Source organism: Nocardioides mangrovicus, assembly GCF_003674065.1.
In the GTDB taxonomy this organism is placed as follows: Bacteria; Actinomycetota; Actinomycetes; order Propionibacteriales; family Nocardioidaceae; genus Marmoricola; species Marmoricola mangrovicus.
This window is the reverse complement of record NZ_RDBE01000006.1, coordinates 619030-676700: the sequence shown is the minus strand read 5'-3', so window position 1 is coordinate 676700 and position 57671 is coordinate 619030. Positions and strand designations below refer to the sequence as shown.

Annotated in this window: 48 protein-coding genes (2 of these 48 only partly in view); 29 read left to right on the top strand and 19 right to left on the bottom strand. The window is 70.8% G+C overall.

Features of this window, described 5'->3' with window-relative positions; genetic code table 11:
* Positions 1-584 carry the 5' portion of a LacI family DNA-binding transcriptional regulator gene (locus tag D9V37_RS09185; protein WP_121805794.1) on the bottom strand. 493 nt of this gene lie to the left of the window's left edge, so the window shows 584 of its 1077 coding nt (coding positions 1-584); the start codon lies at positions 582-584; the stop codon falls past the left edge of the window.
* Positions 585-630: 46 nt separating this feature from the next.
* Between D9V37_RS09185 and D9V37_RS09180 the strand changes: the two genes are divergently transcribed.
* The 3 genes from D9V37_RS09180 (at position 631) to D9V37_RS09170 (ending at position 6543) form a co-directional block, all read left to right on the top strand.
* On the top strand, positions 631-2514 hold the full coding sequence (locus D9V37_RS09180) for a glycogen debranching N-terminal domain-containing protein (RefSeq protein ID WP_198412447.1): 1884 nt from the start codon (positions 631-633) through the stop codon (positions 2512-2514).
* 22 nt (positions 2515-2536) lie between these two features.
* The gene (locus D9V37_RS09175) at positions 2537-4762 is read left to right on the top strand and encodes an NADP-dependent isocitrate dehydrogenase (protein ID WP_121805922.1); all 2226 of its coding nucleotides are present in this window, start codon (positions 2537-2539) and stop codon (positions 4760-4762) included.
* 89 nt (positions 4763-4851) lie between these two features.
* The gene (locus D9V37_RS09170; protein WP_121805792.1) at positions 4852-6543 is read left to right on the top strand and encodes a polysaccharide biosynthesis tyrosine autokinase; all 1692 of its coding nucleotides are present in this window, start codon (positions 4852-4854) and stop codon (positions 6541-6543) included.
* A 6-nt stretch (positions 6544-6549) separates the two neighbouring features.
* On the opposite strand, the gene D9V37_RS09165 is transcribed toward D9V37_RS09170, so the two are convergent.
* Positions 6550-7656 carry a GNAT family N-acetyltransferase gene (locus D9V37_RS09165; protein WP_121805791.1) on the bottom strand — a complete coding sequence of 369 codons (1107 nt, stop codon included), beginning with the start codon at positions 7654-7656 and terminating at the stop codon, positions 6550-6552.
* A gap of 56 nt (positions 7657-7712) precedes the next feature.
* On the opposite strand from D9V37_RS09165, the gene D9V37_RS09160 reads away from it, so the two are divergent.
* The 4 genes from D9V37_RS09160 to D9V37_RS09145 are packed head-to-tail and all read left to right on the top strand — an operon-like array spanning position 7713 to position 11038.
* Positions 7713-8939 carry an MFS transporter gene (locus D9V37_RS09160; RefSeq protein ID WP_121805790.1) on the top strand — a complete coding sequence of 409 codons (1227 nt, stop codon included), beginning with the start codon at positions 7713-7715 and terminating at the stop codon, positions 8937-8939.
* A 23-nt stretch (positions 8940-8962) separates the two neighbouring features.
* Positions 8963-9997, top strand: a complete 1035-nt coding sequence (gene trpS, locus D9V37_RS09155) for a tryptophan--tRNA ligase (RefSeq protein WP_121805789.1) — start codon at positions 8963-8965, stop codon at positions 9995-9997.
* On the top strand, positions 9994-10506 hold the full coding sequence (locus tag D9V37_RS09150; protein ID WP_121805788.1) for a 2'-5' RNA ligase family protein: 513 nt from the start codon (positions 9994-9996) through the stop codon (positions 10504-10506). Before trpS ends, D9V37_RS09150 begins: the two co-directional genes overlap by 4 nt.
* 13 nt (positions 10507-10519) lie before the next feature.
* The gene (locus tag D9V37_RS09145; protein ID WP_121805787.1) at positions 10520-11038 is read left to right on the top strand and encodes an HAD domain-containing protein; all 519 of its coding nucleotides are present in this window, start codon (positions 10520-10522) and stop codon (positions 11036-11038) included.
* Between the two features lie 133 nt (positions 11039-11171).
* Here D9V37_RS09145 and D9V37_RS20050 read toward each other — a convergent pair whose 3' ends face one another.
* Both D9V37_RS20050 and D9V37_RS20045 read right to left on the bottom strand, forming a co-directional pair.
* A complete protein-coding gene (locus D9V37_RS20050; protein ID WP_147455908.1) occupies positions 11172-13400 on the bottom strand; it encodes a DEAD/DEAH box helicase in 2229 nt (742 codons plus the stop codon).
* On the bottom strand, positions 13400-14005 hold the full coding sequence (locus tag D9V37_RS20045) for a hypothetical protein (protein ID WP_147455907.1): 606 nt from the start codon (positions 14003-14005) through the stop codon (positions 13400-13402). The genes D9V37_RS20050 and D9V37_RS20045 overlap by 1 nt, the downstream gene beginning before the upstream one ends.
* A 703-nt stretch (positions 14006-14708) precedes the next feature.
* On the opposite strand from D9V37_RS20045, the gene D9V37_RS09135 reads away from it, so the two are divergent.
* Positions 14709-16409, top strand: a complete 1701-nt coding sequence (locus tag D9V37_RS09135) for a PDDEXK family nuclease (RefSeq protein WP_147455906.1) — start codon at positions 14709-14711, stop codon at positions 16407-16409.
* A gap of 270 nt (positions 16410-16679) precedes the next feature.
* On the opposite strand, the gene D9V37_RS09130 is transcribed toward D9V37_RS09135, so the two are convergent.
* The 11 genes from D9V37_RS09130 to D9V37_RS09080 all read right to left on the bottom strand — a co-directional run bounded on the left by D9V37_RS09130 (position 16680) and on the right by D9V37_RS09080 (position 29515).
* Complete coding sequence (locus D9V37_RS09130; RefSeq protein ID WP_121805784.1) at positions 16680-18185, bottom strand: DUF6119 family protein; 1506 nt, start codon at positions 18183-18185, stop codon at positions 16680-16682.
* A 349-nt stretch (positions 18186-18534) separates the two neighbouring features.
* Entirely contained in the window at positions 18535-19854 is a 1320-nt protein-coding gene (locus tag D9V37_RS09125) for an HNH endonuclease signature motif containing protein (RefSeq protein ID WP_121805783.1), read from the bottom strand.
* Positions 19855-19958: 104 nt separating this feature from the next.
* Positions 19959-20252 carry a putative quinol monooxygenase gene (locus D9V37_RS09120; RefSeq protein WP_121805782.1) on the bottom strand — a complete coding sequence of 98 codons (294 nt, stop codon included), beginning with the start codon at positions 20250-20252 and terminating at the stop codon, positions 19959-19961.
* A 29-nt stretch (positions 20253-20281) separates the two neighbouring features.
* Complete coding sequence (locus D9V37_RS09115; protein WP_121805781.1) at positions 20282-22711, bottom strand: GcvT family protein; 2430 nt, start codon at positions 22709-22711, stop codon at positions 20282-20284.
* Positions 22711-23631 (bottom strand): choline kinase family protein, encoded by a 921-nt coding sequence (locus D9V37_RS09110; protein WP_121805780.1) that lies wholly within the window; start codon positions 23629-23631, stop codon positions 22711-22713. Before D9V37_RS09110 ends, D9V37_RS09115 begins: the two co-directional genes overlap by 1 nt.
* A 9-nt stretch (positions 23632-23640) precedes the next feature.
* Complete coding sequence (locus D9V37_RS09105; RefSeq protein WP_121805779.1) at positions 23641-24456, bottom strand: GntR family transcriptional regulator; 816 nt, start codon at positions 24454-24456, stop codon at positions 23641-23643.
* Positions 24457-24465: 9 nt separating this feature from the next.
* Entirely contained in the window at positions 24466-25083 is a 618-nt protein-coding gene (locus D9V37_RS09100; RefSeq protein WP_121805778.1) for a dihydrofolate reductase family protein, read from the bottom strand.
* Between the two features lie 253 nt (positions 25084-25336).
* A complete protein-coding gene (locus D9V37_RS09095) occupies positions 25337-26023 on the bottom strand; it encodes a hypothetical protein (RefSeq protein WP_121805777.1) in 687 nt (228 codons plus the stop codon).
* A gap of 4 nt (positions 26024-26027) precedes the next feature.
* Entirely contained in the window at positions 26028-26771 is a 744-nt protein-coding gene (locus D9V37_RS09090; protein ID WP_121805776.1) for a succinate dehydrogenase/fumarate reductase iron-sulfur subunit, read from the bottom strand.
* Positions 26768-28777, bottom strand: coding sequence for a fumarate reductase/succinate dehydrogenase flavoprotein subunit (locus D9V37_RS09085; RefSeq protein ID WP_121805775.1), 2010 nt, complete (start codon positions 28775-28777; stop codon positions 26768-26770). The genes D9V37_RS09090 and D9V37_RS09085 overlap by 4 nt, the downstream gene beginning before the upstream one ends.
* 21 nt (positions 28778-28798) lie before the next feature.
* Positions 28799-29515, bottom strand: coding sequence for a succinate dehydrogenase cytochrome b subunit (locus D9V37_RS09080; protein ID WP_232524827.1), 717 nt, complete (start codon positions 29513-29515; stop codon positions 28799-28801).
* A gap of 89 nt (positions 29516-29604) precedes the next feature.
* Here D9V37_RS09080 and D9V37_RS09075 point away from each other — a divergent pair, with 89 nt between their 5' ends.
* From D9V37_RS09075 to D9V37_RS09045, 7 genes are all read left to right on the top strand, one after another.
* Complete coding sequence (locus tag D9V37_RS09075) at positions 29605-30396, top strand: hypothetical protein (protein WP_121805774.1); 792 nt, start codon at positions 29605-29607, stop codon at positions 30394-30396.
* A gap of 17 nt (positions 30397-30413) precedes the next feature.
* On the top strand, positions 30414-32258 hold the full coding sequence (locus tag D9V37_RS09070) for a fumarate reductase/succinate dehydrogenase flavoprotein subunit (RefSeq protein ID WP_232524826.1): 1845 nt from the start codon (positions 30414-30416) through the stop codon (positions 32256-32258).
* Positions 32255-33031, top strand: a complete 777-nt coding sequence (locus D9V37_RS09065) for a succinate dehydrogenase/fumarate reductase iron-sulfur subunit (RefSeq protein ID WP_121805773.1) — start codon at positions 32255-32257, stop codon at positions 33029-33031. Before D9V37_RS09070 ends, D9V37_RS09065 begins: the two co-directional genes overlap by 4 nt.
* Positions 32971-33588, top strand: coding sequence for a GNAT family N-acetyltransferase (locus D9V37_RS09060; protein WP_121805772.1), 618 nt, complete (start codon positions 32971-32973; stop codon positions 33586-33588). Before D9V37_RS09065 ends, D9V37_RS09060 begins: the two co-directional genes overlap by 61 nt.
* A 194-nt stretch (positions 33589-33782) precedes the next feature.
* Complete coding sequence (locus tag D9V37_RS09055; protein ID WP_147455905.1) at positions 33783-34868, top strand: DUF6895 family protein; 1086 nt, start codon at positions 33783-33785, stop codon at positions 34866-34868.
* 52 nt (positions 34869-34920) lie between these two features.
* Positions 34921-35493: an RNA polymerase sigma factor gene (locus D9V37_RS09050; protein WP_121805770.1), complete on the top strand. Its 573-nt coding sequence runs from the start codon at positions 34921-34923 to the stop codon at positions 35491-35493.
* The gene (locus D9V37_RS09045) at positions 35490-35924 is read left to right on the top strand and encodes a hypothetical protein (protein WP_121805769.1); all 435 of its coding nucleotides are present in this window, start codon (positions 35490-35492) and stop codon (positions 35922-35924) included. Before D9V37_RS09050 ends, D9V37_RS09045 begins: the two co-directional genes overlap by 4 nt.
* 4 nt (positions 35925-35928) lie before the next feature.
* Here D9V37_RS09045 and D9V37_RS09040 read toward each other — a convergent pair whose 3' ends face one another.
* Positions 35929-37146 (bottom strand): S8 family peptidase, encoded by a 1218-nt coding sequence (locus D9V37_RS09040; RefSeq protein WP_147455904.1) that lies wholly within the window; start codon positions 37144-37146, stop codon positions 35929-35931.
* A gap of 57 nt (positions 37147-37203) precedes the next feature.
* Between D9V37_RS09040 and D9V37_RS09035 the strand changes: the two genes are divergently transcribed.
* Complete coding sequence (locus tag D9V37_RS09035; protein WP_121805767.1) at positions 37204-39744, top strand: CHAT domain-containing protein; 2541 nt, start codon at positions 37204-37206, stop codon at positions 39742-39744.
* A 49-nt stretch (positions 39745-39793) separates the two neighbouring features.
* On the opposite strand, the gene D9V37_RS09030 is transcribed toward D9V37_RS09035, so the two are convergent.
* A complete protein-coding gene (locus D9V37_RS09030; RefSeq protein ID WP_121805766.1) occupies positions 39794-40945 on the bottom strand; it encodes a PP2C family protein-serine/threonine phosphatase in 1152 nt (383 codons plus the stop codon).
* Positions 40946-40969: 24 nt separating this feature from the next.
* Positions 40970-42022 (bottom strand): glycosyltransferase, encoded by a 1053-nt coding sequence (locus D9V37_RS09025; protein ID WP_147455903.1) that lies wholly within the window; start codon positions 42020-42022, stop codon positions 40970-40972.
* Positions 42023-42122: 100 nt separating this feature from the next.
* On the opposite strand from D9V37_RS09025, the gene D9V37_RS09020 reads away from it, so the two are divergent.
* The 11 genes from D9V37_RS09020 (at position 42123) to D9V37_RS08970 (ending at position 55675) form a co-directional block, all read left to right on the top strand.
* Positions 42123-43697 (top strand): methylmalonyl-CoA mutase family protein, encoded by a 1575-nt coding sequence (locus D9V37_RS09020; protein WP_121805764.1) that lies wholly within the window; start codon positions 42123-42125, stop codon positions 43695-43697.
* Positions 43694-45895: a methylmalonyl-CoA mutase gene (gene scpA / locus D9V37_RS09015; RefSeq protein WP_121805763.1), complete on the top strand. Its 2202-nt coding sequence runs from the start codon at positions 43694-43696 to the stop codon at positions 45893-45895. Before D9V37_RS09020 ends, scpA begins: the two co-directional genes overlap by 4 nt.
* Positions 45895-46887, top strand: a complete 993-nt coding sequence (meaB, locus tag D9V37_RS09010; protein WP_121805762.1) for a methylmalonyl Co-A mutase-associated GTPase MeaB — start codon at positions 45895-45897, stop codon at positions 46885-46887. Before scpA ends, meaB begins: the two co-directional genes overlap by 1 nt.
* Positions 46888-46910: 23 nt before the next feature.
* Positions 46911-47480, top strand: coding sequence for a hypothetical protein (locus tag D9V37_RS09005; RefSeq protein ID WP_147455902.1), 570 nt, complete (start codon positions 46911-46913; stop codon positions 47478-47480).
* Between the two features lie 10 nt (positions 47481-47490).
* Complete coding sequence (locus D9V37_RS09000; RefSeq protein ID WP_121805760.1) at positions 47491-48681, top strand: amidohydrolase; 1191 nt, start codon at positions 47491-47493, stop codon at positions 48679-48681.
* Positions 48682-48821: 140 nt separating this feature from the next.
* Entirely contained in the window at positions 48822-49910 is a 1089-nt protein-coding gene (locus D9V37_RS08995; RefSeq protein ID WP_121805759.1) for a BMP family lipoprotein, read from the top strand.
* A gap of 84 nt (positions 49911-49994) precedes the next feature.
* Entirely contained in the window at positions 49995-51515 is a 1521-nt protein-coding gene (locus D9V37_RS08990) for an ABC transporter ATP-binding protein (RefSeq protein ID WP_121805758.1), read from the top strand.
* Positions 51512-52753, top strand: a complete 1242-nt coding sequence (locus tag D9V37_RS08985; RefSeq protein WP_121805757.1) for an ABC transporter permease — start codon at positions 51512-51514, stop codon at positions 52751-52753. Before D9V37_RS08990 ends, D9V37_RS08985 begins: the two co-directional genes overlap by 4 nt.
* Positions 52753-54018, top strand: a complete 1266-nt coding sequence (locus tag D9V37_RS08980) for an ABC transporter permease (RefSeq protein WP_121805756.1) — start codon at positions 52753-52755, stop codon at positions 54016-54018. The genes D9V37_RS08985 and D9V37_RS08980 overlap by 1 nt, the downstream gene beginning before the upstream one ends.
* On the top strand, positions 54008-54388 hold the full coding sequence (locus tag D9V37_RS08975) for a cytidine deaminase (protein WP_198412446.1): 381 nt from the start codon (positions 54008-54010) through the stop codon (positions 54386-54388). Before D9V37_RS08980 ends, D9V37_RS08975 begins: the two co-directional genes overlap by 11 nt.
* Positions 54389-55675, top strand: a complete 1287-nt coding sequence (locus D9V37_RS08970) for a thymidine phosphorylase (protein WP_121805754.1) — start codon at positions 54389-54391, stop codon at positions 55673-55675.
* Between the two features lie 78 nt (positions 55676-55753).
* Here the strand turns inward: D9V37_RS08970 and D9V37_RS08965 are convergent, their stop codons facing one another.
* Complete coding sequence (locus tag D9V37_RS08965; protein ID WP_121805753.1) at positions 55754-56206, bottom strand: MaoC family dehydratase; 453 nt, start codon at positions 56204-56206, stop codon at positions 55754-55756.
* A gap of 35 nt (positions 56207-56241) precedes the next feature.
* Here D9V37_RS08965 and D9V37_RS08960 point away from each other — a divergent pair, with 35 nt between their 5' ends.
* Together D9V37_RS08960 and D9V37_RS08955 are read left to right on the top strand one after the other, a co-directional pair.
* Entirely contained in the window at positions 56242-57336 is a 1095-nt protein-coding gene (locus D9V37_RS08960; protein WP_121805919.1) for an adenosine deaminase, read from the top strand.
* A 176-nt stretch (positions 57337-57512) separates the two neighbouring features.
* On the top strand, positions 57513-57671 hold the 5' end (the start) of the coding sequence (locus D9V37_RS08955) for an SDR family NAD(P)-dependent oxidoreductase (RefSeq protein ID WP_121805752.1). Its footprint extends 642 nt past the window's final position; the window shows 159 of its 801 coding nt (coding positions 1-159); its start codon is at positions 57513-57515; its stop codon lies beyond the right edge, outside the window.

Genomic DNA, 57671 nt, shown 5'->3' with positions numbered 1-57671 from the left:
GCGACGTGCCGGACCGCGGCGCGGACGCCGGCGGCGCCGTCGACGTCGACCCACGGGGACTCGGAGCCGGCATCGCTCCCGTCGTCCGGGTCGAGGTCGGTGTCCCACGGCCGGCCGAAGCTGGCGAAGCTGATGCCGCGCTCACGCAGCCACGCGGCGCGGGGGTCGTCGCGGTGGGCCCCGGAGAGCACGAAGGCGTCGACGGTGGTGGTCTGGCGCAGCTCCTCGTAGGCGTCGAGCTCGGCGGTGTCGCCGGCCGCCTGGGCCAGGATCAGGTGGTAGCCCAGCCCGGCGGCCGAGGCGGCCAGCGCGTGCAGGAACTGGTCGAGCAGCAGGGCCGCGCGATCGGGCCGCGGCGGCTCCACGCGCACGCCGATCAGCCGCGAGCGCTGGTTGCGCAGGGTGCGCGCCGATCGGTTGGGCCGGTAGCCGAGCTCCTCGACCCCGGCCAGCGACCGCTCGAGGAGGTCCGCGGTGAGCCGCTCGGGGTGGTTGAGCGCGTTGGAGATGGTCTGCGAGGAGGTGCCGACGTGGCGCGCAACGTCGGCCAGCCGCACGCTGCCGTGAGCGGTGGGACCTCGCATGTCGCTCCTTGCGCCGGTGCGGATGTTTAGCGCTAAAATCGTCGGTGTGACGGACGTTACTGAGCAGCGCGCGGTCGCGTCAAGGGTCCTGCAGCCGGCCCTGCACCAGCTGGCCGTGCTGGTTGCGGCCCCCGCCACCGTGCTGAGCGCGCCGGACGGTCAGCTGGCCGGCGGCGTGCAGGGCTGGTACGTCGCCGACGTCCGCCGGCTGGCCCGGCTCGAGGTCTCGGTGGCGGGCAGCGACCTGGAGCTGGTGCGCGCGGAGACCGACGACGCCGGCCGGCACCGTTTCGGCTACGTGGCCCGCGGGCTCGGCGACCCGATCCCCGACCCCACGGTCTTCCTCGACCGCGTCCGCGAGCTGCGCGCCGGCGAGCTGAGGGAGACGCTGAGCCTGACGTCGACCGCTCAGCGACCGGTCGACGTCGAGGTGCACCTCGACGCCCAGCCCGACGACACCCCGGTGGCGCGGGTGAAGACCGGGGCGGCCGAGCCGAGCGGTGCGCCGCGGCGACGCAGCTGGCGGCTGCGGCTCGAGCGCGGGGAGACCCGTAGCGTCACCGAGCGCTTCGAGGCCGAGGCGGCGACCGGCTTCGAGACCGCGGGCTGGAAGCCCGAGATCGCCGTCGAGGCCGACGACCCCGACCTGGAGCGCACCGTGCGCCAGGCCGTCGGCGATCTCGCCGGCCTCATGCTGCGCGAGGGCGAGGACCGCTTCCCCGCGGCGGGATCGCCGTGGTTCCTCACCCTCTTCGGGCGCGACTCGTTGTGGACCGCCCGGCTGCTGGCGCCGTTCGATCCCGACCTGGTGCTCTCCACCCTGCGCGTGCTCGCCCGGCGCCAGGGCGAGCGCGACGACCCCGCCACCGAGGAGGAGCCGGGCCGGATCCTCCACGAGGTGCGCAGCCCCGACCTCGACCACAGCCTGCCGCCGCTCTACTACGGCAGCATCGACGCCACCTCGCTGTTCGTGTGCGCGCTGGCCGACGCCGACGACTGGGGCGCCGACGCCGACCAGGTGCGCTCGCTGCTGCCCGCGGCCCGGCGGTGCCTGAGCTGGCAGCTGAGCGCCTCGGCCGGCAGCGGCTGGCTGCGCTACGTCGACCGCTCGGGCCGCGGGCTGGCCAACCAGGGCTGGAAGGACAGCGAGGACTCCGTCCAGTACGCCGACGGCCGGCTGGCGCAGGCGCCGATCGCGCTGTGCGAGGTGCAGGCCTATGCCTACGAGGCGGCCGTGCGTGGCGCGGCGCTGCTGGCGAGGTACGGCGAGCCCGAGGTGCATGGGCTCGAGGCCTGGGCGGGCGACCTACGCGAGCGGTTCAACGACCGCTTCTGGGTGGGCCACGTCGCGATCGCGCTGGACCGCGACGACCGGCCGGTCGACTCGGTGACCTCCAACATGGGCCACGTGCTCGGCACCGGGATCCTCGATGCGGATCGCGCCCGGCAGATCGCGCGGCTGCTCGCCGGCCCCGAGCTCGCGTCGGGACACGGGGTGCGGACGCTGACCTCGCACTCGCCCCGCTACTCGCCGCTGAGCTACCACGGCGGCAGCGTCTGGCCCCACGACACCGCGATCGCCGTCCGCGGCCTGGCCGCCGAGGGGCTGCACGAGGAGGCCGGGAGGCTGGCGCGCGACCTGCTCGGCACGGCCCCGGCCTTCGCCCACCGCCTGCCCGAGCTGTTCGGCGGCGACACCCCGCCCTCGGCGTACCCCGCCGCGTGCCGGCCCCAGGCCTGGGCGGCGGCCGCCCCGCTCGCCGTGCTCGCCGCCGCCGCGGGCCTGCGCGCGGGCCGGGACGGGCCCGTGGTGGCGGACCGGGTGGACCCGGTGCTCGGTGCCTACACGCTGTCGGGGCTGCGTCACGGCGAGCGGCGGCTGCGGCTGGAGGTGGCCCGCGACGGCCGGGTTATCTTGACGTCAAGATAATGTGCTGAGTAGCGTGGCGGGCGTGACTGATGCCCCGATCATCTACACCCACACCGACGAGGCGCCGCTGCTGGCGACCTACTCGCTCCTGCCGATCATCCAGGCCTTCGCCGGCGCCGCCGGCGTCGCCGTGGAGACCCGCGACATCTCCTTGTCGGGCCGGATCATCGCGCAGTTCCCCGAGCGGCTGAGCGAGGAGCAGCGCCTCGACGACGCGCTGGCCGAGCTCGGCGAGCTGGCCAAGACGCCCGAGGCCAACATCATCAAGCTGCCCAACATCAGCGCCTCGGTGCCGCAGCTCAAGGCGGCCATCGCCGAGCTGCAGGAGCAGGGCTACGACCTGCCCGCCTACCCCGAGTCGCCCACCACCGACGAGGACAAGGACGTCCGCGCCCGCTACGACAAGGTGAAGGGGAGCGCGGTCAACCCGGTGCTGCGCGAGGGCAACTCCGACCGTCGCGCGCCGGCCAGCGTCAAGCAGTACGCCCGCAAGCACCCGCACCGCATGGGCGCCTGGAGCAACGACTCGCAGACCAACGTCGCCCATATGGTCGCCGACGACTTCCGCTCCACCGAGACTTCCGCGGTGGTGGAGCAGGCCGGCGACCTGCGCATCGAGCTGGTCGGCGACGACGGCACCACCACGGTGCTGCGCGAGGCCGTTCCGGTGCTCGAGGGCGAGGTCGTCGACGCGACGGCGATGCACGTGGCCGCGCTGCGCGAGTTCCTCGTGGCCCAGATCCAGCGGGCCCAGGACGAGGGCGTGCTGTTCTCGGTGCACCTGAAGGCCACGATGATGAAGGTCTCCGACCCGATCATCTTCGGCCACGTGGTCCGGGCCTTCCTCCCCGACGTCTTCGCCGAGTACGGCGACGTGCTGGCCGAGGCCGGGCTGAGCCCCAACGACGGTCTGGGCGGCATCCTCAAGGGCATCGAGCAGCTGCCGCAGGCCGCCGAGATCAAGGCCGCGATCGACAAAGCGATCGCCGAGGGCCCCGACCTGGCGATGGTCGACTCCGACCGCGGCATCACCAACCTGCACGTGCCCAGCGACGTCATCGTCGACGCCTCGATGCCGGCGATGATCCGCACCTCGGGTCACATGTGGGGCCCGGACGGCGAGGAGCACGACACCCTCGCGGTCATCCCGGACTCTTCCTACGCCGGGATCTACCAGGTCGTCATCGACGACTGCCGCGCCAACGGCGCCTTCGACCCGGCCACGATGGGCTCGGTGCCCAACGTCGGCCTCATGGCGCAGGCGGCCGAGGAGTACGGCTCGCACGACAAGACCTTCGAGATCGCGACCACGGGCACGGTGCGGGTCACCGACGCCGCCGGCGACGTCGTGCTGGAGACCCCGGTCAGCCAGGGCGACATCTGGCGGATGTGCCAGACCAAGGACGTGCCGATCCAGGACTGGGTCAAGCTCGCCGTCAACCGGGCGCGCGCCTCCGACACCCCGGCGATCTTCTGGCTCGACGCCGACCGCGCCCACGACGCGAACCTGATCGCGAAGATCGAGGCGTACCTCCCCGACCACGACACCAGCGGCCTGGACATCACCATCGCCAAGCCCACCGACGCGATCGCCACCTCGCTGGAGCGCATCCGGCGCGGTGAGGACACCATCTCGGTCACCGGCAACGTGCTGCGCGACTACCTGACCGACCTGTTCCCGATCCTCGAGCTGGGCACCTCGGCCAAGATGCTCTCGATCGTGCCGCTGATCAACGGCGGGGGGCTGTTCGAGACCGGTGCCGGCGGCTCCGCGCCCAAGCACGTGCAGCAGCTGGTCAAGGAGAACTACCTGCGTTGGGACAGCCTGGGTGAGTTCCTGGCGCTCGCGGCCAGCTTCCAGCACTACGCCGACGTCACCGGCAACGCCGGGGCCAAGGTGCTGGCCGAGACCCTCGACCGGGCCACCGCGCGCTTCCTGGACGAGAACAAGTCGCCCTCGCGCAAGGTCGGTGGCATCGACAACCGCGGCAGCCACTTCTGGCTGGCCCGCTACTGGGCCCAGGAGCTGGCCGAGCAGACTGACGACACCGAGCTCGCCGGCCGCGTCGCCGAGCTCGCCGCGACGCTGGCCGAGAAGGAGCAGGCCATCGACGAGGAGCTCATCGCGGTGCAGGGGGAGCCGGTCGACATCGGCGGCTACTACCGCCCCGACGACGCCAAGGCCACGGCCGTCATGACGCCCTCGACCACCCTGGACGAGGCGATCGGGAAGGTCACCGCGGGCTGAGCGCTGCCCGAGCTGGCCGGTAGGGCCGTTCGGCCACGTTCGGCCCGATCAGCGGGGTCTGGGGCGTTTGGGCTGGCAGGCTGGGTGTCGTGTCGTCGCCGTCACCCGCCTCCGGCGCCGGTCCGTCGACTCCGCTGGTCTCGCGGGTGATCGACATCCGGGTGGTGCTCGGGCTGCTGCGCAGCTACTGGCCGGGCCTGGTCGTGGGTGTGCTGCTGGGCGCGGCGGCGGCGTACGTGTACACCGCGACCCAGCCCAAGATCTACGCCGCGGACGCCTCGGGCATCGTGACGACCGGGCCCACCTCGGGTGCCGGCGAGGCCTCGGTGGCCGACCAGGTGGCCAAGTCCCGCGCGGCCTCCTACGTGCCGCTGGCCACCAGCCGCTCCGTGGCGGCGCGCGTCATCGACAAGCTGCACCTGGACACCTCGCCGGCCGCGCTGGTCGGGCAGATCACCGCCAGCAACGACGACGGCACGGTGCTCATCGACATCTCCGCCGTCTCCTCCTCACCGAGCCAGGCCAAGCAGCTCGCCGACGCCTGGATCGAGGCGCTGGCGGCCGAGATCAAGCGGATCGAGGCGCCGACCGACACCACCGCCGCCGCCGAGGACTACGTGCACCTCGAGCCGGTGGAGTCCGCCGAGCTGCCCACCGCCCCGATCTCGCCCAGTCCCAAGCGCAACGAGCTGCTGGGTGTGATGGCCGGTCTGGTGCTGGGCGCCGGCTACGGGTTCGTCCGCTTCCGCCTCGACCGCCGCATCCACGGCTCGAGCGACGTCGCCGCATACGGCGTCACCGTGGCCGGCGTCATCCCCCTCAACTCGGCCTTCGCCAAGCGCCGCGGCGTCAGCGTGGAGAGCGCGCGCGACCTGCGTGCCGACAGCGGTGCGCCCGGTGAGGCGATCCGCAAGCTGCGCACCAACCTGCAGTTCATGGACATCGACGACCCGCCGCGCACCATCGTGGTGACCAGCCCGCTCCCCGGTGACGGCAAGTCGACGGTGGCCGCCAACCTCGCGGTGGCGCTCTCGGCCTCCGAGCGGCCGGTGGTCATCATCGACGCCGACCTGCGCCGCCCGGTGCAGGCCGATTCCTTCGGGCTGGCCGAGGGCGCGGGGCTGACCGACGTGCTCATCGGGCGCGCCACCTTCGAGCAGGTGGCCCAGCGCCCGGCCCAGCACCCGGCGCTGATCGTCCTCGCCGCCGGCCGGGTGCCGCCGAACCCCAGCGAGCTCCTGGGCTCGCGCACGATGGGCAAGCTCTTGGCCCAGCTGGCCGACACCTACACCGTCGTGGTCGACGCCCCGCCGCTGCTGCCGGTCACCGACGCCGCCGTGCTCACCGCCAACGCCGACGGCGCGCTCATCGTGCTCAGTGCAGGCAGCTCCCTCGACGTCCAGCTCGGCGAGGCCATCGGCAACGTCCGGGCGGTCAACGGCCACGTGCTCGGCGTCGTGCTCAATAAGGTCAAGCGCGGCGTGAAGTCGGGCTACTACGGCTACAGCTACGACTACGCCCCGGCCTCGGCGGGACGCTCGGCGCCGCTCTGGCGGCGGTTGGCCGGGCTCGTGCGCCGACCCGGCCGCGGGCTCCGGCCGGGGGAGTCCGGCGCGCTGCTGCCGCTGCCCGCCTTCGAGACGTCGCGCACCGAGACATCGCGCACCGAGACATCGCGCACCGAGCCGGCCCGGATCGAGTCGGCCCGGATCGAGGCGCCCGCCCGCCCGTCACGGCCGCCGAGTCCGGCCAACCGCCCGCCCGGCCCACCGCGACGCTAGGGCGCGTCAGTCGGCGAGCGCCTCGAAGCGCAGGGCGTCGCTCATGCCCTCGCCGGTGCGCACGCCGCGCCGTTCCAGGCCGATCTCGCGCATCCCGGCCCGGCGCAGCACGGCGATCGAGGCCACGTTGTCCACCGCGGCCCCCGCCGCCACCCGCAGCAGGCCTAGGCCGCCCTCGTCGGCGGGGACGAAGGCGTGACGCAGCGCGAGCCGCACCGCCTCGCCGGTCAGGCCGCGACCGCGGGCGTCGGGGTGGGTGGAGTAGCCGAGCATCGCGGACCCGAACGCACGGTGGATGCGGAAAAGGGAGACGTCGCCGAGGAACCGGTCGTCGGCCGGGTCGGCCGCCGCGAAGAGCAGCCGCTCACCGAGCGCCATCTCCTCGCGGGCGCGCAGCAGTCCGGCGCGCGCCTCCGCGTCGCCGAACTGCTCGGGCAGGAAGTTCCAGCGCCGGGTGAGCGGGTCGTTCTCCAGCTCCACGACGCGTGGGCTGTCGTCCTCGCGAGGCGCGCGCAGCCGCACCCGCTCGCCCTCGATGGTCGGCACCTCGAACCACGGGTAGCGCGGGCTGCGCTCCTCACCGGCCAGCAGCATCCCCACCCAGCCGTCGTGACGTCCGCCCCGCTGCGGGAGGTAGCCGCGCACGGTGCCGTCGAAGGAGAACCCGAGCTTCCAGGCCAGCCGCCGCGAGGCCCAGTTGCCGCGGTCGGCCCACCAGACCACCGCCTGCAGCCGCAGCGTGTCGAAGCCCCAGCCCAGCAGCAGCCGCAGCGCCCGCTCCATCGCGCCGGTGCCGCGGACGTCGGGGTGCGAGCCGTAGGCGATCTCGGCGCGGCCGTCGCCTTCGTTCCGCAAGGAGACGGTGCCGCCGAACCGGCCGTCGACGTCGACCGCGAACGCCCACTCCTGGTCGCTCTCCCAGCCGCCGGGCATCGCCTCGGTGACGAAGGAGCGCGCCATCCCACGGGTGTAGGGCACCGGCACGGTGGTGAACTCCACGCTCAGCGGGTCGACGCACTGCTCGTACACGCGCTCGGTGTCGGCCTCGGTGTGCCGACGCAGCGAGACCACCGTCGCGCCGTCGGGGTCGACCAGGATCGGGAAGGTCGTCATGGGTGTGACCCTGCCAACGCAGCGGGCTGCACGCCAACGGGAATAGCGTGGTCGTGATGTCGTTTCCGCCTGATGTGACCACGACCCTGGAGACGCCTGCCCGCACCCGGCCCCAGGTCCGCGCGAGTCACTTCGGGCTGGCGCTGCTGGCCCTGGCCGCGGGCGGCTTCGCCATCGGCACCACCGAGTTCGTCACCATGGGCCTGCTGCCGCAGGTGGCGCGCGGCGTCGACGTCTCCATCCCGGTGGCCGGTCACGCCATCTCCGTCTACGCCGTCGGCGTGGTGGTGGGCGCCCCGACGTTCGCGTTCCTCGGCGCCCGGCTGCCCCGTCGCGGTCTGCTGATCGCGCTAATGGGCTGGTTCGCGGTCTTCAACGCCGCCACCGCGGTGGCCGGCAGCTACCACCTGCTGCTGGCCGCGCGGTTCCTGGCCGGGCTGCCGCACGGGGCCTACTTCGGCGTCGCCTCGCTGGTCGCGGCCTCGCTGGCCACGCTCGAGCGCCGCGGCCGCGCCGTGAGCCGCGTGATGCTCGGTCTGGCGGTGGCCAATATCCTGGGCGTGCCGGCCGCCACCTGGCTGGGCCAGCACCTGGGCTGGCGCTCGGCGTACTGGACCGTCACCGCGCTCGGTGCGGTCACGATCGCGATGGTGTGGGCGTTCGTCCCCTCGGCGCCGGGCGACCCCGAGGCCACCGGGCGTCGCGAGCTCAGCGCCTTCACCAGCCCGCAGGTCTGGCTGACGCTGCTCACCGGCGCGATCGGCTTCGGCGGCATGTTCGCCATGTACTCCTACGTCGCGCCGACCATCACCGGCGTCGGCGGCCTCCACGAGTCCGCGGTGCCGTGGTTCCTGCTCTCCTTCGGGCTGGGCATGACGGTCGGCACCTGGCTGGGCGGCCACCTGGCCGACTGGTCGGTCTTCCGCTCGCTGTTCCTCGGCTCGGTCACCACCGCGCTCTCCCTGCTCCTCTTCGGCGCCGGGATCCACCTGGGCTGGTGGGCGATCGTGACCCCGTTCTTGGTCTCGGTCTCCAGCTCGGTGCTGGTGGTCAACCTGCAGCTGCGGCTGATGCAGGTGGCCGGCGACGCGCAGACGCTGGGCGCGGCCATGAACCACGCCTCGCTCAACCTGGCCAACGCGCTCGGCGCCTGGCTGGGCGGCATCGTCATCTCGGCGGGCCTGGGCTACACGGCTCCGGCCTACGTGGGCGTCGGGCTCTCGCTGCTCGGGCTGGTGGTGCTCCTGGCCTCGGCCGCCCTGCACCGGCGTACGCGGCGGTAACGGCGGCTGCCAGAATCGACCGCATGCCGACCTCACCCCCGGCACGCCCCCGCGTGCTCTCCGGCATCCAGCCGACCGCCGACTCCTTCCACTTCGGCAACTACCTCGGCGCCGTGCGGCAGTACGTGAGCCTGCAGGAGACCCACGACGCCTTCATCTTCGTCGCCGACCTGCACGCCATCACGATGCAGCACGACCCGAAGCTGCTGGCCGAGCGCACCCGGATCTCGGCCGCGCAGCTGATCGCGGCCGGCCTCGACCCGGCGCGCACGACGTTGTTCGTGCAGTCGCACGTGCTGGCCCACACCCAGCTGGCGTGGGTGCTGCAGTGCCTCGCCGGCTTCGGCGAGGCACGGCGGATGACCCAGTTCAAGGACAAGTCGGCCAAGGAGGGCGAGGGCGCCGCGTCGGTGGGCCTCTTCACCTACCCGATCCTGCAGGCCGCCGACATCCTGCTCTACCGGCCGCAGTACGTGCCGGTGGGGGAGGACCAGCGCCAGCACCTCGAGCTCACCCGCGACCTCGCGCAGCGCTTCAACCACCGCTACGCCAAGACCTTCCGGCTGCCCGAGCCCTACATCCTCAAGGAGACCGCGAAGATCGCGGACCTGGCCGACCCGACGCGGAAGATGTCGAAGTCCAGCTCCTCGCCCGCGGGCATCATCGAGATGCTCGACGAGCCCGCCCGGTCGGCCAAGAAGGTGCGCTCGGCGGTCACCGACTCCGACGCGGTGGTGGCCTACGACCCCGAGACCAAGCCCGGGGTCTCGAACCTGCTCACCATCTTCGCCGCCCTGACCGGGCGCGGCGTCGAGGAGATCGCCGCCTCCTTCGAGGGTCGCGGCTACGGCGATCTCAAGGGCGAGCTGGCCGAGGTGGTGGTGGAGTTCGTGACCCCGTTCCGCGATCGCACGCTGGAGCTCCTGGAGGACCGCACCGCGCTCGACGCCATCCTGCGCGACGGCGCGGAGCGGGCGGCCGCCGTCGCCGACACGACCCTGGCCCAGGTGTACGAACGTGTCGGTTTCCTGAGCCCCTCGCCTACATTCGACGCATGATGCTCATCGGAGTGTCGATCGCCGTGCCCGACCCCGCCGGCACCGACCTGCAGGACTACCGGGTCGGCCTGGGCGACCGCGACGCCAGCGGCATCCCCACCCACATCACGCTCGTGCCGCCGACCAAGATCGACGACGACGAGCTGGGCGGCGTCGTGGAGCACCTGAGAGCCGTCGCCGCGGAGCACCACCGGTTCGAGATCCGGCTGCGCGGCACCGGCACCTTCCGGCCGCTCTCGCCGGTCGTCTTCGTCAACCTGGTCACCGGCATCTCCGAGTGCGAGCTGCTGGCCGACGCGGTGCGTACGGGCCCGCTCGACGTCGACGTCGACTTCCCCTACCACCCGCACGTCACCGTCGCCCACGAGCTGCCCGAACCCTCGCTGGACCGGGCCTTCGACGACCTGGCCGGGTTCGAGGCCGCCTTCACCGTGAAGGGCTTCTGGCTCTACACCTACGACGACCAGCCGGGCTGGGTGCCACAGCAGGCCTTCCCGCTCAGCGCCTAGGTCGCCGAACCAGGTGGCCGTCCACCTCTACGTCGACGTCGACGGGGTGCTCAACGCCCTCGCGCCCACCTCGGACTCCGGCTGGGAGTCCTACGAGAGCGTCGTGGTGCGGGGCTACCGCATCCAGTGGTCGCCGGAGCTGGTCGTGCGGCTCAACGCGCTGGCCGCGCGCGAGGACACCGCGATGCACTGGCTCACCACCTGGGGCGCGGACGCCCCCGGCGCGCTGTGCCCCGCACTGGGCATCGACGGCCGCGACTGGCCCGTGCTCGGGCCGGTCGAGCACCACATCGGTGGCCGCAGCTGGGGCGGTCTCGCGGACGGCCCGTGGTGGAAGCTCGAGGCCATCGCCCAGCACCTGCCCGACGGCGTCCCGGCCGTCTGGCTCGACGACGACCTGCGCCACGACCCCGACGCCCTGGCCTGGGTGGAGCAGCGCGGCGACGTGCTCGGCATCGCGCCGGCCCTCGAGACCGGGCTGACCCGGGCCGAGGTCGATCAGGTGGAGCGGTTCGTGGCGGGGGCGGGGTGAGGGGCTCACCACCTTTGTCCGGTGGGTCTGCGACTATGTCAATCATTCCGCCCAGAAGGACGCACGGAGGAGCGGGCGCTGTGGTCTCTCCAGCGTCGGAGCGGACGGGACACAGCAGGGGGGTCGTATTCGTTCAAACTCGGAAAACGCCCAGGACTCCTTCGTCTCGCGCCCGAGCGAGCACCTCCGGAAGGCCTGCATAGTCCTCCGACGAGAACAGACGCACCTCCCGGGAAGCTCGGGAGATTGCCAGGTAAAGCAGAGACAATGCGCCGCGACGCCGAACACCCTGATTCGGAACGTTGACGGAGATCTGCGGTAGGCCTGCAACCAGGACGGTGTCGAACTGAAGGCCGGCGAGATATTCGGCCGGACCGATCACTATGCCGCGGTGGTTGTACTGCAGAACTCCGGTTGACTCGCGACTGGTGATTGGGATCACCCTGTAGGTGCCGGACTTCCCGATGCGTTCGATCAGCGGCCGATAACGCGACATTGAGTCTTCGTCAAGGATCGCTAGGGCGATGCGCGCGCCTGTGTGACCCTGCGAATAAGTCTCGCTCAGGGCCTTGGCGATAGCAGTTTCCTCATCCGCGAACGAGTCGGAAAGGAAGAGAGCCGGTTTCGGACCGGGGCTGGCGAGCGACTCGACAGCAGAGATCGAATACTGCCAGTCTTCATCGAGGTTTAGATTTGCCCAGTCTAGGTGAACGTGTTTGATGAGATCCAATATCTGCGGTGACGAACGGTGGACGGTTGGAATGTCGACCGTCTTGACCTCGTTGTCGTCATCAGGCGGCCCTAGCCGACTAGTGCTCTCTGCGTTCTCGCCCTCGAAGTACACGTCCCATGGCGACTGTCGCGGGTCCATCGCCATGAAGATGCGTGGGTATGAGTCCACGTCGCGACTTAAGTAGCGCAACGAGTGCCGCTCTAGGGTGTTAAAGAGGTGGAACTCGTCGACGAAGACCAAGTCGTAGCCATCCTGAAGTCTTCGGTGGTTCCAGGTGAAGCCCTCGAGATAGTTCAAGAAGTCATTCAACAACTGATCCGAGGTCAACAGTTTTCGCTCCTGAAGCGATCGGTAGTACATGGAGTACATCCCGTAGACCGCGCGTTTGTCGCCGATCTCGTCGAGTCGCATCATCCACGGCGCACGCGGAACGCGTAGATAGCGGCTCTCGGCGTTGACCGCTGGAAAGATTCCATCAGCGCCTAGGACGCAGCCAAACTCGATGAGGCAATCCCAGGCGAGCCCACGAAGAACGTCTTGATCATCGCTTTCGAGACGCTCACGAAAGTTGGAACCACACCGTCCGCGATACGTGATCCAGTCGCCCGAACGGAACTCGGAAATCACGTCTTCAATCTCGGCGAGCTGCGTCATCTTTCCTGTGAGGCTGTCATCACCAATCAGCTCGAGATCGCCGGGGATCATTCCGGCCGGCAGAGTTTCCTGCGCAACAGCGACAAGCGGCAGGACGTTGATCTCGTCGAGCCGACCATGCTCGCTTATCACTGTGAGGAGCTGGTCAACCTCGCCGGCAAGCGACCAACTATGCGTCACAAAGAGAACGCGGATACTGCGGCCTTCCGAGCGAGCTTTCGTTGCTTCACGAACGGCTTTGAGGCAGAGCGTCAGGGTCTTCCCGGAGCCTGCGGGTCCTCGCAAACGTATCGAGCTGTCCGTCGGAGCTTCAACGAACTCTCGCTGCGGAGTGGTGAGGTCGGGCAGCCATTGACTGTATGTGCGCGCCTTAGTGATGCTTTGTGCCTGAAGAGCGGGTTCGAGAGAGACGTCAATCCCCAACGATGTCGCAGTCTCCTGGCCTAGGGCAGCAAGAGCCTCACTGCGCCAAGCGTGCCACGCTTCACGAGCGGTTATGAATCGAGCAGCGTCGGGCGAATACGCTTCCAACGACTCCTTATCCTGCGATGACGTCAGTTCCCAAAAAGCAACGTCGCCGCGCTGATCAGCATTCACCTCTGCGATCCATCGATCAGATCGTCCGATGGCTTCAGGTAACGCAAAGAAGGCCATCAGGTTGTCGTGCTTGTACTGGCGCCACCCTCTTGGGAGGTTGATCGGATAATTTTCCGCTCGCTGGGCAAAATTCAGAATCCGATGGAAGGCGGCGTCTTGATTTGCCCGCAAAGTCTCGGGAAGAAAGCCCCTTTCCCTTTCGGCCATGAGGGCGATGAGGATCTCATCTTCGCTGTCTTCGCGACTGTAGACCGCGCGAACCCTCACGCCGTCGAGCTCGCGATTGACTTCAAAGAGGTCCGAGCCGGCGAAGTTCATCGTCGCCCCCGCGGCCACTCGTTCGAGCGACCGCTTGGTAAGAACTGCGGCAGACTTCATCAGATTCCCTCCAAAGAACGAACTCGCTCAGCATTGGCATCGTGGGCCTTTTCGTATTCCTCTGGCAGGCCAATTGCCGAAAACACACTTGCGAAGCGTTGGGTCAGTGCATAGATGTATGGCGATCGCAATCGGCTAACTCGGACGTACTCAGCGTCCCCGGGAAGCCGCGATGCAGTCAAAGCGACTACCGTGTCGTCCAGCTCAATTACGCGCCGGAGGTATGCCACGTAGCCACTCACGTGCGCCGGCGAAACCTCGTTCAGAAAAAGCGCGTCTCCTGGTAGTTCTCGTAAGCACGAAGCGAAGTCACTGGCCACAGCTTGGCGTGCGCGGTCGTCTGTAGGTACATCGCCCAATTCCAGTTTGGCGGCCGCGAGCGACCAAACCGCCTGTCTTATCGAGGATGGTTCTTCACTCAAAAGGGCTCCCGCACAGAGGGCTATCGAGTTGAATCGCTCTGCGGATGCACCTGCCAGTTTGAGCGCTGCGGACAGAGCCCGCGTATCGGCTTCTTCCGCGAGCCAGGAACGCATTCGCTCTTCTGAAATTTGAACTGCTCCATCTCGCGCCTCTGAGCGGTAAACCTTGAGGAGCTTGGCCACTAGCCGTGTGACTAGTCCGTCGCGAAGTCGTTCCGCCCGGAACGACAATAGGTAGTCCGGAGCTTCGAGCAAGGGCACACAAGTGAGCGCGCCTCCGTGCTTTGCATGCGCGAGATCGCAGTCCGCAGTGAGGATCACCAACGTTTGGCGCCAGCGGTCGCAATCAGTTGCGATTGCTTGTAGGACGTCGCCCTGACGAATGGGACTGCTTGGCTGTAGGTCGAACCATTCCGGGAACAGTGGAGCTCCCACCGCCACCTGCTGCACGCTGTTCACAGTCCTTCCATCCTCAAACCCCGAAAAGATCAAAGTGAATGACCGCCAGCCTTCTTCGGCCCGGGGGGTCTATGTACCCACCGGAGTATCCGCTCCGGAAGCAGCCCTACGCCACACTAGGGAGGACGCGGTAGTTCCGTGTGTATTCGCCCAATCGCTAGTGGAAGTTTGGGGCGTCTAGCGACTTTGCGCGGGTCGCCGTTGCTCCTCGCGCGTGCAGCACCCTCCACGACCAGCGCCATTCCGCCGCGTCTAGTCGTGATCCTGGCCGCCACCAACCAGGGGCATCGTGGCTCCCGCAGCCAATAGATTGGACTATCCACGACCTGGTTTCTCGAGGGTAGGTGCGTCCGGCTCACGCGTCCGGCTCACGCGTCCGGCTTGCGCGTGTCAGCTAGGTGTCCAGGGGTGCTGAGACACTGTGGTCATGTCGCTGATCGAGTGGACGCGTCTGGAGCCTGGCCAGGTTGAGGCACTCGTGGCCATGTTTGTGAACCGTGAGCGCATGGGGTCGACCCGGATCACGCCGTCGCGTGGCGACGGTGGTGTCGACATCTTGGACCGCGGTGCCGGCCCGACCGGAGGCGACGTGGTGTACCAGGTGAAGCGTTACACGGACGGCTTCAGTACGAGCCAGAAGGCGTCGGTGAAGGATTCGTGGGACACGCTGCGGTCCGATCCGCGTTGGGACGATCTGCGGGTTGAGGAGTGGCATTTGGTGATGCCGTTGGACCCGTCCCCGGAAGCTGAACTGTGGCTGCAGGACCTCGCGAAGGACTCGGGTGTGTCTGCGACGTGGCGTGGCCTCGGGTTCGTCGAGCAGCTCGCTGCGAAGTTCCCGGACGTGGTGGATTACTACCTCAAAGGCGGCGCGACCCGGATCCGGGAAGCGCAAGCGGAGGTGCTGACCCTGATGGGTCTCGACAACGTCGGGACCGCGACGTCGACGCAGGAAGTGACCGAACGGGTGCAGCGTGCGCTCGGCGTGCTCGACCACGACCCGCATTACCGGTTCGAGTTCCGGTTCGGTGAGGGTCCGCTGCCGACACCGCCGGCGGATCGACCCGGCCTTGTGCTGCATACGGCACAGGGGACCCGAGACGGCGGCAGGTGGATCACTGTCGACGTGATCGCCCGGTGCGTCGCTTCCGCGGACGTAGAGCCAATCACGATCAACGGGCGCTTCGAGGCCGAGCCCGGCACGGAGCTCGCGAAGGCGATACAGGAGTTCTACGAGTACGGGGCGCCGGTCCACGCCGAGGATGCGTTCACCGGCGAGCTGACCGCGCCGGCTGGTCTCGGCGGCGAGCTGACGAGCGCAACGGTACAAATCGGGACAGCGATCAACACGGATCTCGGTGACAATCCCGCGATGCACCTCGACATTCTCGGTCCGGACGACACGGTCCTCGCGTCCGTCGACATGGACCGCACCGAGCGAAGCCAAGGGCTCGACGGCAGCGGAATCCGGGTCGTGCTCCGCGAGGTCAACGGAATCTTCGAGCTCGAGGAACGATGGAACCTGACCCAGCAAACGGAGTCGCGCCACATTCGCAGCGGCGACATCACTGGCCTACCAGTCCGGGTGGCGGTGCCCGGCATCCAGTTTCTGACCGAGCTGAAGTCGCCGAACCGGATCCGGATTAGCTCGCGGCATACCGCCCCGGGCCGAGGCGTCGTCGACGAGCACACAGACTTCGGATGGGACCAGGAACAGGTGGGCGGACTGGCGGCTGTGCGTCGCATCCTCGAGGTGCTGAACGTGATCCAGGACCACGTCGGCACTGTCATTCGCGTGCCGGACTTCCCGAAGGTCGACCCGGGTCAGTTTCAGGCGTGGCGCTTCGCAGCGGCCATGCTGCAGGGTCGTGAGTTGACAGCAACGATCCCAGAAGGGCAGGCACTTACGTTCGACCTCGACTCCGAGATCGAAGTTGAGGACTCGGTTGCGGTCTCACTGCCCTGGGAGGTCACGATCGACGATCAGGTGATCGATCTTGGGAGGTATGAGGTACTGCTCGACGAGCCGACACTCGTCCATCGAGCGCCTGTCGCAGGTGGATTCAGCCACACGTTCACGACTAAGGACAACAGGATCAAACAGCGCCGCGCCTCGGCCACAACTTGATTGTCCGGCCCGGCGGAGCTACGCGCACCGTCCGTGGTCCTGATCGAGAGCCTCGCAGGGCATTGGCCGGACATGGCGGGAAACATCGGGGCTCAAGCCTTCTCCGCGTATCCGCTCGGGTCGCCAAGGGCGCAATTTAGGCGCGTCATTCCGCCGCGTGCTGGGCGCCAAGATCAGCCCAATGAGGCGCCGTCCCCTACGAAGTCGTTACCCGTCGGCCGCATCAATCCACGGGGCGGTGAACTCGCACCGCCAGCTCCGGCGAAGTCGTCATGCGTCACCTGCCTCGGGTTTCACCGCAAGGCTGAGCTTCACAACCGGGGTAATCCCGAGTTCGTCACAACGTCTGGCCCACGCATCGATCTTTTGCTTAAGGATGATCGACCCGGAGTCAGCAAGGTGGTCCGGCAGATTCTTGGCTCGGTATCCCAACCAAAGGCAGTAGCGCTCGAAATCAGGTACGGACTTCACGCCTGCTTTGTTGTGCAGAAGCTCGAGAACGTTCATCGCTTGGTCGACCACGTAGTTGAGCTTCTGCGGGGTACCGAACTTCACCGCGTACACGGTGGTGTCCTTCGACAGGTCCCAAGCTTCGACAGGGGTCGCGGCGCTCGTCTTAAGTATTTCGAAGTCTTTGTCTGCCACTTGGTACCCGTGCTCGACGAGCTCGGCATTGAAGTCTCCCTCGCGCACCGTGATCCTGGCGAACTGCGGCTCCACCTCTTCAATCGCGATGTCGCGGATGGACTCGTTGAGGAAGTCCAAGTAGTCCTGATTGAACTTCAACCACTTGCCGCCAGTCAGGACGACGCGGTCATCGTCGCAGATGAAGTCGACGGCCTCTTTGATCGGTTGCACTACATCGGGGCCATCCTCGCTGATGCGGGTGACCCGGAGTTGAAGCAGCTTTCCGCGCGGAATCTTGCGATCCGCGATGTACTGCTTGACGTCCTTCATCGTGAGTTGCTCGAGGTCCACGGCCTTGTAGTGGCCGCAACGGAGGCGGAAGGTTCCGAGGCTGCCGAAAACGAAGTCCACGCCGAACAACTCGAAGGTGTTGGCTGTGAGTTCACTGGTGCCGATCGGCGCTGTCAATTCGTCGAGGAGCTTCTCATCGAATCTGGCGACCTCTTCCTTTTCTGTCAAGACGACAGTGCGCGGGAGTTTGAAGCGTTCCGGCTTGGCTAGCTCTGCCTCGATCGTCGTCAGGAACTGTCCGATCCCGTCCGGGGTGATGTCCGGTGACAACAGCGCGGAAGTCCCAAACTTGCCTGTCTTGCCGTAGGTGGTTGCTGAGGCCGGGATGATTGAGGCCTGGAGGAAGTCAACGGACTCTCCTGGGGGCACGTTCAAACGAGCGTGCCCGCTGAAGCTCCGAATGCTCTTGCGTTGCTTACCCTGGAATCGCTTGGCGGCAGTCTGGGCAATGTCTTCGGCATCGGCGATGCGCTTCGCCAACTCAATCCCGAAGTCGTAGTCACAGTATGGCCGCACGTAGAAATGCGCTTTGCCAAAGCTAATTGCGTAACAGGTCTTGGCATTATTCAGGAGAAACACCGCGAAGTAGGACCTGTTGTAGTACTTCTTTCCACTCAGGTAGTCCGCGAAAGTCGTAACCCAGGAGATCGCGCCAGGTTGCGGATCATCCGAGAACAGGAACTTTCCCGACCATCCAGCTTGGTCCACCTCTGTAGTCACTGTAAGACCGACCTCGTCCAGTCGAGATCGGAGAAGGGCAGTTTGTTCGTCCGGAATCTTGAAAACGTTGAGGCGCATCCGATATCTCCTCTTGTTCACCCATGGGAAGGCTACGGGAGCCAGCGTCTATGGCGGTCGAGAAAAGGCCCGCTCATGAAATCCAAGCCATCAACTGCGTCCAACCTTGAGCCGGGGACCGATGGTTCCGCACCTGGAGCTGGGCCGAAAGTTGGGGTAGCCGGCGCCGATCCCTACCGTCGTCGGTGCCACTGCACTCGCCGAAAGCTCATCATGAATCCCGGAACCTGCCTATCTTGCGGAGCTCTAGTCGATCCCGACTACGTCGATAGACACAGCCGATGGCACTCGGCCATCGAGCGCAAAGTCCGCGAAGTTGAGGAACAGGATCAACGCGCTGAGCGCCTAGCTAAGAACGCCCGCCCTTGCTGCTCGCCGCATTGAAAGAGATCTGGATCGGTTGCGATGGGTGCGGCGTACCGCCGCGAGTGTCGCGGTTCCTGTCCACCCGACCTCGCTCCTCACGCCGCCTGAAGATCACCTTCCCGTTCTTGCCGGTGGACATCTCGTAGGTCGGATCGTGGGCGCGGGCGTGGTGGTGGGGGCAGAGGGCCATGCCGGAGAGGTCGGTCCTGCCGCCACGGATCCACGGGATCGGGTGGTGGATGTGCCCCATCCAGGCGGGCCAGTCGCAGCCCTGGGCGCGGCAGGTCTTGTCGCGACGCATGATGATCAGCCGCAGGGCCGGGCTGTGAAAGCGGGCGCTCCGGCCGAGGTCGAGGGTCTCGGACTTCGAGCCGAGCACGGCGGGGATGATGCCGGCCTCGCACGCCATGCGGCGGGCCTCCCACGCGGGAAGCTCGACCATGCCGTCGAGGGTGGCCACGCCATGCTCGGTGAGCCGCGCGGTCAGGTCGTCGAGGCGGAGGTCGACGACGACGCGGGCGGTGACGCCGCCGCTGTGGGGGACGTGGTCGGCCGACATGCGCTCGAGGAGCTCGCAGAACGCTCGGCCCTGGCGCTGAGGTGACTCGCGGTGACTGATGCCGGCTCCTTCGACGGCGCGGCGATGCTTCGGTGAGCCGTAGGCGGTGACCAGCTTGGTGAGCATGTGGCCGTGCGCGGCGGGCAGCAGGAAGCGGCCCTCGACGGAGCCGTCGCCGCGATCGCGAACCTCCAGCCGGGTTCGCTCCAGGGCCCGTCGGTACTCGGCGTCCACGGCCTTGGCCTCGAGCGCTTCGGCGACGTCCGGTGCGACCACGCGCAGCAGGTGACGGCCCAGCCGGCGCAGCTCGTCGGGGTGGTGGTCGGCGCAGAGTCCGATCAGGTGCGTCTGCGCGGCGGCGAGTACGTCGGGGCCGAGGTCGGTGGGAAGCCGGTCGAGCGCCGCCACGACCACTCGGGCCTGCGCCTCGGACACCTCACCACCCGCCATGGCCACGCGCAGCGGCTCGCGTGCGTCGAGCGCCGCGGCCAGGCTGAGGCGGGCGGCCGTGGCTCGTGGGGTCTGCTGGGTGCCACGGACCCACGCGGTCTTGACGTCGACGTCGCCGGTGGCCGCCTGCGCTGCCAGACGCAGCTCCGTGTGGGCGACCCGTGTCGCGACGCGGTGGGCCAGCACCATCGCCTCGGCGAGCTCCTCCTCGTCGAGCCCGAACACCGGTGTCGACCCGTGTGCGTCCAGGGCCGCGTCGACCCGCTGGAGCAGGGTGAGTAGCGGGCTGGACATGGCTCTATTCCAGCACCGGCGACCGACACTTTCGCCAACCAGGTAAGGGATCTGAGCGTTCTCGCCGATTCTTTCTCAGACTCTTCCGGTGGCAAGAATCATGCTCAGCCGACCGGCACCAGCGGGTGGATGGCGATGTCGCCGGCCAGGTGTCCCTCCGCCGCGGCCAGGGCGGCCCCGACGTGCTCGGTCTGCATGTGGGCGTCCAGGTCGTCCTGGCCGCGCCACTCCTCCACCGTCACGAACACGCCGGGCGCGGCGGCCGACTCGAAGAGCTCGTAGGAGAGGCACCCCTCCTCCGCGCGGGTGCCCTCGGCGAGCGCGATCAGCGCGGGCCGCAGCTCCTCGACGGACTCGGGCTTGATCGGGATGGTGGCGATGACACGCAGATCACTCACGGACGACCTCCTGGACGGGTACGGCGACCCTAGCCGTTCGCGGGGCCCCGCACGCGCTCGCTCGCCGGGTCGTAGAGCGGCTTGGTCGAGACGCTCACCGGGTGGACGTCGCCGCCCACGTCGACGGTGTAGCCGGCCTCGGCCACCGGGGTGCGCACGTAGGCCAGCCCGACGCACGCGCCGAGCGTCGCGCCCCAGGCCGCGGAGGTGACCTGGCCGACCGGCTCGCCATCGAGCAGCACCAGCTCGCCGCCCCACAGCATCGCCTCGGGGTCGTCGACGACGAAGGACACCAGCCGCCGAGCCGGGCCCTCGGCCCGCAGCCGCTCCAGGGCCTCGCGGCCCAGGAAGTCGACGTCGGTGCGCAGCTTGCAGGCGAAGAGCAGCCCGGCCTCGACGGGGGAGAAGTCCGGGGTGAGCTCGCGACCGAAGGCGCGGTAGCCCTTCTCCAGGCGCAGCGACTCGATGGCGTAGTAGCCGCCGCGGACGACGTCGTCGTGCGCGGTGAACGCCTGGTAGACCCCGACGGCCAGCTCGACGGGCACGTACAGCTCCCAGCCGAGCTCGCCGACGTAGGTGATCCGGGTGGCGCGCACGCGGGCGTGGCCGAGGTCGAGCTCGCGGCTGGTGCCGAAGGCGAAGCCCGCGTCGGAGAGGTCGGCGTCGGTGAGCCGGGCGAGCAGGTCGCGCGCGTGCGGACCCATCACGCCGAAGACGGCGAGCGAGGTGGTGATGTCGTCGTAGCGGACGTCGAGCCCGGCCGGGGTGTGGCGCCGCAGGTGGTCGAGGTCGCGGACGGTGGTGGCCGCGCTGCTGACCAGGAGGAACTCCTCGGGGGCGACGCGGGTGACGGTGAGGTCGGACTCGTAGGTGCCGCGGGCGTTGAGCAGGCCGGTGTAGACGGCACGGCCGACCGGCACGTCGACGTCGGCGGTGCACAGCCACTGCAGCGCGGCGACGGCGTCGGGGCCGCTGACGCGGTACTTGGAGAACGACGTTTGGTCGAAGACGCAGACGCCGGTGCGGGTGGCGGTCTGCTCCGCGGCCGACCAGGGCAGCCAGTTCTGCTTGCCCCAGGCGTACTCGATGACCGGCTGCTCGCCCTCGGGGGCGAACACGTTGACCCGCTCCCAGCCCATCCGGCTGCCGAAGACCGCCCGGTCGGCCTCGTGGAGGTGGTGCACGGGGGAGCGGCGGAACGGCCGCGCGGTGGTCATCTCGCGGTTGGGCCACGGCACCTCGTAGTGCAGTCCGAGCACCTCGCCGACGCGCGCCCGCAGCCAGGGCACGTCGGCGTTGAAGCGGGCGAAGCGGCGCAGGTCGACCGCCAGCAGGTCGCTGGTCGGCTCGCCGGCGACCACCCACTCGGCCAGCGCGCGGCCGGCGCCGCCGGCCGAGGCGATGCCGACGGAGTTGAAGCCGGCACCGACGTAGAAGCCGTTGAGCCCGGGTGCGGGGCCGAGCAGGAAATGGTTGTCGGGGGTGAAGCTCTCGGGGCCGTTGTAGAACTTGCGGATGCCGGTGGTCTCCAGCGCGGGGATCCGCAGCAGCGCGTTGTTCATCAGGATCGAGAAGTGCTCCCAGTCCTCGCCGAGGAGGCTGAACTCGAAGGGGTAGGGGATCTCGTACGGCGAGACCCAGGGCTTGGCCTGCGGCTCGAAGCCGCCCACGACCAGGCCGCCGACCTCCTCCTTGAAGTAGGTGTAGCCGTCGGGGTCGCGCAGCACGGGCAGGTCGGGGTGGACGCCCTCGATCGCCTCGGTGACGACGTAGAAGTGCTCGGCCGAGTGCAGCGGCACGGTGACGTTGGCCATCGCCCCGACGGCGGCCGCCCACTGACCGGCGCAGTTCACCACCACCTCGCACTCGACGTCGCCCTGGTCGGTGACGACGCCGGTCACCCGGCCGCGCTCGGTGCGGACGCCGGTGACGCGCACGCCCTCGTGGATGCGGGCCCCGCCGGTGCGGGCGCCCTTGGCCAGCGCCGTGGTCAGGTCGGTCGGGTTGGCCTTCCCGTCGCCGGGGAGCCAGATGGCGCCCACCAGGTCGTCGGTGCGCATCACCGGGTAGCGCTGGGCCGCCTCGTCGGGGGTGAGCAGCTCGCACTCCAGGCCGTAGGCGTCGGCGCTGGCCGCGGTGCGCCGCAGCTGGGTCATGCGCTCGGGCGTGCGCGCGACCGTGACGCCGCCGCACTGGCGGTAGCCCGCCGAGAGCCCGGTCCGCGCCTCGAGCTCGGCGTAGAGCTGCACGGAGTACTGCACCAGCCGTGTGCCCGACTCCGAGGCGCGCAGCTGGCCGACCAGCCCCGCGGCGTGCCACGTGGTGCCGCCGGAGAGCCGGCCCTGCTCCAGGAGCACGACGTCGGTCTCGCCCAGCTGCGTGAGATGGTAGGCGACGCTGGTGCCGATGACGCCGCCGCCCACGACGACGATGCGGGCCCGCTGGGGGAGCGCGGCCATCAGTCCGCCACCTGCGCGTCGGCGAGCAGCCGGGGGAGCTCCTCGCTGGTGAGCAGCGCCACCGCCCGCTCGTAGTGCTCCAGCGACCAGGCCCAGAAGTCGAAGTCCAGCGCGCTCACCTCGTGCTGGATGACGCCCCACAGCGTCCAGCCGTACTGGCCGACAGCGCCGAGCAGCCGTGCCCGCGCCACCCGGCTGCGGCGGTGCCGGCCGTAGTAGGCGTCGACCAGCGCGGTGAGCCCGTCGGGGTCGAGCCCGGACTCGTAGCCGATGTTGCCCAGCTCGAAGCAGGCGTCGTTCATGCCGGAGTACTCGTAGTCGATGATCCACACGCGCTCGCCGTCGTCGATGAAGTTCTCGGCGAGCAGGTCGTTGTGGCAGGGCACCAGTCCCTCGTCGCGGACCGCCAGCGCCGCCGTCACCTCGGCGAGGGTGGCGGCGTGGTCGGCGTAGCCGTCGGGCAGCCGGTAGCCGCGCTCGGTGACGGTGCGCAGGTAGGCCGCCTGCCGCTCGACCATGTCGAAGCGACCCCGGAAGGCCGGCCCCTCGTGCAGCGTCCGCACCGCGGCCGCCAGCCGCGGCGCCATCGCCGGCTCCCGGACGTCGGCCGGGCCGAGCGTGCGTCCCTCGATGAAGCCGATCACGAGCACGCCGAGATCGGCCCGGTGGTCCAGCACGGGGGCGCCGACGCCGGCCCGCTCGGCGGCGAGGGAGTTGACGTGCTCGGCGTCGCGGTCGATGCCCAGGGCCGCTGAGCTCTCGTCGCTGAACCGCGCGACGTACACGCCGGCCTGGGTGGTCACCTTCAGGTTGAGGTTGGTCAGCCCGCCGGGGAGCGGCTCGACGGTCCGGGCCGGGTCGGCCAGCAGCGCGATGCGGTCCAGGGCCGCGGTGGCGGACTCCTCGGCTGCCGGCGCCATGGCAAAAGTCTAGACGGATCGGGTGGGCTGGACGAGGGCCACCGGTGCCGCGTCGACGCGGGCGTGCAGGGTGATCCGGGTGCGGTCGGGGCGGAAGACGTCGTGGGAGTACTCCACCGGCGTGCCGGCGACGTCGTAGGCGGTGCGGGTGAGCAGCAGCAGCGCCGTCGTGGGCTCGACGCCGAGCAGCTCGGCCCGGGTCTCCCCGGCGTTGACGGGCTCGACGACCTCGTCGGCCGAGACCGGCGGGCGACGGTAGCGGCTCTCCATCACCGCGTACAACGACCCGGTCAGGTCGGCGTTGAGGATGCCGGAGAACAGCGCGGCGGGCAGGAAGGTCTCCTCCAGGGCGATCGGCTGGCCGTTGGCCGAGCGCACCCGCACCACCTCGTGCACGCGCGCGCCCCGTCGCAGCCGTAGCGCCTGCCGGACCTCCGCGCTCGGCGTCCGGGTGCGCGCGCTCACCACCCGGGCGCCCGCCTCGACGTGGGCGCGGCGCATCTGCTCGGTGAAGCCCGGCAGGCCCGTCAGGTCGAAGTCGTAGCGGGGGCGGCTCACGAAGTTGCCGCCGAACCGGCCCCGGCGGCGCTCGATCAGACCCTTCGTGGCCACCCCGGCCAGCGCCTGGCGCAGCGTCATCCGGCTCACGCCCAGGCGGGCCGCCATCTCGATCTCGCTCGGCAGGCGGTCGCCGGGCACCACCACGCCGTCGGCGATCAGCGCCTCCAGCCAGGCCGCGATCCGCACGTGGGCCGGCTGCGCGCTCGCGGCGGTGAGGTCCACGGCGCGCGAGAGCACGGGATCGCTGCCCTCGTGAGCGGCCATCGGGTCACTCTAGGCGCGCTCGGGACCCCGCACGCCGTACCTGATGTGGGTGACCTGTGACGAGCCCGCCACCTCTAGCTGCTCCAGGCGCACGTCGCCGACGCCCTCGAAGAGCCGCTCGCCCTCGCCCAGCAGCACCGGGGCGACGTCCAGCGTCAGCTCGTCGACGGCTCCGGCCAGCAGCGCCTGGCGCACCGTGCCCGCGCCGCCGGCGATGTCGACGTCACGGTCGCCGGCGGCCTGCTTCGCCCTAGCCAGGGCGGCGTCGAAGCCCTCGGTGACGAAGTGGAACGTGGTGCCGCCCGCCATCTCGATCGGGTCGTGCGGGTGGTGGGTGAGCACGAACACCGGCGCGTGGTACGGCGGCTCCGGGCCCCACCAGCCCCGCCACTGGTCCTCGCCCCAGTCGCCGCGCACGGGGCCGTACATGTTCCGGCCCATCACGAAGGCGCCCTTGTCGGCCACGATCCGCCCGGCGAAGTCGGCGTCCACCGGGTCGTTGACCTCGCCCAGGTGCCAGTGGTGCAGCTCGACGCCGCGCCGGCCGAGCCCCTGCTCGAGCGACTGGCCGGGTCCCGCGACGAAGCCGTCGAGGGAGATGGACATGTGGCAGGTGACGATCGGCATCGGGCTCCGTCCGGGTGGGGTCTCCGGAAGAGTCTGACCGGGTCCGGGTGGAGAAGTCATCGCTCAGGTGGTGCGGCGCCCGCCGGCTGGCTGCGTCCGGCGGGCAGGCGCGACGCTAGGGCGTCCGAGCGGCGGTGCGGCGCCCGATCGAGCGGGTCCGACCGAACGGATGAGGCAAGATGCCCGGAGGCTCGCCGCTTGCGAGGAAGGTCGCTTTCGGGCGCGGTGCGCAGAAGGACGGGAGATGCCCGGATCAGGGGCCGATGATGGGGACGACCAGGACCCGGAAGGGTTCCGAGAGCGCGGACTCGTGGCCGGCGGTGTCGAGCGAGCTGACCGCGTAGTAGTAGGTGCTCAGCAGCTGCACGCTCGTGTCTGTATAGGAGGCCGCCGTGGTCGGGACAGCGTTGAGCCGCTGCCACGGGCCCGAGGCCGAGGCGGACCGGTACACGACGTAGCCGGCCAGGTCGGGCGTGGGGGCGTCGACCCAGTCCAAGAACACGCTCGGGAACACCGACTCGGCGTTCAGGTTGGTCGGCACGGGCGGCGCGAGGTCGCTCGGCGCGGAGACCGCGGTGATGCTCACCGACACCTCTCGGACGCGGCTGACCAGCCGTCCGTGCCTGCCGTGGCGCGGGGCCACGACGCGGTAGGACGCCAGGCCCGACGACGTGGGTGCCGGCGTGGTGAAGCGGTAGCGCCCGCCGGCCGTGGTGCGCCGATGGGCGACGGTGTGCCACGCGGTGCCGGTCTCGTGCCGCTGCAGCCGGACCAGACGGTGCGCAGCGGCGGCGAGACGACCCGAGAGGCGCACCGGCGCACCGGGCGCCACGGCGGTCGAGGAGACCGCCGGACGCGGCTGCCGCGAGGAGTCCGCGGCCGCCGGCGCAGCCCACAGCAGGCTCACCGCCATCGCGGCGAGGCCGACCCGAGAGAGCATCGACTCAGTAACCGTGGCGAACCGCGGTGCGCAGGTCCTTATTGAGCTGGGAGATGACGTCGAGCGGGATCTCCTTGGGGCACGCAGCTGCGCACTCGCCGATGTTGGTGCAGCCGCCGAAGCCCTCGTGGTCGTGCTGGGCGACCATCTTGACCACACGGGTGTCGCGCTCGGCCTGACCCTGCGGCAGCTCACCGAGATGGGTGATCTTCGCGCCGAGGAACAGCGAGGCCGACCCGTTCGGGCACGAGGCCACACAGGCACCGCAGCCGATGCAGGTGGCGGTGTCGAAGGCGCGGTCAGCCTGGGCCTTCGGCACCGGCATCGCGTGGGCGTCGGGCGCCGCGCCGGTGTTCACCGAGACGTACCCGCCCTGCTGGATGATCCGGTCGAACGCACGACGGTCGACGCACAGGTCCTTGAGCACGGGGAACGCCGTCGAGCGCCACGGCTCGATGGTGATGGTCTCGCCGTCCTTGAAGGTGCGCATGTGCAGCTGGCAGGTCGTGGTGCGCAGCGGGCCGTGGGCGTCGCCGTTGATCATCAGCCCGCACATGCCGCAGATGCCCTCGCGACAGTCGGAGTCGAAGGCGATCGGCTCCTCGCCCTCGCTGTTGAGGCGCTCGTTGAGGACGTCGAGCATCTCCAGGAACGACATGTCCTCGGAGATGTCCTCGACCTGGTAGGTCGCCAGGGCGCCCTCGGAGACCGGATCGGGCTGGCGCCAGATCTTCAGGGTCAGGTTCACTTGTAGCTCCGCTGCTTCAGCTCGATGTTCTCGTAGACCAGGTCCTCCTTGTGGAGCACCGGCTTCTCGCCGACGTCCAGGCCCTTCCACTCCCAGGCCGCGACGTAGGCGTAGTGGTCGTCGTCGCGCAGCGCCTCGCCGTCCTCGGTCTGCGACTCGGCCCGGAAGTGACCGCCGCACGACTCACGGCGGTGCAGCGCGTCGATGCACATCAGCTCGCCGAGCTCGAGGAAGTCCGCGACGCGGCCGGCGCGCTCCAGGGACTGGTTGAGCGACTCGGCGGTGCCGAGCACGCGGACGTTGCGCCAGAAGTCGTCGCGCAGCCCGCGGATGAGGTCGATGGCCTTCTTCAGCCCGTCCTCGGTGCGCTCCATCCCGCAGTACTCCCACATGATGTTGCCCAGCTCGCGGTGGTAGGAGTCGACCGACCGCGTGCCGTTGACCGAGAGGAACCGGTCCACCCGGCTCTGCACCGACTGCTGCGCCTCGACGACCGCGGGGTGGTCCTCGTCGATCTTCTCGAACGGTCCGTCGGCCAGGTAGTCGCGGATCGTGTTGGAGAGCACGAAGTAGCCGTCGGCCAGCCCCTGCATCAGCGCCGACGCGCCGAGCCGGTTCGCGCCGTGGTCGGAGAAGTTGGCCTCGCCCGTCACGAACAGACCCGGGATCGTGGACTGCAGGTCGTAGTCGACCCACAGCCCACCCATCACGTAGTGCACGGCGGGGTAGATCCGCATCGGCACCTGGTAGGGGTCCTCGCCCGTGATCTGGGCGTACATGTCGAAGAGGTTGCCGTACTTCTCCTCGATGGCCTTGCGGCCCAGCCGTTCCATCGCGTCGGCGAAGTCCAGGTACACCCCGCGGCGTACGCCGTCGACCTCCGGGCCGACGCCGCGGCCCTCGTCGCAGACGTTCTTGGCCTGCCGGGAGGCGATGTCGCGGGGGACCAGGTTGCCGAACGCGGGGTAGATCCGCTCCAGGTAGTAGTCGCGGTCCTCCTCGGGGATCTCGCGGGGGTCCTTGTCGGCGTCCGCAGCGTCCTTCGGCACCCAGATGCGGCCGTCGTTGCGCAGCGACTCGCTCATCAGGGTCAGCTTCGACTGGTGGGTGCCGGTGACCGGGATGCAGGTGGGGTGGATCTGCGTGAAGCAGGGGTTGGCCATGTAGGCGCCCTTGCGGTGCGCGCGCCAGCTGGCGGTGACGTTGCTGCCCATCGCGTTGGTGGAGAGGAAGAAGACGTTGCCGTAGCCGCCGGAGGCCAGGACGACGACGTCGGCGAAGTAGGTCTCGATCTCGCCGCTCACCAGGTCGCGCACGATGATGCCGCGGGCCCGTCCGTCGACGACGATCAGCTCGAGCATCTCGTGGCGGCTGTAGGTCTTCACCGTGCCGGCGGCCACCTGCCGCTCCAGCGCCTGGTAGGCGCCGAGGAGCAGCTGCTGGCCGGTCTGGCCGCGCGCGTAGAACGTGCGGGAGACCTGCACGCCGCCGAAGGAGCGGTTGTCGAGCAGGCCGCCGTACTCGCGGGCGAACGGCACGCCCTGCGCGACGCACTGGTCGATGATGTTGCGGCTCACCTCGGCCAGCCGGTAGACGTTCGACTCACGGCTGCGGTAGTCGCCGCCCTTGATCGTGTCGTAGAAGAGCCGGAAGACCGAGTCGCCGTCGCCCTTGTAGTTCTTCGCCGCGTTGATGCCGCCCTGGGCGGCGATGGAGTGGGCGCGGCGCGGGGAGTCCTGGTAGCAGAAGGACTTCACGACGTAGCCGGCCTCGCCCAGCGTGGCCGCGGCTGAGGCGCCGGCCAGGCCCGTGCCGACCACGATGATGGAGAGCCGGCGCCGGTTGGCCGGGTTGGCGATGCGGGCCTCGAACTCGCGGGTCTCCCACTTCTTGTCCAGCGGGCCGGGCGGGGCCTTCTCGTCGGCGATGCCGTCACCGAGGTCGAAGTACTCGGCGGCGTCGTTGCGACCCCAGAAGTCGGAGTCGAGGATCTTGGGCTTGGTCATAGGACGGCTGCCTTACGAGGTTCAGTAGGAGATGACGCCGAAGACGGTGAAGATCGGCACCAGCGAGAAGCCGATGGTGATCACCAGCGCCAGGACGAGGCCGAACGCCTTGGCGCGTCGTCGCGCCCGGGCGTTGCTGGTCAGGCCGAGGGTCTGGCAGGCGCTCCACACGCCGTGGTGCAGGTGGGCGCCGAGCATCGCCATCGCGACCAGGTAGATGAGCGTGAGCCACCAGGTGTCGAAGGTGTCGACGAGCAGCCGGTAGGGGTTGTCCGTGGGGCCGCCGGTGACGTTGATCTTGCCGATCGTGAAGTTCAGCAGGTGCCAGATGATGAAGAGCAGCAGCGTGACGCCGCCCCAGCGCATCAGCAGGCTGGCCCAGGTGGCGCCGGTGTTCTTCTTGACCGCGTAGCGCACCCGGCGGGCGCGGCGGGCCCGCTTCCACAGCGTCGCCGCCGTCGCGACGTGCACGACCAGCGAGACGATCAGCACCGCGCGGACGATCCACAGCAGACCGCCGTAGGGGAGCATCGGCTCCCCGAAGGTGCGCAGGTGGTGGGCGTAGGTGTTGAACGCGTGCTCGCCGCCGAAGGCCTTGAGGTTGCCGTACATGTGCAGCAGCACGAAGAGGACGAAGATCAGGCCGCTGGCGGCCATGCCGATCTTCAGCGCGATGGTCGACCTGGTGGAGCGCACCTGCTCGACCAGCGGCTTGGCGAGCTCGGTCTGGGATGCCACGAAGGTCAACGTACCCGCGTGTCGCACCCTCGATGCACCCGGACGAGTACGGTGTGACGCGGGCCACGTTCTTGACGAGAGGACCCGGTATGGCGAGTGGCACGGCGCCGGGGGTGGGCGGGCCGACGCGGGCACGGCTCGACGCGCGGACGCTGCGCACCGACACCTGGTGGCTCTACCCGCTCACCACGTTCGTCGTCTTCGCCAGCTTCGTCGTCTACGCGACCTGGCGCGCCTTCGCCGGCGCCGACTACTACGCCGCGCCCTACCTCTCCCCGTTCTACTCACCCTGCCTGGGCGACTGTGTGAAGGGCAGCTCGGACTTCGGGCAGCCCTTCGGTGGCTGGCCGCTCTCGGCGGCGCTGATCGTCTTGGTCTTCCCGCTGGGCTTCCGGATGACCTGCTACTACTACCGCAAGGCCTACTACCGCTCGTTCTGGCTCAGCCCGCCCGCGTGCGCCGTCGCCGAGCCGCACCGGTCCTACTCCGGTGAGACCCGGCTGCCGCTGATCCTCAACAACGTGCACCGCTGGTTCTGGTACGCCGCGGTCGTGGTGGCGCTGATCCTCACCTACGACACCGTCATCAGCTTCCGCGAGGCCGGCGGCGGGCACGTCGGACTGGGCTCGCTGATCTTCGTGGCCAACATCGTGCTGATCTGGCTCTACACGCTTTCGTGCCACTCCTGCCGTCACGTCGTGGGCGGCCGGCTGCGGCACTTCAGCAAGCACCCCGCCCGCTACCGGGCGTGGACGTTCGTCTCGAAGCTCAACCACCACCACGCGCGGTACGCCTGGCTCTCGCTGTTCTCGGTGGCCATCGCCGACCTCTACGTGTTCCTGCTCGCCTCCGGCGCGATCACCGAGACGAGGTTCCTGTGACGTCCGAGCGGCACCCGATGACCGGCAACGAGATGTCCGGCGACGCCGCCGGCGGCCTGGAGAGCCACGACTACGACGTCGTCGTCATCGGAGCCGGCGGCTCGGGGCTGCGCGCGGCCATCGCCGCCCACGAGGCGGGCGCCCGGGTGGCCGTGGTCTGCAAGTCGCTGCTGGGCAAGGCCCACACCGTCATGGCCGAGGGCGGCATCGCCGCGGCCATGGGCAACCGGTGGAAGGAGGACAACTGGGAGGTCCACTTCCGCGACACGATGCGCGGCGGGAAGATGCTCAACCACTGGCGCATGGCGCAGCTGCACGCCCAGGAGGCCCCCGACCGGGTGCTGGAGCTGGAGACCTGGGGCGCGCTGTTCGACCGCACCGAGGACGGGCTGATCTCCCAGCGCGACTTCGGCGGCCACAAGTACGCCCGGCTGGCCCACGTCGGCGACCGCACCGGGCTGGAGATGATCCGCACCCTGCAGCAGCGCACCGTGGCGCTGGGCATCGACGTGTTCATGGAGTGCACGGTCACCGACCTGCTCAAGGACACCGGGGCCGCCGAGGACCGGGTCGCCGGGGCCTTCGCCTACTGGCGCGAGTCGGGCCGCTTCGTGGTGTTCCGGGCGCCCTCGATCGTGCTGGCCACCGGCGGCATCGGCAAGTCGTTCAAGGTCACCTCGAACTCCTGGGAGTACACCGGCGACGGGCACGCGCTGGCGCTGCGCGCGGGCGCGTCGCTGCTGAACATGGAGTTCGTGCAGTTCCACCCCACCGGCATGGTGTGGCCGCCCTCGGTCAAGGGGCTGCTGGTGACCGAGTCGGTGCGCGGCGACGGCGGCATCTTGAAGAACGCCGACGGCAAGCGGTTCATGTTCGACTACATCCCGGAGTTCTTCAAGGCCGAGACCGCCGACTCGGTGGAGGAGGCCGACCGCTGGTACGACGACAAGATCAACAACCGGCGCCCGCCCGAGCTGCTGCCGCGCGACGAGGTGGCCCGCGCCATCAACTCCGAGATCAAGGCCGGCCGGGGATCACCGCACGGCGGCATCTTCCTCGACATCGCCTCGCGACGCTCGCCGGAGTTCATCAAGCGACGGCTGCCCTCGATGTACCACCAGTTCAAGGAGCTGGCCGACGTCGACATCACCGCCGAGCCGATGGAGATCGGCCCCACCTGCCACTACGTGATGGGCGGGGTGGAGGTCGACCCCGACACCGAGCAGTCCGGCGTCACCGGGCTCTACGCGGTGGGGGAGTGCTCCGGCGGCATGCACGGCTCCAACCGGCTGGGCGGCAACTCGCTCTCGGACCTGCTGGTCTTCGGTCGCCGAGCCGGTGAGGCCGCGGCGGCGTACGCCGAGGGCACGGCGCGCTCGCGGCCCACGGTGGCCGAGGCCGACGTCGCCGTCGCGCAGGAGCGGGCGCTCGCGCCCTTCTCGGGCGGCGAGAAGGCCTCGGAGAACCCTTACACCATCCAGTCCGAGCTGCAGCAGACGATGAACGACCTCGTCGGCATCATCCGCACCGCGGCCGAGCTCGAGGAGTCGCTGGTGGAGATCGAGGCCTACCAGGAGCGCGCCCGCCACCTGATCGTGGAGGGGCACCGGCAGTACAACCCCGGCTGGCACCTGGCGCTCGACCTGGCCAACATGCTGCTGGTCTCCGAGTGCATCGCGAAGGCGGCGCTGGCGCGGCAGGAGTCGCGCGGTGGACACACCCGCGACGACTTCCCCGGCCCCGACCCCACCTGGGGCGCCAAGAACCTGGTGCTCAGCCTCGACGCCACCGGCACCGGCGTGAACCTCAAGGAACAGCCGCTCCCGGTCATGCCCGACGAGCTCAAGGAGTACTTCGCATGAGCTACGACCTGAAGATGCGGGTGTGGCGCGGCGACGCCGACGGCGGCGACCTCGGCGACTACACCGTGCCCGTCGAGACCGGCGAGGTGGTGCTCGACGCCATCCACCGGCTGCAGGCCACGCAGGTCGGCGACCTGGCGGTGCGGTGGAACTGCAAGGCGGGCAAGTGCGGCTCGTGCTCGGCGGAGGTGAACGGCCGGCCGCGGTTGATGTGCATGACGCGGCTCTCGGACTTCGACGAGACCGAGACGATCACGGTGACGCCGATGCGGACGTTCCCGGTGATCCGCGACCTGGTCACCGACGTCTCCTACAACTACGAGAAGGCCAAGCAGCTCCCGGCCTTCGAGCCCGGCCCGCCCGACGCCGACGGCAAGCGACGGATGGCACAGGTCGACATCGAGCGCGGCCAGGAGTTCCGCAAGTGCATCGAGTGCTTCTTGTGCCAGGACACCTGCCACGTCATCCGCGACCACGAGGACAACAAGGAGAAGTTCGCCGGTCCCCGGTTCTTCCTGCGCTACGCCGAGCTCGACATGCACCCGCTCGACACCCACGACCGGCGGGTGCTGGTGCAGGGCATGGCCGGCATCGGGCTGTGCAACATCACCAAGTGCTGCACCGAGGTGTGCCCGGAGGGCATCCACATCACCGACAACGCGATCATCCCGATGAAGGAGCGCGTGGTGGACCGCAAGTACGACCCGCTGGTGTGGCTGGGCAACAAGATCGGGATCCGCAACAAGGACAACGACGGGCGCACCGAGGTGTGAGCAGAGGTCTCGCGCGAACTCTCCGTCCGCTGTGCGACGCCGATCGGCAGCGCTGGTTCGAGGTGCGCACCGACCCGGCCCAGATCGCCTTCGGCGCACCGGCGTTCGTGAGGCCACCGGCCTCGCCCGACGACCTCCTCGAGCAGGTCGTCGCCTCCCAGGCGGCGTACGCCGAGCTGGCGCCGGGCACGCTCGCGATCGTCGACGAGAACGACCGGCTGCTCGGCGACATCGCCTGGCGTCACGACGTGCCGCCGCCGCTGCGAATCGCCGACATCGGCTACTCGGTGCACCCCGACTCCCGGCACCGCGGCGTGGCCACGGCCGCGATCGGCCTGATGGTGGCCTGGCTGACCACCGACCCGCCCGGCCCCGCCCAGGCACGGGTGCAGCTGGACCACAGCGTCGAGAACCTCGCCTCCTGCCGGACGGCGCTGGCCGCCGGCCTGGAGCGCGAGGGAGTGCGGCGCGGGTTCCTGCCGTTGCGCGACGAGCACGCCGTCGGCGGCGTTCGACGTCACGACGTGTGCCTGCACGGGGTCGCGGTCCGAACCTGACCAAACGGGCGCTGTGCTACCGAAACTCGTGTCGGCGACCGGTTCTGGAGCCGAATTCGGGGGGGTTTTGCCGGGTGCCCGGCAAAACCCCCGCCAAGAAAAATCGCCCCGGACGTATCACCGCCACCACCCCGTACTCCTCTCCAGTGTCACCCACAGCAGGTGACGGTCGACCGGTCAGGGAGGGCGCAGCGGTGGCGGAGACGAGGGTCAGGACGGCAGCGCTGCAGACGGGGCGGAAGCAGCAGGTCGTCCGTGCGCTCGGCGAGCTCGCCGATGCGGTGACCCAGGTGGTGGGACGGCCATCGCGGGGGATCGTCCCGCCGCCTGGGGTGGGTCCGGTGACGGGGGAGGCCGCACTCCTGCTGCGCGCCACCGGGGGATGGGCCGCCGACCCGGGCGTCGGGGGCGCCCGGGCTCGGCTGGTCGAGGTCGCGGGGGCGGCGCTCGGTGCCGACGTCGTGCCGTCGCTGGGGGACGGCACGACGTCGCGCACCGTGGCGCTGGGCTGGCTGCACGAGGCCGTCGCCGGGCCCATGCACGTCGCGGGCGGCCTCGAGCTCGCGCAGGCCTGGGTCCACGCGGTGTGGACCGGTGACCACTCCGGTCTCGACGACCAGGAGGTGCTCGCCCGCAGCCCCCTGGGACGCCCGGTTGACGCCCTCGCCACGACCACCGAGGACCTCTACGCCCTGACGAGGGCGGCGCTGATGGCCACGGACGTCGGGCACCGCGCGACCTCCCACACGATCCGCGTCGCACAGGCCGAGGCGGCGCTCGCGCTGGCCCTCGACGCCGACGACCTCGCGCTGGTCGCCGAGGTGCTGTGGCTCTGGCCGTTGCTGGACCTGCCGTGGAGTGCGCCCGCCGACTTCGCGCTCGGCCTCGTCGACGCCCAGGCCCCGCCAGCCACGGGAGGCCCGGCCCACGCGGCGGCCTTTTCCACCGGCGTGCTCAACGCGCTCCTGGCCACCGCGAGGCTGCGCCGGGCGGTCCGTCGCGACGGCGAGCGGGTGCTGGCGCTACCGGCACCGGTTCACGGCCCCCGCTGGGCGACGGCGTACCGGGCCCTGCCGCTGCGCCAGCGCAGCGCGCTGGCCCCGCTGGTGCTCACGATCGTGGTCCGTCGCGCCCACCAGGCGCACGACGTCGCCGCCATGCGCACCGCGGTCAAGGTGGCGCTGCGCCACGGGCTGCTGGACGCCCCCGCGGCCTCCCACACGGCCGCGGTCGTGCGTCGTGGCGACGGTCGGGCAGTGGTGCATGCTCTGGTTGGTTGATCCCGGCGCCGTCCGCGGTGTGGACTTGCCCCGGTCCACCGGGAGGGCAGGCATGGAGCGAGGTCTCCGAGAGCTGGTGCTGGCGGCGCGCGCCGGCGACGAGAGCGCGTGGGACGCACTGGTCGAGCGCTTCTTGCCGCTGGTCTGCGGCACCATCGCCCGCGTCGGCCTCCGCGGTGCCGAGGCCGACGACGTCAACCAGACCGTGTGGTTGCGGCTGGTCGAGCACCTCGACGGCGTGCGTGAGCCGGCGGCCCTGCCCGGCTGGCTCGCCACCACCGCACGGCGCGAGTCGGTCCGGGTGCGGCACAGCGACCGGCGGGCCGTCCCGGTCGACCTGTCCAGCGGTCCCGAGGTCGTCGCCGACGGTCCCGACGTCGACGCCGAGCTGCTGCGCGCCGAGCGGGGCCGGGCGCTGCGCGAGGCGCTGGACCAGCTGCCCGAGGACCGGCGCCGGCTGCTCCTGCTGCTGATCGAGGACCCACCCCGCGCGTACGCCGAGGTCAGTGCGCTGCTCGGCATCCCGATCGGCACCATCGGGCCGACTCGCGCCCGTGCCCTGGAGCAGCTGCGCAACGCGGCAGCGCTCGTCGCGCTCGCCGAGACGACCGAGGAGACCCGATGAGTGACGACGACGCCCTGATCGCCGAGCTGCGCGAGGCCGTGGCCGACGGGGCGCTCGTCACCGACCGCGCCCGCGAGGCCGCCCGTGCCGCCTTCACCTGGCGCACGATCGACGAGGAGCTGATGGACCTGGTGCACGACTCGGCCGCCACCGGCGAGCTGCGGGTGCGCGGCGCAGAGACGGTACGAGCCTTCGGCTTCCAGGCCCGCGACCTCGGCCTGGAGGTCGAGCTCGACGACGGCGTGCTCACCGGGCAGGTCATCCCCACCGGCCGGTGCCGGCTCACGGCCGTCGGCCGCGACGCCGAGCCGTTCGTGATCGAGGTCGACGACTCCGGGTTCTTCTCGCTTCCGTTCACGCTCACCGGCGCGGTGCGGTTCGTCGTCGAGGTCGGCGAGGACCGGCTCAGTACCAGCTGGGTCAGCTTCTAGGCGGCTACAGGATCGCGCCGACGCCCACGATCGCGTTGTTGCGCGCCTCCACCAGCAGCTCGTCGGCCGCGGCCCGGGCGCTGAGCCCGGTGCGACTCATGCGCGCGGCGATCTTGCCCGCGACGACCGGCGTCGAGAACGACGTACCGCTCCACCGGCACAGCCCGTCGAAATGGCGCACCTCGCCGACGTGCGGCGGTTCGGTGCACGTGTAGGTGCCGTGGGGGAAGGCGTTCACGACGTCGACGCCGAGGGCGTAGACATCCACCCAGCTGCCGTAGTTGGAGAACTCCGCCTTGTTGCCGTGCCGGTCGATCGCGCCGACCGAGACCGACCACGGGAACGCGGCGGGCCAGAACGGCTCGCGGGTGTCGTCGTTGCCGGCGGCGGCGACCAGCACCGTGCCCTTGAGCTTGCTCAGGAAGTTCTCGTAGAACACCTCGAACGCCAGCGACGGGCGGTTGCCGCGGGTGACGGTGCCGCCGGAGAAGCTGATGACGTCGGGGCCCTTGGCCAGTGCCTCGACCAGCTGCTTGATCATCTCGGACTCGAAGATCGCGCCGCCGTGGGTCAGGTAGCCCTCGACGTAGATGTCGCTGGCCGGCGCCTCGCAGCGCACCACGCCGGCGATGAACGTGCCGTGCCCGGCGTAGGGATGGATGGCGTTCGGGTCGATCGTCTCCTCATCGCCCCTGACGCCCGCGAGCCACGGCGACCTCGGGTCGGTGGCCGACGGCGTGTGCCAGCCGGTGTCGACGACCGAGACCAGCACGCCCTTGCCGTCCAGCTCGCGGTGGTTCGGCTCGGGCCAGGCGTCGGCGGCCTTCGTCTCCTCGGGCTCGGTGGCGGGGCAGCAGCCTCCCGGTACGACCCAGAGCACGTGATCGGGTGTGGCCGCTCCCACGCCGAGCGCGACATCGAGCCGGTCGAGCGCTGCTGCCACATCGAGATCGTCCGGGAGTGAGAGCCGGGTGACGCCGTTGACCAGGCTGTCGGACACCTCGGCGCCCTCGATCACCTCGCGGACCCGTGCCACGTCGGCGTCGCGCACCAAGATGTGCGCGGTGCGGTAGAGGTACTCGAAGTCCGCGTCGTCCTCGCTGTCGCCACGATGTGCCTCGACCTCGTCGCCGAAGGCGCGGCGAATGATCCCCACCTGAGTGCGTGCGCGCTCGCGCTCGGCCGTCTGGCCCCGCTTCCCACGCCCTTCACGTGCTGCCATCCGTACGTCCCCTTCACGAAGTGATCGGCCCCCGCGCGACGTCGGTAGCGTATCGATGTGTCGACCCAGCCGGATGCGCTCTTGGCGCTGGCGTTGTCGCGCCCCGTGGACGCGCTGCGACGAGCACGACGGCTGACCGCCTCCTCGACCGATCCGGCCGTGCGCTCGTATGCGTACCAAGCGGCCGGCATCGTCCTGCGTGACGCCGGGCGGTGGTCCGAGGCCGTGCCGGAGCTGCGTGCGGCACTCAGTTCGGCGAGTGCGGCGAACCAGCCCGACCGGGTCGCCGACGTCCGGGCCACCCTGGGCGCCACCCTCGTCGTGGGCGGTCGTACCCGGGCGGGCCTGCGGGAGCTGGATTCCGCGGTGGACATGGCGAACGGGATCGTGCTCGCGCGCATCGTCATGCGTCGGGCGTACGTACTGTCCGCGCTGGGGCGCCATGCCGAGGCGTTGAAGGACCTGAGCCGCGCGCTGGCCGGCTGCCGCGCCCACCACGACGTGCTGTGGGAGGCGCGGACCCTCACCAACCGTGCGTTGGTGCATGTGGCGCGAGGGTCACTGGGACGTGCGGACGCCGACCTGACGGACGCGGAGTCGTTGTTCCGTCGGGTCGGGCAGGACCTCGAGGCGGTGATGCTGGTGCACAACCGGGGGCTCGTGGCCTACAACCGCGGCGACATCCCCGGCACGCTGACTCTCTACGACCGGGCGGCACGCGGATACAGCGAGCTCTCCCACGTCGAACCCGAGCTGGCCTACCACCGCTGCCAGGCCCTGCTCGCGGCCGGTCTGGCCGCCGAGGCCGGACAGGTCGTCGACGAGGCGCTGCAGGCCGCTGCGCTGCCGACGAGGCAGGCGGAGCTCCACTTCATCTCGGCCTCCGTGGCGCTCGTCGATGGTGACCCCGGGTTGGCGTTGCGGCGCGCTCGCGTCGCGAGCAGGCTGTTCAGGCAGCAGCGGCGCTCCTGGTGGCAGGCTCGCGCGGATCTGGTCGTGCTGCAGGCACGACAGATCCGCGGTGACGGCGGCGATCGGCTCATCGGCCAGGCCGCCGAGCTGGCCGATCGCCTGGTCGACCTGAAGGCGGACGACGCCCCGCTGGCACTCCTGCTGGCCGGCCGGCTCGCCACGAAGCGACACCCCGACGAAGCCCACCGGCTCCTCACGGCGGCGGCGCGCTACCGGCGTCGGCCGGCGCCGCTGGTGCGCGCGACCGGCTGGCTCGGGCAGGCGCTCGACCGCGAGCTGGCGGGCGACTCGCGTGGGATCCTCTCGGCCTGCGGGCGCGGGCTCGACGCGCTCGACGAGCACCGCCAGACGCTCGGCAGCTCGGAGCTGCGGGCGCTCGCCACCCGGCACGGCACCGACCTGGCCGATCTGGCGCTGCGGGAGGCCGTCCGTCGCGGTGGTGCGCGCCGGCTGCTGACCTGGACCGAGCGCTGGCGGGCCACCGCGCTGGCCGAACCGCCGGTGCGCCCGTCCGGCCGCGACGCCTCGCGTCTGGCCGCGCTGCGCAGCCAGGCGCGTCGGCTCGAGGAGGCCCAGGGGGAGGGCGACCCGCAGGCGGTGGCCCGGGCCCGGCAGGCCTGGGAGCAGGCGGTGCGTCACCAGCGGCACCTGCTGGCCGGGACGCGGCGGCAGTCGGTGCGCTTCGACGTCGACGCCTTCGTCGACGCGGTGGGAGAGAGGACCTTCGTCGAGCTGGTCGAGGTCGACGGCGTCCTGCACGCCCTGACCGTTTGCGGCGGCCGAGTGCGGCACAGCGTCGGAGGTCCGGTGGAGGCCGCGGCGCAGGCGGTGGCCCAGGCGCGGTTCGCACTTCGCCAAGCAGCGCGGGGTAGGCCGGCGACGATCGCCGCCGCGGCCGAGCGGCTGCAGCAGACGCTGCTGGCCGGCGTCCGGCTGGGCGACGGGCCGGTGGTGGTCGCACCGCCCAGCAGGCTGCACGCCGTGCCGTGGACGCTGCTGCCGGGGCTGGCCGACCGCCCGGTGTCCGTGGTGCCAAGCGCGACGATGTGGCTGCGCGCCCGTGCCGCCCGCCGGCCCTCGGGTGAGCGGACGGTGCTGGTGGCGGGTCCCGGCCTGGGCACGGGCGGCGCGGAGGTGGACGTCCTGGCTCCCGGCGCCACCACGGTGCTGCGCGACGGCACCGCCACGGTCGAGGCGACCCTCGCGGCCCTGGACGGCTCGCGACTCGCGCACGTGGCCGCGCACGGCGACTTCCGCCCCGACAGCCCGATGTTCTCCTCGCTCCGCCTCGACGACGGCCCGCTCACCGTGCACGACCTCGAGCTCCTGCGCCGCCCGCCGCACCGGCTGGTGCTCTCGGCCTGCGACTCCGGCGTCATGGCCCCGGTGGGCGCCGACGAGCTGCTCGGCCTCACCGCCGCCCTGCTCTCGCTCGGCACGGCCGGTGTGGTGGCCAGCGTCGCCGAGGTGAACGACGAGGCCACCGTGCAGCTGATGCTCGACCTGCACGCCGCCCTGGCCGCGGGCTCGGGCCTGGCCGAGGCGATGCACCACGCGCGGCGGGCCGGTGCCGGCGACGCGGTGAGTCAGGCGACAGCCGCGGCCTTCGTCGCGCTGGGCGTCTAGCCGGACGAAACGGACGACGGGCGCGCGAAACCGGTGGTTTCGCGGGCGATCAGTCCGCTATGTCGCCCGGTTTCGCCGGCCGGCCGGTGAAACCGGGCGCCACCGGCACCGCCACCCCGACCCCCTCGCGCCACAACATCAGCACCGCCCGGTCGTCGTCGCCGGCGGCGACCTTGCGGATGATGCGGCGGGGGGCGCCGTCGAAGCCGCGGCTGATGGCGTCGCGGGCGGTGGTCTGGAGCCAGGCGATGCCGTCGTCGAGGTCGGCGTCGCGGGACTCGACCACGCCGTCGGTGTAGAAGAGCAGCGCCTCGCCGGGGCGCAAGGTGCCGGTGGTCGACTCCAGGAGCGGCTCCGCGACGATGCCGAGCGCGGTGCCGCGCGTGGCGTCGAGGTTCCACACCTCGTCCGGGTCGGACCACACCAGCACCGGTGGGTGGCCGGCGCTGATGATCTCGTAGGCGCCGGTCTCCAGGTCCACGGCAACGTGCACGGCGGTCGCGAAGGCCTCGTCGGAGTCCTGTCGCAGCAAGAAGTCGTTGGCCGCGCGCATCAGCTGCTGCGGCGGCAGCGCGCCGAGCAGGCCGTCGAGCGCTCCGGCGAACTGCAGCGCGGTGGTGGCGGCGCCCACGCCCTTGCCGCACACGTCGACCAGGATCATCTCCAGCCGGGTCCTGCTGTCCGAGCGCCGTGCCACCAGGAAGTCGCCGCCGTAGCCGACGCCGTGCGCGGCGATCATGGCCGACTGCGACTGCCAGCCGGTCGGCAGCGTCGGCACCGCGCCCTGGCGCTGCAGCCGGTCGCGCAGGTCGGCCAGCATGCCCTCGCTGATGGCCGACGGGAGTCCGCTGCGCTGTCGGCTGGACTGGAACAGGATCACCGCCATGCACATCGCCATCACCACCAGCGCGCTCACCCGCGCCGCGATGATCGGCGGGTGCGAGAGGGCGGCGGTCAGGCCGGCCACGGCCGTCACGGCGACCAGCGCCAGCAGCGGCCGGAACCGCAGCAGCACCATGCCCAGCAGCAGCCACACGAAGTAGGCGGTCAGCGGCATCAGGTCGTAGCTCGTCATCGAGACGATGAACGAGCCCACCACCCCGCCCAGCAGCAGGCACAGCGTGTAGGCCTGGCTGTCGCGGCTGCCGCTGCGCCAGCTGCCGACGGGGTCGGCGACGAAGTGCCTCAGGCTGGTCCGCACGCCCGCCAGGGTACGTCCCGCGACCTATCCCGAGTGGCGGATCGCGGCGGGTCGCAGGGCGTTCCAGTGGGTCTCGGCGAGCTCGGTCACGGCCACCTGCCACGAGCGGTCCGCGACGCTGTCTCGCGCCCGCGAGGCCAGTCGTGCCACGAGGTCCCGGTCCTCGCGCAGCCGGCGCACCGACTCCCGCAGACCGTGCCGCTCGCGAGGGTCGGTGAGCAGTCCGTTGGCCTCGTGGGCGACGACGTCGCCCACCCCGCCCGCGGTCATCCCCACCACCGGCACGCCGGCGGCCAGGGCACGTCGGACGGCGTGGCAGTCCAGCTCCTTCTTGCGCGGCTGCACCAGGACGTCGCAGGAGGCCACGACGTGGGCCAGCTCGACGCCGGACATGTCGCCGAGCACCTTGGCCTGCGGCAGCGCCGAGCGGTACCGGTCGGCCGCGGCGCCCGAGCGCGCCACCACCAGCCGGACGCCGGGCAGGGAGGCGACGTCGGCCAGTCGGCGCAGCACGTGGGGCGAGGCGACGTCGCCGACGTGACAGACCACCAGGTCGCCGCCTCGGGAGAAGCGCTGCGCCAGCTCGGGCACGCGCATCGTCGGGGTGAACACGTCGGCGTCGACGCCGGGGGCCCACAGCGACGCCGCCACACCGGCGCCGGTGAGCGCGTCGCGAGCAGCCCGGCAGGTGGCCAGCGTGAGGTCGGCACCGGAGTCGGCGATGGTGCTCCACCACTCGCCCCAGCGGTCGCTGCCGATGCTGTGCTGGCTGGCGACCACGGGCACGCCGACGGCCCGCGCCGCGCGCATCGTGGCGGCACCGAGCAGCCGCGGGTCGGCGACGTGGACCACGTCGGGCTCGAAGGCCCGCAGCTCGCGGGCGATCGCGGTGCTGTCGGCGGCCCGCGGCCGGGCCACCCGGACCCCGCGGTAGCTGGCGGGGCCGAGCGGGGTGCCGGGGGCGACGACGAGCAGCTCGTGGCCGCAGCGCCACCCGGCGTCCACGACGTGCTTGACGCTCGTGGCCACCGCGCGTTGGGAGGGAGGGAACGCCCCGGTCACGACGGCTGCTCGCACGAAGCCCACCGTGTCCGACGGGTCCGACCAGCAGGTGAACGCGGGTTGGATAGTTCACAGCGTGTGGCCGATGCCACGGCACCACCCTAGGGTCGCTGGCATGTCCCTCGCGCTGGACGACGACGCTGCGTCCCACGGCGTCGAGGCCTGGGAGGCCGCCGCGGCCGGGGTGCTCCGCAAGGCGCACCGGCTGGCCGACGACGCTCCCGACCACGACGTCTGGTCGACGCTGGCCCGCACCACCCTCGATGGCATCGACGTCACCCCGCTCGGCACCTCCGCCCTGGTGGCGGACCTGCCGCAGCCCGTGCGGCCGACCCGAGCCGGTGCCTGGGACATCCGTGCCCGAGCCGGCGACGGCCAGCAGGCGCAGGCCGAGCTGACCGGCGGCGCCACCTCGCTGTGGCTCCAGGGTCCGCCCGAGACCGTCCTCGCCGACGTGCTGCTCGACATCGCCCCGGTGGTGCTCGCCGACCCTTCCGCAGCGACCGAGCTCCTGGCCATGGGCGAGCTCCACCCGCACACCAACCTCGGCCACCCGGCCGAGGAGGCCGATGAGGCGCAGGCCGACCGTGCCCGCGGCGCGGGCGTGCTGGGCTTCGTCGCCGATGCCAGTGCCGCGCACCGCGACGGCGCCTCCGATGCGCAGGAGCTGGCCTGGGGCTGCTGGCTCGGGGCCGCCTACCTGCGACGGGTCGGCGACCCGGCGCTGCTGGAGTTCCGCTACGCCGCCACCGACGACCAGTTCGCCACCATCGCCAAGCTGCGCGCCGCCCGCGTGCTGTGGGCTCGGATGCTCGAGCTGTCCTCGATCGCCGATGTCGCGCAACGCCAGCACGCGGTCACCAGCACGATGATGACCAGCCGCTACGACCGCCACGTCAACCTGCTGCGCACCACCGTCGCCGGCTTCGCCGCGGGTGTCGGCGGCGCCGACTCCGTCACCGTGCTGCCCTTCGAGAACTCGACGCTGGGCCGGCGGATGGCGCGCAACGTCTCGCACCTGCTGATCGAGGAGTCGCACCTGGCCGTGGTGGCCGACGCCGCCGGCGGCTCGTTCCTGGTCGAGCGCCTCACCCACGACCTGGCCGAGGCGGCATGGGCCGAGCTCGCGCGGATCGAGCAGGACGGCACCGACGCTTTCGACGCCCGCGTCGCCGCGACCGCCGCCGAGCGGGCCGGACGCGTGGCGCGCCGCAGCCAGCCGATCACCGGGCTCAGCGAGTTCCCGTCGGCCGACGAGGGCGCGCTGTCCGGCGAGCCGGCCGGCTACGGCGCCGCCTTTGAGGCGTTGCGCGACCGGCCCGTCGAGCAGCCCGTCTTCTTGGCCACCATGGGTCCGCTCGCCAGCCACACCGCGCGCGCCGGGTTCGCGACGAACCTGCTCGCCGCGGGTGGGCTCACCGTGGTGTCGGCCGGGCCGACCGACGGTGTCGAGGACGTCCTCGCCGCCTACGACGGCCAAGCGGTCGTCATGCTCGCCGGAGCGGACCCGACCTACGCCGCCTGGGGCGCCGAGCTCGTCGGCGCTCTGCGCGAGGCCGGCGCGCAGTGGGTCGTGGTGGCCGGCAAGCCCGGCCTCCCGAACGGACAGAGTCTCGGCGTCGACGACGCCGCCCGCGTCGGCACCGATGCGGTCGCGTTCCTCACCACCGTGCGGGAGAAGCTGTCGTGAGCGTTCCGGAGCGGTTCGGTGAGCAGCCCCTTGGTTTCGAGACGGGTCCGGGGGGCCCTCCTCAACCGGCAGGGTCGGGTCCGGGGGGCACTTCTCGACCGGCGGGGCAGGCCGGCGACGGCTGGGAGAGCCCTGAGGGCATCACCGTCGAGCCCCGCTACGACGCGAGCGACCTCGCGGGTCTCGACGCGCTCGACACCTATCCCGGGCTCTCGCCGTTCCTGCGCGGGCCGTACCCGACGATGTACACCACCCAGCCGTGGACCATCCGGCAGTACGCCGGCTTCTCCACCGCCGAGGAGTCCAACGCCTTCTACCGCCGCAACCTCGCGGCCGGCCAGAAGGGGCTCTCGGTCGCCTTCGACCTGGCCACCCACCGTGGCTACGACTCCGACCACGAGCGCGTGAAGGGCGACGTCGGCATGGCCGGCGTCGCGATCGACTCGATCTACGACGCCCGGCAGCTCTTCGACGGCATCCCGCTGGAGGAGATGTCGGTCTCGATGACGATGAACGGCGCCGTGCTGCCGGTGCTCGCGCTCTACGTCGTCGCCGCGGAGGAGCAGGGGGTGAAGCCGGCCCAGCTCACGGGGACCATCCAGAACGACATCCTCAAGGAGTTCATGGTCCGCAACACCTACATCTACCCGCCGCAGCCCAGCATGCGGATCATCTCCGACATCTTCCGCTACACCGCCGAGGAGATGCCGCGCTTCAACTCGATCTCCATCTCCGGCTACCACATCCAGGAGGCCGGGGCCACGGCCGACCTGGAGCTGGCCTACACGCTGGCCGACGGCGTCGAGTACGTCCGCGCGGGCATCGCGGCGGGGCTCGACGTCGACCGGTTCGCACCACGGCTCTCCTTCTTCTGGGCCATCGGGATGAACTTCTTCATGGAGGTGGCCAAGATGCGCGCGGCCCGCGCCATCTGGGCCCGCCTGATGCGCCAGTTCGACCCGCAGAACCCCAAGTCGCTCTCGCTGCGCACGCACTGCCAGACCAGCGGTTGGTCGCTGACCGCGCAGGACGCCTTCAACAACGTCGCCCGCACCTGCATCGAGGCGATGGCCGCCACCCAGGGCCACACCCAGTCGCTGCACACCAACGCCCTCGACGAGGCCATCGCGCTGCCCACCGACTTCTCCGCGCGCATCGCCCGTAACACCCAGCTGCTGCTGGCCCAGGAGTCCGGCACCACCGGCACCATCGATCCCTGGGCGGGCTCCTACTACGTCGAGCGCCTGACCCACGACCTCGCCGAGCGCGCCTGGGAGCACATCACCGAGGCCGAGCGGGCCGGCGGCATGGCCAAGGCCATCGAGGCCGGCATCCCCAAGATGCGCATCGAGGAGGCCGCCGCCCGTACCCAGGCCCGGTTGGACTCGGGGCAGCAGAAGCTCATCGGTGTCAACACCTTCAGGGTCGACGAGGAGGATCCGATCGAGGTCCGCGCGATCGACAACGCCGACGTGCTGCGCCAGCAGCTGGCCAAGCTGGAGCGACTGCGCGAGGAGCGCGACGCCGGCGAGGTGGAGCGCACCCTCGACGCGCTGACGAAGGCCGCGGACGCCGGCGACGGCGCAGCGTCATCTGGAAACCTGCTCGCCCTCTCCATCGACGCCGCCCGCGCGATGGCCACCGTCGGCGAGATCAGCGAGGCCATGGAGAAGGTCTGGGGCCGCCACCGCGCGCAGATCCGTACGATCTCGGGGGTGTACAAGGACGCCTCGGGTGGCAGCGAGTCCGTCGCCGCAGCGCTCGCCGCCACCGAGCGGTTCGAGGAGGACGAGGGCCGCCGCCCTCGCATCCTGGTGGCCAAGATGGGCCAGGACGGTCACGACCGCGGGCAGAAGGTGGTCGTCACCGCCTTCGCCGACCTCGGCTTCGACGTCGACGTCGGCCCGCTGTTCTCCACGCCGGAGGAGGTCGCCCAGCAGGCCGTCGACGCCGACGTGCACGTCGTGGGCGTCAACTCCCTGGCCGCCGGTCACCTCACGCTCGTGCCTGCCCTCAAGCAGGCGCTGGCCGACCTCGGCCGCGACGACATCATGGTCGTCGTCGGCGGCGTGATCCCGCCCGACGACGTCGCCAAGCTCCAGGAGATGGGCGCCACCGCGGTCTTCGGCCCGGGCACCGTCATCGCCGACGCGGCGCTGGACCTGCTCGCCGAGCTGTCGAAGCAGCTGGGCCACTAGTGCCCCTCGTGGACGTCGACGCCCTCGTCGACGGCGTCCGGGCGGGGGAGCGGGCCAGCGTCTCGCGGGCGATCACGCTGGTCGAGAGCGGCCGCGCGGACCATCGCGAAGCCGCGCGCGAGCTGGTCGGCCAGCTGGCGCCCGGCAACGACAGCCCGTGCGTCCGGGTCGGCATCTCCGGTGTGCCGGGCGTCGGCAAGTCCACCTTCATCGAAGCGCTCGGCACGCTGCTCACCGGCCGCGAGCAGCGGGTCGGCGTGCTCGCCGTCGACCCCTCCTCGGTGCGCACCGGCGGCTCGGTGCTCGGCGACAAGACCCGGATGGGCGCGCTCGCCGCCGACCCGCTGGCCTACATCCGGCCCTCGCCCTCGGCGGGCACGCTCGGCGGCGTGGCCCGCGCGACCACCCAGGCGATGATCGTGCTCGAGGCCGCCGGCTACGACGTGGTGCTGGTGGAGACCGTCGGCGTCGGGCAGTCGGAGGTGACGGTGGCCGGCATGGTCGACACCTTCTGCTTCCTTACCCTGGCCCGCACCGGCGACCAGCTGCAGGGCATCAAGAAGGGGATCCTCGAGATCGCCGACGTCATCGCCGTGAACAAGGCCGACGCCCAGGGTGGGGACGACCGGGCCGGCGAGGCCCGCGAGGCGGCGCGCGACCTGTCCAGCGCGCTGCGGCTGGTCGCGCGCAGCGAGGACTGGACCCCGCCGGTGCTCACCTGCTCGGCCCTGGAGGGCACCGGCATCGACGAGGTGTGGGCGAAGGTGCTCGCCCACCGCGAGTCGCTGGGCGCCCAGGGCCTGGCCGGCAAGCGCGCCGAGCAGCAGCTGGAGTTCACCTGGGCCCTGGTGCGCGACGAGCTGCAGCAGCGGCTGCGACGTTCTGCGGGCGTCCGCGGCGTGCGCGACGAGGTTCGCGCGCAGGTGCTCTCCGGCGAGCTGCCCGCGCCGCTCGCGGCCGACCGGATCCTGCGCGCCTACGACGAGGGCTGAGCGTCACGCCCCACACTGGCCCGGTGAGTTGGGTGCCGTCCTGGATCCGACGCCGGGTGGGCCCCGGCGTCTGGGTTCCCGTGGTCGGCGTCGTGCTCGTCCTCGCGCTGGTCGGCGTCGTCCGCCGCTCCGACGCCAGCGAGCCGGCAGGGCCGCCGCTGCCGCAGTGGCTGTTCACCGTGGCCGTCGGCGCCGCGCAGGACCGGGTGGCCGACGGCAACGCGGTCACCCTGGTCTCGGCCCGTCGGCACCGCGACCGCACCATCTGCGCGCTGCTGGGACCCTCCCGCCGGGTGCACGACTGGCTGGGCACCCTGCACGGCGTCTCGACCGACGCCCAGCAGGGCGAGGTCACCGTCGCGCTCGACGACGGCGTCATGCTCCACACCGCCGACCGGGCGAAGCTGCGTCCCGGCTCCACGCCCTTCGAGAAGGTGGCCGACCTCCACGACGGCGACCAGGTGCGCTTCTCCGGCTCCTTCGTCCGGCCCGGCGACGGCACCTGCATCAACTCCACCAACCTGTTCGCCAAGACCGGCGTCACCTCCCCGGACTTCGTGTTCCGGTTCAACGCGATCCGAGCCGCCCAGTAACCTTCGGTCAGTGGAACCGGACGTGGTGATCTCCGAGGCGCTCGACCGCCTCGACCCCGAGCTGGTCGACATCCGTCGCGACCTGCACGCCCACCCCGAGCTGTCCTGGCACGAGGAGCGCACCACCGAGCTGGTGGCCAAACGGCTGGCCGACGCCGGCGTCCGCAGCCGCCCGCTGGCCGCCACCACCGGGCTGGTCGCGGAGGTCGGCCCCGAGGACGGGCCGACGGTCGTGCTGCGCGCGGACCTCGACGCCCTGCCCGTGCCCGACCGCACCGGGCTGCCCTGGGCCTCCACCGTCGCCGACGTCGCCCACGCCTGCGGTCACGACGTCCACACGACCGCCCTGCTCGGCGCCGGGCTGGCGCTGGCCTCGCTCGGCGACCGGCTCGAGCACCGCGTGCGGCTGGTCTTCCAGCCCGCCGAGGAGGTCATGCCCGGCGGCGCCCGCTCGGCGGTGGCCGACGGCGTGCTCGACGACGTCGTCGCGATCTTCTGCGTGCACTGCGACCCCGGTGTCGACGTCGGGTCGATCGGGCTGCGCGAGGGGCCGATCACCGGGGCGGCGGACTCGCTGAGCGTCCGGCTCGGGGGACACGGCGGCCACACCTCGCGCCCGCACCTGACCCAGGACCTCACCTTCGCCCTGGGCAAGCTGGTCACCGAGCTGCCGGCCGCGCTCTCACGACGGTTCGACCCGCGCGCCGGCGCCAGCGTGGTGTGGGGCGTGGTGCAGGCCGGTGCGGCGATGAACGTGATCCCGTCGGTCGGCCGCGCCGCCGGCACGGTGCGCATGCTCGACGCGGTGGCCTGGGCCGAGGCCGAGGAGCTGATCCGCGAGCTGGTGGCCCAGCTGCTGCTCCCGTACGGGGTCACCGCGGAGGTCGACTACGTCCGCGGGGTGCCGCCGGTGGTCAACGCGCCCGCCGAGACCGCGCTGCTGAATCGGGTGGCCGCCGACCTGCTCGGGGCCGACCAGGTGAAGTCCACCCGGCAGAGCCTCGGCGGCGAGGACTTCGCCTGGTACCTCGAGCAGGTGCCGGGCGCCATGGCCCGTCTGGGGACGCGGACCCCGGGCGGTGCGACGTACGACCTGCACCAGGGCAACCTGGCGGTCGACGAGCGGGCGACGGGGGTCGCCGCCCGGCTGCTCGCACGCACGGCGCTCGCCGTCTCGAGCGGGTCGGTCCAGACCAGCTGAGGTCTGGTCGATCACTGACAGGTAACAACTGCCCGCTCCGGCAGTTGTTGTGATGCTCGGCGACATCTGCTCGGTCTAGAGTGCGGGCCACTCCCGACGCTCACCGAGGCGTCGGCAACTGCTGAGGAGAGAGCAGAATCGTGCGTCTGTCTACCAAGATCATGGCGGGCCTCGGGGTCCTCACGCTGGCCGCCACCGCGGCCGGCTGCGGCAAGCCCGCGTCCAGCGGCGACAGCGGTGGGAGCGGCAGCAGCAGCTCCAAGAGCATCAGCGCGTGCATGGTCCTCGACACCGGCGGTGTCGACGACCACTCGTTCAACCAGGCCTCCTGGGCCGGCCTGCAGGCGGCCTCCAAGGCGAACTCGAGCATCAAGTCCTCCTACGTGTCGTCGAACTCCCAGAACGACTACACCCCGAACCTGACCACCGAGACCAACAAGGGTTGCGACACCGTCATCGCCGTCGGCGGTCTGATGAGCGACGCGGTCAAGAAGGTGGCCAAGGCCAACCCGAAGCAGCACTACGCCGAGATCGACTCCTCGTCCTCGGGCTCCAACGTCTACGGCCTGCAGTACAACACCGCGCAGGGCGGCTTCCTCGGTGGCTACCTCGCCGCCGGCATGAGCAAGACGGGCACGGTGGCCACCTACGGCGGTCTCAACATCCCGCCGGTGACCATCTACATGGACGGCTTCTGGGAGGGCGTGCAGTACTACAACAAGCAGAAGAACAAGTCGGTCAAGGTCCTCGGCTGGGACGAGACCAAGCCCAAGGCCGGCACGTTCGCCCAGTCCTTCACCGACCAGAACAAGGGCAAGGCCATCACCCAGGCCTTCGAGCAGCAGGGCGCCGACGTCGTCTTCCCGGTGGCCGGTGGCACCGGTCTGGGCTCGGGTGCCGCGGCCGAGGCCTCGGGCGGCAAGCTGATGCTGATCTGGGTCGACACCGACGGCTGCGAGAGCGCGTCGCAGTACTGCAAGTACTTCCTCTCCAGCGTCACCAAGGGCCTGACCAAGTCCACCCAGGAGTACGCCGAGGCGGCCGCCAAGGGCTCCTTCCCCAGCGGCAACTACGTCGGCACGCTCAAGAACGGCGGCACCGGCCTGGCGCCGTACCACGACTGGGAGTCGAAGATCCCGAGCGACCTGCAAAGCGAGATCAAGCAGGTGGCCTCCGGCATCGAGGACGGCAGCATCACGATCACCTCGCAGAGCCAGCCCACCAGCTGACGAAGCCCGCGGGCCGGGAGGCACCCAGCAGGGTGCCTCCCGGCTCTTCTACTGTGGCGACCAGGCGATCAGGGAGGAGATCGGGTGAAGCTCGAGCTGCGCGGGATCACCAAGCGCTTCGGCGCGCTCACGGCCAACGACTCGATCGACCTGGTCGTCGAGCCGGGTGAGATCCACGCCCTGCTGGGCGAGAACGGGGCCGGCAAGAGCACGCTGATGAACACCCTCTACGGGCTCTACCAGCCCGACGAGGGCGAGATCCTCATCGACGACGTGCCGGTCACCTTCGCCGGCCCCGGCGATGCGATGCGCGCCGGCATCGGCATGGTGCACCAGCACTTCATGCTGATCCCGGTCTTCACCGTCGCCGAGAACATCGAGCTCGGCCACGAGCGCACCAGACCGCTGGGCTTCCTGGACCGCCGCCGCGCGCGCAAGGAGGTCGAGGAGGTCTCGCGGCGCTACGGCCTGCAGGTGCCGGTCGACGCGCTCGTGCAGGACCTCCCGGTCGGCGTGCAGCAGCGGGTGGAGATCCTCAAGGCGCTGGTCCGCGACGCGCAGGTGCTCATCCTCGACGAGCCGACGGCCGTGCTCACCCCGCAGGAGACCGACGAGCTCATCGAGGTGATGCGCTCGCTGAAGGAGGCCGGCACCTCGATCGTCTTCATCACCCACAAGCTGCGCGAGGTGCGCGCCGTCGCCGACCGGATCACCGTCATCCGGCGCGGCAAGGTGGTCGGTGAGGCGAGCCCCACCTCCACCGCCGCCGAGCTGGCCTCGCTCATGGTCGGCCGCCCGGTGAAGCTGGAGGTCGACAAGGCCACCGCGAAGCCGGGCGACGAGCGGCTGCGCACCGACACGCTGCGCGTCGTCGACGCGGCCGGCCAGGTGCTGGTCGACGACGTCTCGCTGAAGGTGCGCGCCGGTGAGATCTATGCGCTGGCCGGTGTGCAGGGCAACGGGCAGACCGAGCTGACCGAGGCGCTGGTCGGGCTGACCCCGGTCGAGTCGGGCAGCGTGCACCTCGACGGCGCCGACATCACCAAGGCCGGCGTCGACGCCATCCTCGACTCCGGCGTGGGCTACGTGCCCGAGGACCGGCTGCACGACGGGCTGATCTCCAGCTTCACCGTGGCCGAGAACCTGGTGCTCGACCTCTACGACGACAAGCCCTACCGCAAGGGCTGGAGCCTGGACCTGGACTACATCCACGGCTTCGCCGAGGAGCGGGTCAGCGAGTACGACGTGCGCACCTCCGGGGTGGACGCCGCGGCCTCGACGCTCTCGGGCGGCAACCAGCAGAAGGTCGTCTTGGCCCGGGAGATGTCGCGCGAGCTGCGGCTGCTCATCGTGGCCCAGCCCACGCGCGGCCTCGACGTCGGCTCGATGGAGTTCGTGCACCAGCGCATCGTCGCCGCGCGCGACGCCGGTGCCGCCGTCGTGCTGGTCTCCACCGAGCTCGACGAGGTGCTGGGCCTGGCCGACCGCATCGGCGTGATGTACCGCGGCCGGATCATCGGCGAGGTGCCCGGCGGCACCGACGCCGAGACCATCGGCCTGCTGATGGCCGGCGACGCCTCGGTCCTGGAGGCGAAGCCGGCATGAGCGCCACGCAGACCGACCCGACCACCGCGGACCCCACACCCGCCGCCGGCCCGCGGCTGAAGCGGCCCACCCGCTCCAGCGACCTGCTGGTGACGGCGCTGGCCGTCGTGGTCGCGCTGGTCATCGGCGGGGTCCTGATCGCCCTGGCCGACCAGCGCACCCGCTCGGCCGCCGGTTATTTCTTCCAGTGGCCCTTCGACACCTTCACCTACGGCGCCGAGGCCGCCTGGCACGGCTACGTGGCGCTCTTCCAGGGCGCGATCTTCAACCCACGGACGGCGGCCAACGGCACGCTGGTCGGCTACCTCGGCCCGCTCTCGGAGACGCTGACCAACGCCACGCCGCTGATCCTGGGCGGGCTCTCGGTGGGGCTGGCCTTCCGCGCCGGGCTGTTCAACATCGGCGGGCAGGGCCAGATCGTCCTGGGGGCGATCTTCGGCGGCTACGTCGGCTTCGCCTGGGACCTGCCGCCGGTGCTCCACCTGCTCGTGGCGGTGCTGGCCGCGGCCCTGGGCGGCGCGCTGTGGGGCGGGCTGGTTGGGTGGCTCAAGGCCCGCACCGGCGCGCACGAGGTGATCACCACGATCATGCTCAACTACGTCGCCACGGCCCTCCTGGCCTACCTGCTCTCGGTGAAGTGGTTCCAGGCGCCGCCCTTCGGCCAGGCCATCTCGCGCCCGGTCGACAAGAGCGCTCAGCTGCCACCGCTGCTGGGCTCGACGATGCGCGTGCACGCCGGCCTGATCCTGGCGCTCCTCGCCGCCTGGGCCGTGTGGTGGCTGCTCGAGCGCAGCGTGCTCGGCTTCCGGCTCAAGGCGGTGGGCGCCAACCAGTTCGCCTCGCGTACCGCCGGGATGGACGTCGGGCGCAGCATCATCGTCGTCATGGTCGTCGCCGGCGCGCTGGCCGGCCTGGCCGGCGCCTGCCAGGCGGTGGGCACCAACACCCAGATCACCCAGGACATCGACGCCGGCATCGGCTTCGACGCCATCACCGTCGCGCTGCTGGGACGCGCCAAGCCCGGCGGCATCGTCTGGGCCGGGCTTCTCTTCGGCGCGCTGCACGCCGGCGGCGTCCAGCTGCAGTCGGTCACCGGCACCCCGATCGACCTGGTGCAGGTGATCCAGTCGCTCATCGTGCTGTTCATCGCCGCGCCGGCGGTGGTCCGCGCGATCTTCCGCATCAAGGCCAGCGGTGCCGGCGTCGGCCAGGCGCTCGCGAAGGGATGGAACGGGTGATGGCCACCACGGAGCAGGCCACCGAGGTCGTCGTCGAGCACCAGGTCGTCGACGCCCAGCCCCTCCGCACCCGGATCGGGGTCGGTGCGTTCCTGGTGCTGCTCGGGGTCGTCAGCCTGTGGTTCCTCGGCCTGAAGCTGGACGGCTCGGCCAAGGCGCACCTGAACAAGCTGGTGCTGCCCGGCCTGGCCACCGGTGTGGTCGTCGGCGTCGTGATCCTGGCGCTCGCCGGCTACCAGCTCGCGCGCGGCTTCCGGCGCCAGCAGGTGGGCCTGGTGCTGGGCGGCTCGCTCCTTCTCTTCGTCGTCGCGTTCTTGACCTGGGTCTCGGCCCACGGCGACGGCGCCCGCGTCGACCTGACCGGCCTGTTGCAGAACTCCATCGGCCTGGCCGTGCCGCTCATGCTGGGCGCGATGGCGGGCGTGCTGTGCGAGCGGTCGGGCGTCATCAACGTCGCCATCGAGGGCCAGATGCTGGCCGGTGCGTTCGGCGCCGCGCTCATCGGCTCGGTGGCCGGCAGCTGGTTCGGCCTGGTCGGCGCCGCGGTCTTCGGCGCGCTGATCGGCGCCATCCTGGCCGTCTTCGCCATCAAGTACCTGGTCAACCAGGTCGTCCTCGGCGTCGTGCTCAACGTCTTCGCGCTGGGGCTCACCGGCTTCTTCTACGACGCCTTCATGCAGCAGAACACCCAGGCGCTCAACACCCCCAAGGTGTTCAAGCCGATCGACCTCCCGGTGCTCGGCGACATCCCGTTCATCGGGCCGCTGCTGTTCCAGGCCAACATCGTGGTCTACCTGACCTACGTGATCATCGTGGCCGTCGACGTCGCGCTCTTCCGCACCCGCTGGGGGCTGCGCACCCGCGCGATCGGCGAGCACCCCAAGGCCGCCGACACCGTGGGTATCAAGGTGCTGGCGATGCGCTACCGCAACGTCATCATCGGCGGCGCGATCGCCGGCATCGGCGGCGCCTACTTCACGGTCGGCTCGGTGGGCGCGTTCGGCAAGAACATCACCTCCGGCAACGGCTTCATCGCCCTGGCCGCGCTGATCTTCGGCCGCTGGAGCCCGCGCGGCGCGGTCGCCGCGTCGCTGCTGTTCGGCTTCGCCTCGGCACTGCAGACGCTGCTCTCGTTCACGGTGCCGGGCATCCCGTCGAACTTCCTGGCCATGCTGCCCTACGTCGCCACCATCTTGGCCGTGGCCGGCCTGGTCGGCCGGGTGCGCGCCCCGGCCGCCGACGGGGAGCCGTACGTTGCCCGGTGAGACCTGGGAGCGGTTGCGCGAAGCGGCCGTCGAGGCGATGGGCCACGCCTACGCGCCGTACTCCGACTACTCCGTCGGTGTCGCCGGGCTGACCGACGACGGCCGCGTCGTCGTCGGCTGCAACGTGGAGAACGCCTCCTACGGGCTCACCCTGTGCGCGGAGTGCGCGATGGTGTCCAACCTGCACCTGGGCGGCGGCGGAAAGCTGACCCACGTGTACTGCGTGAACGCGAGCGGCGAGCCGATCATGCCGTGCGGGCGCTGCCGGCAGCTGCTGTGGGAGCACGGCAGCCCGGCGACCGAGCTGATGACCGACGAGGGGGTCCTGACGATGGCGCAGGTCCTCCCCAAGTCCTGGGGGTTCGAGTAAGTGGCACAGCACGACGCGGTCGAGGTGATCGCCGCCAAGCGCGATCGTCACGCGCTCAGCGACAGCCAGATCGACTGGGTGATCGACGCCTACACCCGCGGCGACGTCGCCGACGAGCAGATGTCGGCGCTGGCCATGGCCGTCCTGCTCAACGGCATGACGCGCGAGGAGATCGCCCGCTGGACGAGCGCGATGATCGCCTCCGGAGAGCGCCTGGACTTCTCCTCGCTCTCGCGACCCACCGCCGACAAGCACTCCACCGGCGGTGTGGGCGACAAGATCACGCTCCCGCTCGCACCGCTGGTCGCCGCCTGCGGCGTCGCGGTGCCGCAGCTCTCGGGACGTGGGCTCGGCCACACCGGCGGCACGCTGGACAAGCTGGAGTCCGTCGCCGGCTGGCAGGCGGCGCTGTCGAACGAGGAGATGCTCGCCCAGCTCGAGGACGTCGGCGCCGTGATCTGCGCGGCCGGGTCCGGGCTGGCGCCGGCCGACAAGAAGCTCTACGCGCTGCGCGACGTCACCGGCACCGTCGAGGCCATCCCGCTCATCGCCTCCTCGATCATGTCGAAGAAGATCGCCGAGGGCACCGGTGTGCTGGTGCTCGACGTCAAGGTCGGCTCCGGTGCCTTCATGAAGGACGTCGCCTCCGCCAGCGAGCTCGCCTCCACCATGGTCGCCCTCGGCCAGGACGCCGGCGTGCACACCGTCGCCCTGCTCACCGACATGGGCACCCCGCTCGGCCTCACCGCCGGCAACGCCCTCGAGGTCCGCGAGTCCGTCGAGGTGCTCGCCGGCGGCGGCCCGGCCGACGTCGTCGAGCTCACCCTCGCGCTGGCCCGCGAGATGCTCGCCGGCGCCGGCCGCGACGACGTCGACCCCGCCGACGTGCTGGCCTCGGGCCGGGCGATGGACGCCTGGAACGCGATGATCCGCGCCCAGCACGGCGACCCCGATGCACCGCTGCCGAGCGCCCGCGAGACCTACGTCGTCAGCGCCCCCGCCTCCGGCGTCCTGACCCGTCTCGACGCCCTCGCCGTCGGCACCGCCGCCTGGCGCCTCGGCGCCGGCCGGGCCCGCAAGGAGGACCCCGTGCAGGCCGGCGCCGGCGTCGAGTGGCACGCCCGCCCCGGGGACGCCGTCACCGAGGGCGAGCCGCTGCTCACCCTCCACACCGACGAGCCGGCCCGCTTCGAGCGTGCGCTCGAAGCGCTGGAGGGTGGCTGGGAGGTCGGCGCCGAGGGCGCCGAGGTCGTCAAGCAGGACCTGGTGATCGACCGGATCGGCTGAGGTCGGTCGTACGTCATACGAAGCGGCTGCTCCAGCGACCACCTCGTATGACGTCCCGAGCAGACCTCGACGAGCCCGTCAGGGCAGCAGCAGCACGACCGTCTCGGCCACGCACGCCGGCTTGTCGACGCCCTCGATCTCGATGGTCCAGCCGAAGGTGGCCTGGCGGCCCGAGGGCAGCTCGGTGACGCCGGTGACCTTGACGTGCGCGCGGACCCTGGAGCCGACGCGTACCGGGTTCGGGAAGCGGACCTTGTTGACCCCGTAGTTGAGCTTGGCGCCCGGGGTCTCGAGGCCGAAGACCGACGAGCCGAGGTAGGGGATGAGAGAGAGGGTCAGGTAGCCGTGGGCGATGGTGCCGCCGAAGGGGCCGTCCTTCGAGCGCTCGACGTCGACGTGGATCCACTGGTGGTCGCCGGTGGCGTCGGCGAAGCGGTCGACGCGGTCCTGGTCGATGGTGAGCCACTCGGAGGTGCCGATGTCCTCGCCGATGGCCGACTCGAGCTCCTCGAACGTGGTGAAGGTGCGCATGAGGCTGAAGATAGTCGCCTGCCAAGATGGCGGACATGGCCGGCAACCCACTGGACGCTGACGTCGTACGCCGCGCACCGAAGGTGCTGCTCCACGACCACCTCGACGGCGGGCTGCGGCCCGCGACCGTGGCCGAGCTCGCCGCCGAGATCGGCCACAAGCTGCCGGTGGCCGACCCGGCCGATCTGGGGCGCTGGTTCCGCGAGGCGGCCGACTCCGGCTCGCTGGTGCGCTACCTGGAGACCTTCGACCACACCGTCGCGGTGATGCAGCACGCGAGCGCACTCACCCGCGTCGCGCGCGAGTGCGTCGAGGATCTAGCCGCCGACGGCGTCGTGTACGCCGAGGTGCGGTGGGCGCCCGAGCAGCACCTGCAGCAGGGGCTCACCCTCGACGAGGCGGTGGCCGCGGTGCAGCAGGGCTTCGAGGAGGGGGTGGCCGCCGCCGGGAACGGACAGCGGATCGTGGTGCGACAGCTGCTCACGGCGATGCGCCACCAGGCCCGCTCGATGGAGATCGCCGAGCTGGCCGTGGCCTGGCGCGACCGCGGCGTCGCGGGTTTCGACATTGCGGGCGCGGAGGCCGGCTTCCCGCCCACCCGGCACCTCGACGCCTTCGAGTACCTGCAGCGCGAGAACGCCCACTTCACGATCCACGCGGGGGAGGCGTTCGGGCTGCCGTCGATCTGGCAGGCGATCCAGTGGTGCGGGGCCGACCGGCTCGGCCACGGGGTGCGCATCATCGACGACATCACGATCGACGCCGACGGCACCGCCGAGCTGGGCCGGCTCGCCCAGTACGTGCGCGACAAACGCATCCCGCTGGAGATGGCGCCGTTCTCGAACCTGCAGACCGGCGCCGCGGCGTCGATCGCCGAGCACCCGCTCGGGCTGCTCACGCAGCTGCGGTTCCGCGTCACCGTCAACACCGACAACCGGCTGATGAGCGACACCTCCATGACCAAGGAGATGGTGGCGCTCAGCGAGGCGTTCGGCTACGACCTGGACGACCTGCGCTGGTTCACCATCAACGCGATGAAGTCGGCGTTCCTGCCCTTCGAGGAGCGGCTGGCGCTGATCGACGGGGTCATCAAGCCCGGCTACGCGTCACCCGTTGGCGAGACCACCTAGCGAAAGCCGTATTGCGTAGGTGAGAATAGGGTCCGTGGGACCGATGGAGTGGCTGCGCGCCACACGGGCGCTCGAGAGAGCGGGCTGATCCCGCCGGTCCGCCACGCAACCACCCCTGCGGCGCGTCACCGGCAGCCGACCCCTGCCCACCGACGAACAGAATCGACGCCTGCCCCATGACCTCTCCGCACGACGACGCTGTCGTCCTCGTCACCGGTGGCGCCAGCGGCATGGGTGCCGCCACCGCTCGACACCTCTCCGCCCACGGGGCCCGCGTCGTGGTCGTCGACCTGGACGCCCGACGGGCCGAGGACGTCGCCCGCTCGCTCTCCGGA

Excerpts from the sequence above, each read along its gene's own strand:
- D9V37_RS09165 (WP_121805791.1), bottom strand. The coding sequence starts at position 7,656 with ATGACGACCTTCCCGATCCTGGTCGACCCCGACGGCGCGACGGTGGTC.
- D9V37_RS09160 (WP_121805790.1), top strand. The coding sequence starts at position 7,713 with ATGTCGTTTCCGCCTGATGTGACCACGACCCTGGAGACGCCTGCCCGC.
- trpS (WP_121805789.1), top strand. The coding sequence starts at position 8,963 with ATGCCGACCTCACCCCCGGCACGCCCCCGCGTGCTCTCCGGCATCCAG.
- D9V37_RS09150 (WP_121805788.1), top strand. The coding sequence starts at position 9,994 with ATGATGCTCATCGGAGTGTCGATCGCCGTGCCCGACCCCGCCGGCACC.
- D9V37_RS20050 (WP_147455908.1), bottom strand. The coding sequence starts at position 13,400 with ATGAAGTCTGCCGCAGTTCTTACCAAGCGGTCGCTCGAACGAGTGGCC.
- D9V37_RS09135 (WP_147455906.1), top strand. The coding sequence starts at position 14,709 with ATGTCGCTGATCGAGTGGACGCGTCTGGAGCCTGGCCAGGTTGAGGCA.
- D9V37_RS09130 (WP_121805784.1), bottom strand. The coding sequence starts at position 18,185 with ATGCGCCTCAACGTTTTCAAGATTCCGGACGAACAAACTGCCCTTCTC.
- D9V37_RS09125 (WP_121805783.1), bottom strand. The coding sequence starts at position 19,854 with ATGTCCAGCCCGCTACTCACCCTGCTCCAGCGGGTCGACGCGGCCCTG.
- D9V37_RS09115 (WP_121805781.1), bottom strand. The coding sequence starts at position 22,711 with ATGGCCGCGCTCCCCCAGCGGGCCCGCATCGTCGTCGTGGGCGGCGGC.
- D9V37_RS09110 (WP_121805780.1), bottom strand. The coding sequence starts at position 23,631 with ATGGCGCCGGCAGCCGAGGAGTCCGCCACCGCGGCCCTGGACCGCATC.
- D9V37_RS09105 (WP_121805779.1), bottom strand. The coding sequence starts at position 24,456 with ATGGCCGCTCACGAGGGCAGCGATCCCGTGCTCTCGCGCGCCGTGGAC.
- D9V37_RS09100 (WP_121805778.1), bottom strand. The coding sequence starts at position 25,083 with ATGCCGATCGTCACCTGCCACATGTCCATCTCCCTCGACGGCTTCGTC.
- D9V37_RS09095 (WP_121805777.1), bottom strand. The coding sequence starts at position 26,023 with ATGCTCTCTCGGGTCGGCCTCGCCGCGATGGCGGTGAGCCTGCTGTGG.
- D9V37_RS09085 (WP_121805775.1), bottom strand. The coding sequence starts at position 28,777 with ATGACCAAGCCCAAGATCCTCGACTCCGACTTCTGGGGTCGCAACGAC.
- D9V37_RS09075 (WP_121805774.1), top strand. The coding sequence starts at position 29,605 with ATGGCGAGTGGCACGGCGCCGGGGGTGGGCGGGCCGACGCGGGCACGG.
- D9V37_RS09070 (WP_232524826.1), top strand. The coding sequence starts at position 30,414 with ATGACCGGCAACGAGATGTCCGGCGACGCCGCCGGCGGCCTGGAGAGC.
- D9V37_RS09065 (WP_121805773.1), top strand. The coding sequence starts at position 32,255 with ATGAGCTACGACCTGAAGATGCGGGTGTGGCGCGGCGACGCCGACGGC.
- D9V37_RS09050 (WP_121805770.1), top strand. The coding sequence starts at position 34,921 with ATGGAGCGAGGTCTCCGAGAGCTGGTGCTGGCGGCGCGCGCCGGCGAC.
- D9V37_RS09045 (WP_121805769.1), top strand. The coding sequence starts at position 35,490 with ATGAGTGACGACGACGCCCTGATCGCCGAGCTGCGCGAGGCCGTGGCC.
- D9V37_RS09040 (WP_147455904.1), bottom strand. The coding sequence starts at position 37,146 with ATGGCAGCACGTGAAGGGCGTGGGAAGCGGGGCCAGACGGCCGAGCGC.
- D9V37_RS09020 (WP_121805764.1), top strand. The coding sequence starts at position 42,123 with ATGTCCCTCGCGCTGGACGACGACGCTGCGTCCCACGGCGTCGAGGCC.
- D9V37_RS08985 (WP_121805757.1), top strand. The coding sequence starts at position 51,512 with ATGAGCGCCACGCAGACCGACCCGACCACCGCGGACCCCACACCCGCC.
- D9V37_RS08980 (WP_121805756.1), top strand. The coding sequence starts at position 52,753 with ATGGCCACCACGGAGCAGGCCACCGAGGTCGTCGTCGAGCACCAGGTC.
- D9V37_RS08965 (WP_121805753.1), bottom strand. The coding sequence starts at position 56,206 with ATGCGCACCTTCACCACGTTCGAGGAGCTCGAGTCGGCCATCGGCGAG.
- D9V37_RS08960 (WP_121805919.1), top strand. The coding sequence starts at position 56,242 with ATGGCCGGCAACCCACTGGACGCTGACGTCGTACGCCGCGCACCGAAG.